General features: G+C 60.7%; 49 protein-coding genes, 3 tRNA genes and 3 rRNA genes (1 of these 55 cut by a window edge). 18 read left to right on the forward strand and 37 right to left on the reverse strand.

Annotation, left to right across the window (positions count from 1 at the left end; genetic code table 11):
- Nucleotides 1–117: 117 nt before the first annotated feature.
- From ACO08C_RS02025 to ACO08C_RS02035, 3 genes are all read right to left on the reverse strand, one after another.
- A complete protein-coding gene (locus ACO08C_RS02025) occupies nt 118–2,643 on the reverse strand; it encodes a TonB-dependent receptor (RefSeq protein ID WP_421787084.1) in 2,526 nt (841 codons plus the stop codon).
- Between the two features lie 194 nt (nt 2,644–2,837).
- The gene (locus ACO08C_RS02030; protein WP_421787086.1) at nt 2,838–3,479 is read right to left on the reverse strand and encodes a glutathione S-transferase family protein; all 642 of its coding nucleotides are present in this window, start codon (nt 3,477–3,479) and stop codon (nt 2,838–2,840) included.
- Nucleotides 3,476–5,182 (reverse strand): amidase, encoded by a 1,707-nt coding sequence (locus tag ACO08C_RS02035; RefSeq protein ID WP_421787088.1) that lies wholly within the window; start codon nt 5,180–5,182, stop codon nt 3,476–3,478. Before ACO08C_RS02035 ends, ACO08C_RS02030 begins: the two co-directional genes overlap by 4 nt.
- 167 nt (nt 5,183–5,349) lie before the next feature.
- On the opposite strand from ACO08C_RS02035, the gene ACO08C_RS02040 reads away from it, so the two are divergent.
- Complete coding sequence (locus ACO08C_RS02040; RefSeq protein ID WP_421787090.1) at nt 5,350–6,276, forward strand: hypothetical protein; 927 nt, start codon at nt 5,350–5,352, stop codon at nt 6,274–6,276.
- A 17-nt stretch (nt 6,277–6,293) separates the two neighbouring features.
- Nucleotides 6,294–7,100, forward strand: coding sequence for a hypothetical protein (locus ACO08C_RS02045; protein ID WP_421787091.1), 807 nt, complete (start codon nt 6,294–6,296; stop codon nt 7,098–7,100).
- Between the two features lie 12 nt (nt 7,101–7,112).
- On the opposite strand, the gene ACO08C_RS02050 is transcribed toward ACO08C_RS02045, so the two are convergent.
- Nucleotides 7,113–8,603, reverse strand: coding sequence for a M28 family peptidase (locus ACO08C_RS02050; protein ID WP_421787093.1), 1,491 nt, complete (start codon nt 8,601–8,603; stop codon nt 7,113–7,115).
- A gap of 131 nt (nt 8,604–8,734) precedes the next feature.
- Here ACO08C_RS02050 and ACO08C_RS02055 point away from each other — a divergent pair, with 131 nt between their 5' ends.
- The 3 genes from ACO08C_RS02055 (at nt 8,735) to ACO08C_RS02065 (ending at nt 12,271) form a co-directional block, all read left to right on the forward strand.
- Nucleotides 8,735–9,619, forward strand: coding sequence for a pirin family protein (locus ACO08C_RS02055; RefSeq protein ID WP_421787095.1), 885 nt, complete (start codon nt 8,735–8,737; stop codon nt 9,617–9,619).
- 150 nt (nt 9,620–9,769) lie between these two features.
- On the forward strand, nt 9,770–11,392 hold the full coding sequence (locus ACO08C_RS02060; RefSeq protein ID WP_421787097.1) for a phosphoenolpyruvate carboxykinase: 1,623 nt from the start codon (nt 9,770–9,772) through the stop codon (nt 11,390–11,392).
- Between the two features lie 105 nt (nt 11,393–11,497).
- Nucleotides 11,498–12,271: a S1/P1 nuclease gene (locus ACO08C_RS02065; protein WP_421787099.1), complete on the forward strand. Its 774-nt coding sequence runs from the start codon at nt 11,498–11,500 to the stop codon at nt 12,269–12,271.
- A 19-nt stretch (nt 12,272–12,290) separates the two neighbouring features.
- On the opposite strand, the gene ACO08C_RS02070 is transcribed toward ACO08C_RS02065, so the two are convergent.
- Entirely contained in the window at nt 12,291–12,572 is a 282-nt protein-coding gene (locus ACO08C_RS02070; RefSeq protein ID WP_421787101.1) for a hypothetical protein, read from the reverse strand.
- 86 nt (nt 12,573–12,658) lie between these two features.
- Nucleotides 12,659–12,735, reverse strand: a tRNA-Met gene (locus tag ACO08C_RS02075).
- Between the two features lie 151 nt (nt 12,736–12,886).
- On the opposite strand from ACO08C_RS02075, the gene ACO08C_RS02080 reads away from it, so the two are divergent.
- Both ACO08C_RS02080 and ACO08C_RS02085 read left to right on the forward strand, forming a co-directional pair.
- Entirely contained in the window at nt 12,887–13,690 is an 804-nt protein-coding gene (locus ACO08C_RS02080) for an FkbM family methyltransferase (RefSeq protein WP_421787102.1), read from the forward strand.
- Nucleotides 13,690–14,898, forward strand: coding sequence for a prolyl hydroxylase family protein (locus ACO08C_RS02085; protein ID WP_421787104.1), 1,209 nt, complete (start codon nt 13,690–13,692; stop codon nt 14,896–14,898). Before ACO08C_RS02080 ends, ACO08C_RS02085 begins: the two co-directional genes overlap by 1 nt.
- Here ACO08C_RS02085 and ACO08C_RS02090 read toward each other — a convergent pair.
- The 6 genes from ACO08C_RS02090 to ACO08C_RS02115 all read right to left on the reverse strand — a co-directional run bounded on the left by ACO08C_RS02090 (nt 14,895) and on the right by ACO08C_RS02115 (nt 21,196).
- Entirely contained in the window at nt 14,895–16,034 is a 1,140-nt protein-coding gene (locus tag ACO08C_RS02090) for a hypothetical protein (RefSeq protein WP_421787106.1), read from the reverse strand. The two genes, ACO08C_RS02085 and ACO08C_RS02090, sit on opposite strands and share 4 nt — an antisense overlap.
- Nucleotides 16,035–16,221: 187 nt before the next feature.
- A 5S ribosomal RNA gene (rrf, locus tag ACO08C_RS02095) occupies nt 16,222–16,336 on the reverse strand.
- Between the two features lie 89 nt (nt 16,337–16,425).
- A 23S ribosomal RNA gene (locus ACO08C_RS02100) occupies nt 16,426–19,153 on the reverse strand.
- A 209-nt stretch (nt 19,154–19,362) separates the two neighbouring features.
- Nucleotides 19,363–19,438: transfer RNA gene (locus tag ACO08C_RS02105), tRNA-Ala, on the reverse strand.
- Between the two features lie 39 nt (nt 19,439–19,477).
- Nucleotides 19,478–19,554, reverse strand: a tRNA-Ile gene (locus tag ACO08C_RS02110).
- A 181-nt stretch (nt 19,555–19,735) separates the two neighbouring features.
- Nucleotides 19,736–21,196: ribosomal RNA gene (locus tag ACO08C_RS02115) — 16S ribosomal RNA — on the reverse strand.
- The 16S, 23S and 5S rRNA genes sit together here with 2 tRNA genes alongside, the layout of an rRNA operon.
- Nucleotides 21,197–21,967: 771 nt before the next feature.
- Between ACO08C_RS02115 and ACO08C_RS02120 the strand changes: the two genes are divergently transcribed.
- On the forward strand, nt 21,968–23,320 hold the full coding sequence (locus ACO08C_RS02120; RefSeq protein ID WP_421787108.1) for a DUF2157 domain-containing protein: 1,353 nt from the start codon (nt 21,968–21,970) through the stop codon (nt 23,318–23,320).
- Nucleotides 23,317–23,853, forward strand: coding sequence for a GDYXXLXY domain-containing protein (locus ACO08C_RS02125; RefSeq protein ID WP_421787110.1), 537 nt, complete (start codon nt 23,317–23,319; stop codon nt 23,851–23,853). Before ACO08C_RS02120 ends, ACO08C_RS02125 begins: the two co-directional genes overlap by 4 nt.
- Here the strand turns inward: ACO08C_RS02125 and ACO08C_RS02130 are convergent.
- On the reverse strand, nt 23,850–24,473 hold the full coding sequence (locus ACO08C_RS02130; protein ID WP_421787111.1) for a rhomboid family intramembrane serine protease: 624 nt from the start codon (nt 24,471–24,473) through the stop codon (nt 23,850–23,852). The two genes, ACO08C_RS02125 and ACO08C_RS02130, sit on opposite strands and share 4 nt — an antisense overlap.
- Before the next feature lie 150 nt (nt 24,474–24,623).
- On the opposite strand from ACO08C_RS02130, the gene hfaA reads away from it, so the two are divergent.
- From hfaA to hfaD, 3 genes are read left to right on the forward strand one after another with little or no spacing between them, the layout of a single operon-like run.
- On the forward strand, nt 24,624–25,070 hold the full coding sequence (hfaA, locus tag ACO08C_RS02135; RefSeq protein WP_421787113.1) for a holdfast anchoring protein HfaA: 447 nt from the start codon (nt 24,624–24,626) through the stop codon (nt 25,068–25,070).
- The gene (gene hfaB, locus ACO08C_RS02140) at nt 25,060–26,058 is read left to right on the forward strand and encodes a holdfast anchoring protein HfaB (RefSeq protein ID WP_421787114.1); all 999 of its coding nucleotides are present in this window, start codon (nt 25,060–25,062) and stop codon (nt 26,056–26,058) included. The genes hfaA and hfaB overlap by 11 nt, the downstream gene beginning before the upstream one ends.
- Nucleotides 25,973–27,199, forward strand: coding sequence for a holdfast anchor protein HfaD (hfaD, locus tag ACO08C_RS02145; protein ID WP_421787115.1), 1,227 nt, complete (start codon nt 25,973–25,975; stop codon nt 27,197–27,199). The genes hfaB and hfaD overlap by 86 nt, the downstream gene beginning before the upstream one ends.
- A gap of 46 nt (nt 27,200–27,245) precedes the next feature.
- On the opposite strand, the gene ACO08C_RS02150 is transcribed toward hfaD, so the two are convergent.
- A complete protein-coding gene (locus ACO08C_RS02150; RefSeq protein WP_421787117.1) occupies nt 27,246–28,154 on the reverse strand; it encodes a hypothetical protein in 909 nt (302 codons plus the stop codon).
- A gap of 158 nt (nt 28,155–28,312) precedes the next feature.
- Between ACO08C_RS02150 and ACO08C_RS02155 the strand changes: the two genes are divergently transcribed.
- The 3 genes from ACO08C_RS02155 to ACO08C_RS02165 all read left to right on the forward strand — a co-directional run bounded on the left by ACO08C_RS02155 (nt 28,313) and on the right by ACO08C_RS02165 (nt 30,137).
- Complete coding sequence (locus tag ACO08C_RS02155; RefSeq protein ID WP_421787119.1) at nt 28,313–28,864, forward strand: PAS domain-containing protein; 552 nt, start codon at nt 28,313–28,315, stop codon at nt 28,862–28,864.
- A gap of 60 nt (nt 28,865–28,924) precedes the next feature.
- The gene (locus ACO08C_RS02160) at nt 28,925–29,542 is read left to right on the forward strand and encodes a PilZ domain-containing protein (protein WP_421787121.1); all 618 of its coding nucleotides are present in this window, start codon (nt 28,925–28,927) and stop codon (nt 29,540–29,542) included.
- A gap of 73 nt (nt 29,543–29,615) precedes the next feature.
- Nucleotides 29,616–30,137: a DUF4339 domain-containing protein gene (locus ACO08C_RS02165; RefSeq protein WP_421787123.1), complete on the forward strand. Its 522-nt coding sequence runs from the start codon at nt 29,616–29,618 to the stop codon at nt 30,135–30,137.
- A gap of 82 nt (nt 30,138–30,219) precedes the next feature.
- Here the strand turns inward: ACO08C_RS02165 and ACO08C_RS02170 are convergent, their stop codons facing one another.
- Nucleotides 30,220–30,747, reverse strand: coding sequence for a gamma carbonic anhydrase family protein (locus ACO08C_RS02170; RefSeq protein ID WP_421787125.1), 528 nt, complete (start codon nt 30,745–30,747; stop codon nt 30,220–30,222).
- Nucleotides 30,748–31,042: 295 nt separating this feature from the next.
- On the opposite strand from ACO08C_RS02170, the gene ACO08C_RS02175 reads away from it, so the two are divergent.
- On the forward strand, nt 31,043–31,807 hold the full coding sequence (locus tag ACO08C_RS02175; RefSeq protein ID WP_421787127.1) for a PhoH family protein: 765 nt from the start codon (nt 31,043–31,045) through the stop codon (nt 31,805–31,807).
- Between the two features lie 62 nt (nt 31,808–31,869).
- On the opposite strand, the gene ACO08C_RS02180 is transcribed toward ACO08C_RS02175, so the two are convergent.
- From ACO08C_RS02180 to ACO08C_RS02225, 10 genes are all read right to left on the reverse strand, one after another.
- On the reverse strand, nt 31,870–32,364 hold the full coding sequence (locus ACO08C_RS02180) for a helix-turn-helix transcriptional regulator (RefSeq protein ID WP_421787128.1): 495 nt from the start codon (nt 32,362–32,364) through the stop codon (nt 31,870–31,872).
- Nucleotides 32,351–32,611, reverse strand: coding sequence for a hypothetical protein (locus ACO08C_RS02185; RefSeq protein ID WP_421787129.1), 261 nt, complete (start codon nt 32,609–32,611; stop codon nt 32,351–32,353). Before ACO08C_RS02185 ends, ACO08C_RS02180 begins: the two co-directional genes overlap by 14 nt.
- A 108-nt stretch (nt 32,612–32,719) precedes the next feature.
- Complete coding sequence (locus ACO08C_RS02190) at nt 32,720–34,264, reverse strand: ABC transporter permease/substrate-binding protein (RefSeq protein WP_421787131.1); 1,545 nt, start codon at nt 34,262–34,264, stop codon at nt 32,720–32,722.
- Complete coding sequence (locus tag ACO08C_RS02195) at nt 34,261–35,052, reverse strand: ATP-binding cassette domain-containing protein (protein WP_421787133.1); 792 nt, start codon at nt 35,050–35,052, stop codon at nt 34,261–34,263. Before ACO08C_RS02195 ends, ACO08C_RS02190 begins: the two co-directional genes overlap by 4 nt.
- Nucleotides 35,049–35,273, reverse strand: a complete 225-nt coding sequence (locus tag ACO08C_RS02200) for a DUF3126 family protein (RefSeq protein ID WP_421787134.1) — start codon at nt 35,271–35,273, stop codon at nt 35,049–35,051. The genes ACO08C_RS02195 and ACO08C_RS02200 overlap by 4 nt, the downstream gene beginning before the upstream one ends.
- Before the next feature lie 71 nt (nt 35,274–35,344).
- Nucleotides 35,345–36,154: a serine O-acetyltransferase gene (gene cysE / locus ACO08C_RS02205; RefSeq protein ID WP_421787136.1), complete on the reverse strand. Its 810-nt coding sequence runs from the start codon at nt 36,152–36,154 to the stop codon at nt 35,345–35,347.
- 2 nt (nt 36,155–36,156) lie between these two features.
- On the reverse strand, nt 36,157–36,747 hold the full coding sequence (locus ACO08C_RS02210) for an NUDIX domain-containing protein (protein ID WP_421787138.1): 591 nt from the start codon (nt 36,745–36,747) through the stop codon (nt 36,157–36,159).
- A gap of 31 nt (nt 36,748–36,778) precedes the next feature.
- Entirely contained in the window at nt 36,779–39,916 is a 3,138-nt protein-coding gene (locus ACO08C_RS02215; RefSeq protein WP_421787140.1) for an efflux RND transporter permease subunit, read from the reverse strand.
- Nucleotides 39,916–41,049: an efflux RND transporter periplasmic adaptor subunit gene (locus ACO08C_RS02220; protein ID WP_421787141.1), complete on the reverse strand. Its 1,134-nt coding sequence runs from the start codon at nt 41,047–41,049 to the stop codon at nt 39,916–39,918. Before ACO08C_RS02220 ends, ACO08C_RS02215 begins: the two co-directional genes overlap by 1 nt.
- Nucleotides 41,050–41,149: 100 nt before the next feature.
- Complete coding sequence (locus tag ACO08C_RS02225; protein WP_421787143.1) at nt 41,150–41,785, reverse strand: TetR/AcrR family transcriptional regulator; 636 nt, start codon at nt 41,783–41,785, stop codon at nt 41,150–41,152.
- A 105-nt stretch (nt 41,786–41,890) separates the two neighbouring features.
- Here ACO08C_RS02225 and ACO08C_RS02230 point away from each other — a divergent pair, with 105 nt between their 5' ends.
- Entirely contained in the window at nt 41,891–42,526 is a 636-nt protein-coding gene (locus ACO08C_RS02230) for a nitroreductase family protein (protein ID WP_421787145.1), read from the forward strand.
- On the opposite strand, the gene queF is transcribed toward ACO08C_RS02230, so the two are convergent.
- On the reverse strand, nt 42,523–42,984 hold the full coding sequence (gene queF, locus ACO08C_RS02235) for a preQ(1) synthase (RefSeq protein ID WP_421787147.1): 462 nt from the start codon (nt 42,982–42,984) through the stop codon (nt 42,523–42,525). The two genes, ACO08C_RS02230 and queF, sit on opposite strands and share 4 nt — an antisense overlap.
- Nucleotides 42,985–43,125: 141 nt before the next feature.
- Here queF and ald point away from each other — a divergent pair, with 141 nt between their 5' ends.
- Nucleotides 43,126–44,244, forward strand: coding sequence for an alanine dehydrogenase (gene ald, locus ACO08C_RS02240; RefSeq protein WP_421787149.1), 1,119 nt, complete (start codon nt 43,126–43,128; stop codon nt 44,242–44,244).
- Here ald and ACO08C_RS02245 read toward each other — a convergent pair.
- The 11 genes from ACO08C_RS02245 to ACO08C_RS02295 all read right to left on the reverse strand — a co-directional run.
- Complete coding sequence (locus ACO08C_RS02245) at nt 44,216–45,616, reverse strand: MFS transporter (RefSeq protein ID WP_421787150.1); 1,401 nt, start codon at nt 45,614–45,616, stop codon at nt 44,216–44,218. The two genes, ald and ACO08C_RS02245, sit on opposite strands and share 29 nt — an antisense overlap.
- A gap of 9 nt (nt 45,617–45,625) precedes the next feature.
- On the reverse strand, nt 45,626–46,969 hold the full coding sequence (gene gdhA, locus ACO08C_RS02250; RefSeq protein ID WP_421787152.1) for an NADP-specific glutamate dehydrogenase: 1,344 nt from the start codon (nt 46,967–46,969) through the stop codon (nt 45,626–45,628).
- Between the two features lie 20 nt (nt 46,970–46,989).
- Nucleotides 46,990–47,247 carry a DUF7218 family protein gene (locus ACO08C_RS02255; RefSeq protein ID WP_421787154.1) on the reverse strand — a complete coding sequence of 86 codons (258 nt, stop codon included), beginning with the start codon at nt 47,245–47,247 and terminating at the stop codon, nt 46,990–46,992.
- Entirely contained in the window at nt 47,240–47,569 is a 330-nt protein-coding gene (locus ACO08C_RS02260; protein ID WP_421787156.1) for a hypothetical protein, read from the reverse strand. The genes ACO08C_RS02255 and ACO08C_RS02260 overlap by 8 nt, the downstream gene beginning before the upstream one ends.
- The gene (locus ACO08C_RS02265) at nt 47,569–47,790 is read right to left on the reverse strand and encodes a DUF2945 domain-containing protein (protein WP_421787158.1); all 222 of its coding nucleotides are present in this window, start codon (nt 47,788–47,790) and stop codon (nt 47,569–47,571) included. The genes ACO08C_RS02260 and ACO08C_RS02265 overlap by 1 nt, the downstream gene beginning before the upstream one ends.
- A gap of 64 nt (nt 47,791–47,854) precedes the next feature.
- The gene (locus ACO08C_RS02270) at nt 47,855–48,808 is read right to left on the reverse strand and encodes an NAD(P)H-dependent flavin oxidoreductase (RefSeq protein WP_421787160.1); all 954 of its coding nucleotides are present in this window, start codon (nt 48,806–48,808) and stop codon (nt 47,855–47,857) included.
- A 113-nt stretch (nt 48,809–48,921) separates the two neighbouring features.
- Complete coding sequence (locus tag ACO08C_RS02275; RefSeq protein WP_421787162.1) at nt 48,922–49,524, reverse strand: DNA-3-methyladenine glycosylase family protein; 603 nt, start codon at nt 49,522–49,524, stop codon at nt 48,922–48,924.
- A 572-nt stretch (nt 49,525–50,096) separates the two neighbouring features.
- Nucleotides 50,097–51,329 (reverse strand): DUF5677 domain-containing protein, encoded by a 1,233-nt coding sequence (locus tag ACO08C_RS02280; RefSeq protein ID WP_421787164.1) that lies wholly within the window; start codon nt 51,327–51,329, stop codon nt 50,097–50,099.
- Between the two features lie 5 nt (nt 51,330–51,334).
- Nucleotides 51,335–53,938, reverse strand: a complete 2,604-nt coding sequence (locus tag ACO08C_RS02285; RefSeq protein ID WP_421787165.1) for an AAA family ATPase — start codon at nt 53,936–53,938, stop codon at nt 51,335–51,337.
- 269 nt (nt 53,939–54,207) lie between these two features.
- On the reverse strand, nt 54,208–55,731 hold the full coding sequence (locus ACO08C_RS02290; RefSeq protein ID WP_421787166.1) for a MobA/MobL family protein: 1,524 nt from the start codon (nt 55,729–55,731) through the stop codon (nt 54,208–54,210).
- 471 nt (nt 55,732–56,202) lie between these two features.
- Nucleotides 56,203–56,484 carry the 3' end of a Fic/DOC family protein gene (locus tag ACO08C_RS02295; RefSeq protein ID WP_421787168.1) on the reverse strand. The gene runs 402 nt beyond the window's last position, so the window shows 282 of its 684 coding nt (coding positions 403–684); the start codon falls outside the window, past its right edge — the gene reads right to left on this strand; its stop codon occupies nt 56,203–56,205.

Genomic DNA, 56,484 nt, shown 5'->3' on the forward strand with positions numbered 1-56,484 from the left:
CACTCGTTGGTCCGCAACAGGCTAATGCGAATCGCATCCTATCCAAGATGACGATTCGGCGGCAAAGAAAAAGGGCCGGAGCAAAAACTCCGGCCCCTCTTCTAGATTTGAATCCGACTAGCGGCGTGCCCGCAGCGTCAGACCGACCGTGCGCGGCTGGCCGAGGAAGGCATTGAACGAGCCCGGCTGGAACGGACCGTCAAACGCCACCTGGACATATTCCTCGTCGAACAGATTGTTGGCGAAGAGTTCAAGCGACCAGCTTTCGTCTTCCGCGCCGATTCCGAGGCGCGCATTGATGATCGCATAGCCTTCCTGAACCTTCTCCGGATCCAGGTCCGAACCAGTGTTCTGTTCAGACAGGTAACGGCCGTTCAGATGTGCGAGCCATTGCATGCCGTCGCCGAAGGGCTGGACGTAGCTGATCGAGCCGGACGTGTACCATTCCGGAGCGAGCGAGAAGTTCTGACCCGACAGACGGTCGACATCCGCCGTTCCGGTCGGAGCAAAGCTGTTATACGTCGCGTCGGCATAGGTCACGCCGCCTTGCAACGTCAGCCCCGGCACATTCTCCGGGAACCACAGCAGTTCGAATTCGGCACCTTGTGTCACCGCGCCATTGTTCAGCGATGTGACGAAGAATGCGATGCCGTTGAACGTGTTGAGCTGGAAGCTCTCGAAATCCGAGTAGAACAGGTAGAGGTTGGCCAGCAGCGTGTCGTTGGCCGCTTCGGTTTTGAAGCCGATCTCATAGGAGTTGACGATTTCCGGATCGAACTGCGCCGGATAGGGCGACGTTCCATTCAGGACACTGGTGAAGTTGACCGGCGTCGAGCCAGCCTGTGTGAACCGGTCGAGGTTGAAACCGCCAGCCTTGTAGCCGCGCGAATACGTACCATACATCAGGAAGTCGTCGTTGAAGCGATGCGACAGCGAGATCAAACCCGTCACTTCGTCTTCAGACAATGACTCGTTGAAATTGATGTTCGAATACACATCACGTGCGCTCGGCAGGCAGGTGAACGTTCCAAACTGGATCAGGCTGGGAACCGGAACACCGCTGCCGGCCGAAAAGCCTGCCAGGATCGCCTGGTTCTGGGCCGTCGAGAAATCCAGCGCCTCGCCAAAGACCGCTTCCCAGACATCACATGCCGGTGCGTTGGACGGCGAGAAATTCGCGGTGGCGTCCTTCTCTGTGTTGTTCCAGCGCAGACCGAAAGTCAGGTCGGTGTTTTCGCCGATCGCAAACGTGTTGTGGGTGAAGATGCCGAAAGTCTGGCCATCCTGCTCATAGCGGTCGCCGCCAGAGTTTGCGCTGCCGGCCGGGAAGCCTTGCCCCGGTGCCAGCGGCGTATAACCGGGAATAAAGGCACCGCCGAGACCGTTTGCGAGCGAAGTCACCAGCAGCGGGTTGCCGCCGCCAATCAGACCCAGATACGCTTCGAAGTCAGAACCGTACTGAATGGCATCGCGGCGCACGAGCTCTTCGTTCGAGAAGAAGACGCCGACCAACCAGTCAAGCCGGTCCGTTTCACCTTGAGCGCGCAATTCGAATGTCGAGTTGCCAAATTCGAACGAATTGAGATCTGGGTCGCGGTAGACGATGTCCGCCCCGGTGAAATCGGTGTCCTGACCGGAAACGATTTCATAATCGCGCGTCGAACCGATGGCCGTGAGTTCGAAATTCTCGAACTCGTAGACATATTCGAACTGGAAGCCGCCATCCTCGATGTCTTGAGTGGTCGCGCGATTGGACTGGATGACCCGGCTGAAGGGATCTTCAGCACCCGGTAGCGGACGCCCGCCCGGAACGAGGAAATTGATAGCTCCGGCGGTTGGGCCAGAGACAATGCTTGGCGCGCCGCAACAATTTTCGTCGCGGCTCGTGAAATCGCCCCGTAGAATCAGCTCGCCGCGTTCATTCAGATCAAACAGGACGGAACCGCGGACAGTCCAGAAATCCTGGTCGTTGTCTTCGCCCTCAGTGCGCGGGCCGCCAAAGGTTTGAACGGTCTGGAAACCGTCGCGATCACCGGTTGCAGCATACAGGCGGAAGGCCGCCTGATCCTCGGCCAAGGGGCCCGTCACACTGCCCGCAAGCCGATAGCCATCGGCCCCATCGGTGAGATAGGTTGCTTCGAGGCTCGCGCCGAACTCGAATTCAGGATCGGCAGTGACGATGTTGATGATACCGGCCGAGGTGTTTGCGCCAAACAGCGTTCCCTGCGGACCGCGCAGCACTTCGATGCGCTCGATTTCACCAAGATCACCGAAGCTAACGCCGTTACGCGCGCGCGGCACGCCGTCGATGACGATACCAACCGACGATTCTAGGCCCGGGTTATCTCCGACAGTACCGACGCCGCGAATGCGCGCCGTCGTCGAGTATTCGCTGGAGGTCGAGGTGACGTTCAGGCCCGGCGCTACGACGGCGAGGTCACGAATATCACGTACGCCCGAGTTCTGCAGCAGCTCGGCAGTGTAAGCGGTCACGGCCACCGGAACGTCCTGGATGCCTTGTTCCCGCTTCTGCGCGGTGACGGTAATGACGTCGACCGTCTGACGTTCCTGCGCAAATGCCGGGGCGGACAAGGCTCCGGCGGCGACAGCAGCCATCAGGACTGCACGGCTTGAAAATTTCATTAGAATTCCTCCCGGTCCTGGCGATGCCAGTTCTGTATGCGGACGTTTGCCGCTGTTTGATGTTGTAATTCTGTCCTATTTCATTCCGCCGCAAAAGACGGTCAGTGATGCAGACATGTTCCAAATCGTGCGCGTGGCGATATTTCCGGCCATTTTCGCCCCTATCGTTGCAGCAATGTCACATCAAGTGCCGATCAGGCATGCGCACTCGGCCGTTCCGCCAAAGCCTTCCGCCAAGCCAATAGGGACTGTTGATTCTCCGAGGGCGCCAGCTTCACCCATCCGGCGAATTCGACGGCGACGAACGCTGTGATATCCGCGACGGAAAATGCATCACCGCCAAGATAGACATGTTCGGCCAGACGACGATCCAGCGTCTCGAAGAACTGTTCGATACGCGCGCGGCCGCGTTCGGCGAGTTCCGGGATTTGCTGATAGTTCTTCGGACCGGTCAGCGCGCGACCTTTCAGCCCCGGCAAAGAATTTCGCACGATTTCGGCCATCGCCAACAAGCCTTCGAATTCGGCGATGGCATTCCATTCGGCGATGATCGCCTTTTCCACCGGCGATCGGCCCATCAGCGGCGGATCAGGCCGGATTTCCTCAATATACCGGGCAATCGATGCATTATCGCCGAGCACCGTCCCGTCGGGCAGTTTCAACGCCGGCACCGTGCATCGCGGATTGATCGCCCGGAAGGCATCGCCCAGTTGCTCGCCTTTGCGCAGGTCAATCTGTTCGGTCGGGACCTTCAGGCTTTTCTCGACCAACAGCATGCGGGCGCGGCGGGGGCTCGGCGCCGTCGCACAATCGTAAAAAACGTGATCCTGCATCATGAAAATGCTCCCGGCCGCTCGCGCGCCACATCAAGGCGGGATTCGATCGCCCGGCCCAGCACGGCAAGCCGATCTTCGCGGAATAGCGGCGCCCAGAGGCTGGAGGCATAAGGCAGGCGATGGATCTCCTCGCCCGCCTGTTGCCCGCTGGCGGTCAGGGGATTGAGCGTCCGTTCGGTGAAGCCCGATCGCATCACCAGGCTCGGATGGCCCGTGAAATTCGATATCAGCAACATGCCCGCCGCAAAGTTCGGACCGGCGATGACATCGCATTGCTGAAACAGATCGTGCATCAGGCCGCAGACTTCGCGCCGGAAGCGATCGACATTGAGATAATCCACCGCCGAGCGGAATCGCGCCCGCCGCCAGGTGTTGGGCCAGGCCTGCGGCTCCTGCCAGCGCAACTCATCGTCGCGGTTCGAGAGGGTGAGATCCTCGAAGGCTGCGGCCGCTTCGACCTCGATGACCGCACTCAACGCGCCGAAGGGCCAGTCAGGCAATTCCAGCTCGACGGTCTCGCAGCCAATGGCCCGGATGGCGTCCAACATCGCCCGGTCGGGCACAGACGCATTCTCAAAGGCTGCCGGCAGAAATCCGACGCGCAAATTTGCCGGTTCCGCCGTCCAGTCGACTCCGAACGGCGCATCGAGGCTCGAAGCATCGTTCGGATCATGGCCAATGATGGCGTCCAGGATCAGCGCGGCGTCGGCCACGCTGCGGGTAATCGGCCCGATCTTGTCGAGCGACCAGCACAGCGCCATCGCGCCGGCGCGCGATACCCGTCCGAAAGTTGGGCGCAGTCCGGTCGTCCCGCAGCGATGCGAGGGCGATACGATCGAGCCGAGCGTCTCCGTGCCGATCGCAAAGCTTGCCAGACCGGCGGCAACGGCCGAGGCCGAACCGGCGCTCGAGCCCGAAGATCCTTCCGCCGGATTCCACGGATTGCGCGTCAGACCCCCAAACCAGAGATCGTTGTAAGCGATCGCACCCGTGGTCGATTTGCCGAGCAGCACCGCGCCGGCCTCCGCCAGCGCGCTCGCCACGCGGGCGTCATCGACAGCGACCCGGTCCCGGTAAGGCGTCGCCCCCCAAGTGCTCGGAATGCCGGCGACATCGATGATGTCCTTCATCGCATAGGGGATGCCTTGCAGCGGGCTGGCGATTTCACTCCGCGCGAAAGCCGCATCGGCGCGGTCCGCGTCCGTCAACGCCCTTTGCGGCGTGACCGTAACAAAGCATTCCAGCCGGCCGCCGTGAGTGTCGATTCGTGTCAGATAGATCTCGGTCAATCGCCGCGAACTGATCGCCCCCGCTCGCAGCCAGGCCGCTTGTTGCCAAGACGGAGCGAAAGCGATGCCGACTTCCGACAAAGGGAGCGCCGGTACTTCATCAGGCGGTAGTGCCGCCCCGCCCTCAGGGAATGTGTAAGCCGTGCCGGGCTGGCGCGGATCGAAGACGGTCGCCGGCTGCAATGTGTTTGGCTGTTCGATCGCCCGCAGCCGCGCCATGTTGCCGGCCCAGTCGTCCAGACCGGTGACCATCTGCTCGATTTCCCCGGACGAGTAATCCACGCCGAGGAGATCATCGGCGCAGGCCAGCTGTTCGGCGGTCAGTCGCTCCTGCGATTCAGCCGATCCGGCCGACGCGGCCACGCCACTGGACACCAACAACCCCGCCAGTACATCGCGACGTGTCGCCCGCATTCCGTCCTCCTTCATGAACACGACATGATCAATTCATGCCAAGTTCACATCAAATGACCCAAATTCAGCCCGTATTGCCGCCGCAATCTGCCACATTTCATGGTTAACGAAAGTCTCGCGTCATCGCTTGGCGCGGGCTGTCCAATTCGAATTCCTTGGGGGAAATCATGGCTGCGAACGACATCAATCCCGTGGCAGGTCGCCAGTTTTACAACCCGGAAAGCGGGAATAATTCCCGTGTCCATGCGCTCGATGGCACGTTTGCGAACGGTCAGCACATCCAAGATTTCGACTTGCAGTTCTCCTTGTCTCGCGCCCGCCGCGATTTCGAGAATCTCAAAGCGTTTCGAAGGACTTCCGGTTGGGCGTTCGATGATCCCATCGACAATGAAAAGGCCAAAACATCGGGGAAGGGCATTGAACGTTCCGCGATCTATCCGGACTCGCACATCCTGACGTTCTCGGTCCTCGCCGCGCTGGTTTTGTTCGAAGGCCTTGCGAATGCGTACTTTTTTGCCGGCAGTTCCGATCTCGGCCTGCTCGGCGGCTGGCTGCAGGCCATCACCGTATCCTTCGTCAATGTCATCACGGCGTTCTTCGTGATCGGCTATCTGTGCCTGCGGCACCTGACAAACCCCCAGAAACGCTGGTCATTCGCAGCAGCGGTGCTCGGCCTGCCGGTCGCGATCGCCTTCATTGTCGTGTTGAACCTTGCGGCCGCGCATTATCGCGACCTGTTGGAGATTCACGCCGCCACGCTGGCGCTCGGTGGCGCTGACATCACCGGCGAACTGATCGCGCCCATCCAGCATCTCATTGCCGCGCCCTTCTCCTTCCAGACGCTTGAGGCCTATTTGCTGCTGACTCTCGGGCTGACCTTTGCCATCATCGCCGCCTACAAGGGGCGGACCTTCGACGATGCCATTCCCGGTTTCGGCGTCGTGCAACGCCGGGCCGAACGCTCGGCTCGCGAGTTGAACCGCGTGGTCAAGAAGGCAGCCGGCGGCCGGAACGCGCCCGAGGAACAAATTGCGGAAGCCCAGCTTCTGTTGATGGAAATGGCAGAGGATTTCGGATCGGCCCGTCCGCGGTGATCTGAGTGGGGGTGGGCATGAGCGGTCGCGACCTTCTCGGCGTATTCAATCTCATTGTTGTGGCAGGCGTAATTGGCGTTGTCAGCTATTTCGCGCTGACCCTGCGCCCGGCCGAATACGATGCCGACACGCTCTGTATTGCCGGGATCGTACCGCCGCACCGGGTGGTGATCATCGACAAAACGGATCTGTATTCCCGGCAACAGGCCGCTTTGATTGAGCAGACCATTCTTGATGAACGCGATGGACTCGCCGTCGGCGAGCGTTTGTCACTATTTGAGCTCAACGAGACGGGCCGGCTTGCGGATACCAATGAGTTTTCATTGTGCAATCCCGGCAGCGGCGACCAGGTCAATCCCCTTTACCGCAATCCGGAGCGTATACAGGCGCGTTATGAAGCTCTGTTTGACGCGCCACTTCAGCAAGCGCTGTCTGATCTCGTAGAGCCGAAAGATGCGCCGCAAAGCCCGATCCTTGAGGCATTGGCGGAGCTGACCCTGGAGCCATCAATGGCGCAGAGCGTGCCCGGTCGGCGAATCGTGCTGGTCAGCGACATGCTTCAGAACTCCGATATTTTCACCGTGTACGGCCGGTCCCGCGGTACGCTGGACGAGCGCCTGCCACCCGTCGCCATGGTCGTCGACACAATCCGCGAGCGATACGGTCTCGGCCTGGCCGGCGTGACAATGGACATTCATCTTATCGAGCGTAGCGGTTGGGAAACCGAACAGAACGGTCTGCTGCGCGCCTATTGGACCAACATTTTCAATCAGCTCGGCGTCGCTGTGAGCTGGCGATCATTGCCAGCCAGCGCACTGGCCTAAGCGGACCGGGACCTATTCCGAATCATCCGTGACCGTCCGGAACTCGACGTCAGTTTCCGCGATCAACCAGGTGATCGCCGCCCAGGCCGCAACGTTTTGTGCTAGCGCCTCGGGATCGATTTTGTCGAACGTGTCATCCGGCGTGTGATGAAGATCGAAATAGTCCGTGCCGTCCTGCGTCAACCGGAAGACGGGCACACCACGTGCGGCGAGCGGAATGATATCCGGTCCGCCGCCACGGGACGCGCGGCTGCCCCGAATAATGCCCAGGGGCGAGATGATCCGCTGGGCTTCGTCCATGAAACGCGTGCCCTCTTCGCCGGTACCGGATGTCAGCGACCAGACGCGGCCGGCACCAAAATCGGATTCCGACGCCATCACGATGTTCGGTACATCGGCTTCATTGTCGCTGGCGTAGGCGAAAGCGCCCAGTAGGCCAACCTCTTCGGCCCCGAACAGTACAACGCGAATCGTCCGCCGCGGCGCGCGCGGCAGCTGATCGATCAGGTGGGCCGCGGCGGTGACGATACCGACGCCGGCACCGTCATCAACCGCGCCGGTCGCTTCGTCCCAGCTGTCGAGATGGGCACCGATCAGAACGACTTCTTCCGGTCGTTCGCGCCCCGGGATCTCGGCCACAACATTGCCGGACTGGCGATTACCGCGCCACCCGGCGACCACTGAAAGGCTGACCCGGACGGTTTCCCCCGCTTCATGGATTCGCTCAATTTGGTCGGCATCGGGGGCTGACAGCGCGACGGCTGGGATGGACGACCAAACCCGCCTTTCGGTGAAATCCGGGTGCTCGCTTTCGAGATAGTCGATGACGGCTTGCGAATGCGTACCGCTGGCGACGGTATCCGCGCGTGGCGTACTCATCATGCCGGTGTGCGGGAAACGATGAGAATCGGTGCCGACCGAGCGGATCATGACGCCGGCCGCGCCGCGGGCTTCGGCTTCAAGCCAGGCAAAGCGGCGCTTGTCATTGGCCGGCCCGTATCCGGCTCCGGTCATGGCCCGCACCATCCGGTCATTGACGTAAGCCATGCGACCCTCAAGCGATCCGTCGAAATCGCGCAGGGCGTCGAAACTGTCGAAGAACACGATTTCTGCGTTCAGACCACCCTGAGGTGTGGCCGCCGAACCGCCCAGTGCGGAGGCAAGCATCGGTTGCGGGAAAGGTGTAATGATTGCTGCGCTTATCGGACCCCTATTCCAGAACGGCATTTCGAATGGCTCGACACGAACGTTGGAAAAGCCGAGCTCCGTGAACATCTGAACCGCCCAATCGCGGGCACGGGCTTCCTGTTGCGAGCCGCCAAGCCGCGGGCCGACTTCCGTCGTCAGAGACCGCACGATTTCGTATCCGGTATCGGATGCGAGGCCCATCTCCATGAGCTGGCGTGCCGTGTCGGCTTCGCGCTCGCTGATCAGATCGTCCTGGACGGCAATTGCCGGGAAGGAAGCCAAGAGCGCAATGGCGGATGCGAGACGAACGAACATGCCGGAAACTCCCCGAAAGCGGTTGCGGGGCGAAAGCTAACCTGCACTTCGGAGCGTCTCAAGTTGTGGCGGCATGTTCATTTCCCGCGAAAGCGGCTTATATCGGGGCTGGGCGAGAGGAGCGTGACAGCATGATCGAATTGACGATTTCCGGGCGAGCCAAGGATCTGGGAGGGTTTTCCGTCCGCCGCCTTATTCCGGTCGCCAAGAAGCGCCTCGTCGGCCCGTTTATTTTCTTCGATCACATGGGACCGGCCACTTTCGAGCCCGGCAAAGGTATTGATGTCCGGCCCCACCCGCATATCGGATTGGCGACGGTCACCTATCTGTTCGACGGTGAGATGGATCACCGCGATACCATAGGCATTCATCAGACGATCCGCCCGGGAGATGTGAACTGGATGACGGCCGGCCGGGGCATTGTCCATTCCGAGCGCACCGGAGAAGCGGCGCGGGCCGCAGGCCATCACTTGCACGGCATTCAGACATGGGTCGCCCTGCCCGTCGAACACGAAGAGGCCGAGCCCTCCTTCCATCATCACACGGCAACAGAACTGCCCGAGATCGAGCGCGACGGTGTGCGGATGCGGCTGATCCTTGGCGAGGCCTATGGCGAGACCTCGCCAGTGAAAGTGTTTTCCCCGATTTTTTATCTGCATGTCGAAAGCGATGCCGGGTCTATCTTCAAGCTCACCGATGAGCATGAGGAGCGCGCAGTCTATGTAGTCAGCGGCGAGGTCGAGATTGACGGTCTGCTGTTCGGCGAAGGCGAGATGATCGTTTTGGACAATGAAGCCTCCATCGGGATCCGAACCGTGAAAGATGCCGTCCTGATGCTGTGTGGGGGCGCTTCGCTGCCCGGCGAACGGCACATTTTTTGGAATTTCGTGTCGAGCCGGAAAGACCGGATCGAGCAGGCTAAGCACGACTGGCAGTCGTCGGCCGATGCCGGTTTCGAGAATAGCGTCTTCGCACTACCATCGGATGAGTCCGAGCATATTCCGCTCCCGGATTGATCGGGCGACGGTTGGCCCTGCAGTTGCACCAGGAGAATAGACTTGATGCCGGCGTCCGGGTCTTTTAGTGAGGTCCCCTAAACCGGCGCACACGTGCAACAGATGGGAACGAATCACGCAAGGATGCGGATTCCTTCAACCGGGGGGCTCATGTTCGAACAGGCGAATGACCGTGATACGGGTGTTTTGAGCTATCTGGGCGTGCCCCAGACCGGGACGCTGAACCATAATTGGACAGAGGCCGCGCTGTATGAAGCTGCGGTCCGCCGCGGTGAGGGCGAGATCGCGAAAGGCGGAGCGCTGGTCGTCAAAACCGGCCAGCACACCGGCCGTTCGGCCAAGGACAAGTTCACGGTCCGCGACGCGATCACCGAAGACACGGTCTGGTGGGACACGAATGCGTCGATCACCTCCGCCCAGTTTACCGCAATCTGGAACGATTTCCGCTCGCACATGGCGGACAAGGAGTTGTTCGTTCAGGACCTGTTCGGCGGCGCCGATCTCGACCATCGCCTTCCGGTGCGCGTGGTTACCGAATTCGCCTGGCATTCCCTGTTCATCCGGCATTTGCTGCGTCGCCCTGAGACAAACGATCCGGCAGAGTTCAATCCGCAGTTCACGATCGTCAACCTGCCAAGCTTCAAAGCCGACCCGGCACGCCATGGCTGCCGCAGCGAGACCGTTATTGCGGTCGATTTCGCGCGCAAGCTGGTGCTGATCGGCGGCACCTCCTATGCCGGTGAGACCAAGAAATCGGTTTTCACCATCCTCAATTACCTGTTGCCGGCGAAGGGCATCATGCCGATGCACTGCTCGGTCAACACGGATGGCGAGAACGCCGCGATCTTTTTCGGCCTGTCGGGCACAGGCAAGACGACCTTGTCGGCCGATGCCAGCCGTACCCTTGTGGGCGACGACGAGCACGGCTGGTCGGAAAACGGCCTGTTTAATTTCGAAGGTGGCTGTTACGCCAAAATGATCCGGCTGTGCCCGCAAGCCGAACCGGAAATCTATTCGACCACGCAGCGTTGGGGCACGGTACTGGAAAACGTCGTGATGGACCCGGTTACACGCGAGCTCGACCTTGACGATGCCTCGCTGGCGGAAAACAGCCGCGGCGCCTATCCGATCAGTGCCATTCCCAACGCGTCAGCGACCGGCCGCTGCGGACCGCCGAAAAACCTGATCATGCTGACCTGCGATGCGTTCGGCATCATGCCGCCGATCGCCAAGTTGACGCCGGCGCAGGCGATGTATCATTTCCTGTCGGGCTATACCGCCAAGGTGGCCGGCACAGAAAAAGGTGTGACCGAGCCGACGGTGACTTTCTCGGCCTGTTTTGGCGCGCCCTTCATGCCCCGTCATCCGGCGGAATACGGCGCCCTACTGCGCGAACTGATTGCTGAACACGGCGTCGATTGCTGGCTGGTGAATACAGGCTGGACCGGTGGCGGCTATGGCGAAGGCCAGCGAATGCCGATACAAGCCACCCGCGCGCTCTTGAACGCTGCCTTGGACGGTTCGCTGAACACTGCGACTTTCCGCCAAGATCAGAATTTCGGCTTTATGGTGCCGACCGCCGTCAGCGGTGTGGATTCAAAAATTCTCGACCCGCGTTCGACCTGGAAAAAACCCGCATCCTATGACGCACAGGCAGCCAAACTCGCCGACATGTTTGTCGCCAATTTCGCGAAATTTGAGGATCATGTCGCGCCTTATGTGCGCGCCGCCGCTCCGCGCCGTAACGATATCAGCGTGGCCGTCGCTGAATAGCGCGACGCCGGTTTGACTTTGAAGAGGCGCTGCATCGTCCTACTGACGGCGCGGCGCTCTTTGTGTGCCACAAATCCCTTACAGTGACGCGTTAGGACCTTGCCCATGAAAAAACTGATCGCCGCCTCCGCCGCTCTTCTCATCGCTTCCGGCTCCGCCTTTGGGTGGGGCAAGACCGGTCACCGCGTCACGGGCGCGATTGCCGAGCAATATCTGACCGATGACGCCCGCAGTGCGATTGAAGAACTTCTCGGTGTCGAGGATCTGGCCGAGGCTTCGACCTGGCCGGACTTCATGCGCTCGAGCAGTGAGGAGTTTTGGCGGGCGGCTGGACCCTATCATTATGTGACCGTGCCCGAGGGGACGGTCTATGATCCGGCCAATGCGCCAGAAGAAGGCGATGCGTATACCGCCTTGTTGCGCTTCTCGGACATCGTCACCGATGAAAGCCGTCCGCTGGAGGAGCGCCAGCGCGCGCTACGTTTTATCGTCCACATCATCGGCGATCTGCACCAGCCGCTTCATGTCGGCAACGGAACCGACCGCGGCGGCAATGACGTGACGGTCGTCTTCTTTGACGATGTGACCACGCTGCACCTCGCCTGGGACGAGAACATGGTCGATTACGAGCAGCTCTCCTACACGGAAATGACGGATTGGCTGACGCGCCGCATCACCCCGGCACAGGCACAGGAATGGATGGACCCCGATCCGCGCGTCTGGATCGCAGAAAGCGCCGAGATCCGCCCGTCGCTCTATCCGGACGATGCGGAGCTGCAATGGACTTATGTCTTCGAACACCGCGCGACGATGCGCCAGCGTTTGTCGCAAGGCGGCGTGCGCATGGCCGCTTATCTCAACACGTTGTTCGAGGAATAACGCGTCAGCTCCGACCCAATCAGAAGATGCCGACCGCGAGCTCGGCCCAGATCGTCAGGAAAGCCAAAATTGCAGCGCCCGCGCCGAGCATGATCGTGGCCGGGCGCCGCGCGATATGGCTGACAAGTTCCAGCACGCCAAGCAGAACCGCCAGCAAAAGCGCCATGACGAAAAAATCCGCGACCTCCCAGTTCACTTCGCTCGTGAACCGCATAGCGATGAGCGGAGCGACAAGAATGCCTGCAGCGCCAGTCCAGGCAATGGGCCGCCAGAGTCGGTTGAATCCGAATGGGTGAGTCATATTCGCCTCGCGGTTCCGCTTGAGAACCAATTTAGCAGACCCGGGACGAATAAGGAAAAGCCCCGGTCGTGTGACCGGGGCTTTTTTGGGTGCGGGGGTAGGATTTGAACCTACGACCTTCAGGTTATGAGCCTGACGAGCTACCGGGCTGCTCCACCCCGCGTCAGCATGTTGCCGTTCCGCCTGGAGGCGTTGCGACAGCCCCGCCATCGCTGGCGGGACGGCGTATCTAGGCCATGCCCGGCGGCGATGCAAGCCCTGCAACACTATCATGACAGCTTGGCGCGGGCTTTTCTCTCGCCTATGCACAGCACATGACAGGGCAAGCAGATCCGGCCTGGGGTGCGAATGCACCACGAGGCATTTTTGCCGCGCTGCTGGCACGTGCCCGTGCAGGCGACGGCAAGATGCTGGCGCGGGTGGCGAGCTGGTTCGCGCCAAAGGCGGTCGATGTTGAGACGCTCGGCTTCAAGGCGCGGCTGCATCCGGGCGACAATCTGTCGGAGAAGCGGATCCTCTACACGCCTGGGCGGTTCGATCCAGTGGAACTGGCGCATTTGTCGGCCGCCCTGCATCCGGATTTCGTCTTCGTCGATATCGGCGCCAATTGCGGTGCCTACACGCTTCACCTTGCTGTGCAAGCTGCTTCCGGCGCGCGCTTCTACGCAATCGAGGCACAGCCGGAGATGGCGCACCGATTTCGTTTCAATCTTGCCGCCAGCGATATCGCAGCATCGGTGCAGCTCGACGAATTGGCACTCTCGGACACGCGCGGCGAGATCGCCTTCACCGTCAATCGCCACAATCGCGGTGAGAGCGGGCTTGAGGGAGGCGGCGAGACGATTCGTGTGCCGGCGTTACCGCTTGCCGATTATGTTGCCGAACGAAATGTTACTTCCATCGACGCCCTGAAAATCGACGTCGAGGGCCAGGAACACCGTATCCTCGCACCCTTCTTTGCGTCCACGCCAGAAACTGCCTGGCCGCGCATCCTGGTGGTCGAGCAATTGCTGGCGACGCCGGAAAAGGACCCCGTGCAGCTGGCATTGTCACACGGCTACACTGTCGTTCGCGATCTCGGCCGCAATGTGATCCTCGAACGCGCGGGCGGGACGTAATGCGCTCGCCCGCCCTGCAGCAAGCTGAAGCGGCCTTTCAATCGGGTCGCGCCGGCGAGGCGCGGAATATCCTTCGTGAAGCGGCATCGACCGGCGATGCGGCGGCGGCCTATTCGCTGGCCGTCGCGCTTGCCTATGGCCAGGGCGGCGAGATCGACTTGCCCGCCTCAGCCTCTTTGCTGGCTGAAATCCGGGATCGCCTGCCGGCAGCGCGGATGTTTCACCGGTTCGCGCTGGCGCAGGGCTGGGACGGCATCAGCGGCTGGGAGGCGGCGCTGGCCGATCTGATGAACGCCGCTCGAGCCGGCGATCCCACAGCGCAACGCGAAGCCGGGCTGCTTGCCCTGCTTTGCCGGCGCGAAGACGCGGCGCTGGCGCTGTTGGGCCCGATCGCTGCCAAGGGCGACATGCCGGCCGCCATGGCGCTGATGCGGCTTGGCAGAGCGGGCGGCGGCCAGCCCTGGCTGACGTCCGCCACGGCAAAGCTGAAACGCGCCAGGCATCCGCTTGCCGAAGAACTGGCCGCCTGCGCCGAAGCCGAAAAACCCTTGCCCGGCCCGGCAATGATCGACTGGGATGCGCTGGCAATCGATCTGACCGAGGAGCCGCCTCTACCCGGCGCGAGGACATTGGTCGAAGAGATTTCCGCCATGGCCTTCCCGGGCGCGCTGCCACCGGCCGTCGGCGATCATGTTCTAACATCGGGTCTAAAGGCGCTGCAGCCGTCCACAATCGTCGATGAAACGACTGGCCAGCGAACACGCGACCCACATCGGCAATCGCTGTCGATGACCTTCGCGCCGCATTTGCAGGACCTCGTCCATGTTGCCGTCGAGCGGTTGATGGCGCGGATGGCAGATTGCCCGGCGTCGCATACCGAACGGCTCAACCTTCTGTTCTACCGGCCGGGCGAACAATACCGGCCGCATGTCGACTATTTCGCGCCGGACGATGGCGGCGGGGCGAGAGAAATCGAACGCGCCGGCCAGCGCGTGGCCACAAGCCTGATTTGCCTTCACGCCGCAACCGGCGGGGGCGCGACGCGTTTTGTGCGTTTCGCCACGGATTGGAATGGGGCTTCCGGCGACGGGCTGTCCTTCCGCAATGTGCGGCCGAACGGTGACATAGAGCCGCTTTCCCTCCACCAGGGCGAAAAGGTCACCAATGGTTGGAAGGCGCTGGCCAGCTTGTGGATCCGTGATCGCTAGTCGACAGGAATCAAACGGTATTCGCGCGCGAGTGCCCAGTCGGTTTCAGCATCAGGCCGGACCTCGATACGGAAAACCAGACGTTCGGCATTTAGTTCGACCCAGGTGACCCGCTGCGGGCTGCCGACCGTGTCCGCGCGCCAGCCGGCGATGAAGGGCGTCGTCCCGTCGGGAATGGCGGCCGCCGGGTTGAGGCGGAACTGCGCGCCTTCGCCGGCGCTTTCGCTGACATAATAGCGATGCCCTTCTCCAGGGCGGTTGTTCAGGTAAAGACCGTACCAGCGCTCAACGACCGGACTCCACGACCAAAAAGTGGCGGAGCGATAGCCCGCCTCGGGCCTTTCAAAGACGGCGGCGATCGCACACCCATCCAGCATGCGGCCGGCGGTCAAACGCGCCGGCTGTTCTGTGCCATCGGCGGAAACGGCGATGCCCGCCCAACCGCCGATCAAATCATCCATCGCGCGATGCGCGCCATCGGTGCATAACAGGCCTTCATGATAGCCCGGCAAAGGCCGGTCCGCGGCAGGCAGATCGACGACCGGATCGATTTCGCGGAACTCCACGACATTCCAGGTCGTCCAGGTCTGGCCGCCATCGCTCGTATTGGCGCCGTCCCAACGGAAGGCGTCGTCGCGAATGTCAGAGAAGGTGTAGCGGCGATGCTGTTGCGGTTGATCCGGCTGTCGCGGCCGGATCTCCGCGCTGTAGACCATGATCCGCCCGAAATCATCCGCACCCGTGAGCTGGTCCAGGAATGCGACCCCGTCGAATTGCGGATTCGGCCAGTGCTGGGCCATGATCCAACGCTCATTCGCCTCGTCATAATAGCGCAGTGAGAAACCGCGCCCCTGTGCTGTGCCGGGCGTCAGCTCGCGTGGCATGGCGAGCTCCATGATCGCCTTGCCGTCAAGGATCGGCATGACGAATTGATGCGTGCGGTTGCCTTCCGCCAGGTGACCCAGCCCGTCGGGATCCCGAGGGCGCCAATTGGCCTCCCATTCACCGATCCAGAAATCGTATTGCCGGTGAACCGGCACGTCCCATTGCGGCAAGATTTCCGTTGCCAGGACATCGTCCCAGTCACGCGGTACGCCCTGCGCCACCACCCAGCCAGCCGCCAACAACTCGATCATTGCAACGCCCTCCCCTCCTTGCCCAACAAACCTGCCCGATCGGGCGGGGCGGACAAGCAACGATTTCGTGAGGCTGCCGATTGGCGTCAAATCGAAAGCCGGAATCCGGGCACGAAAAAAGCCCCGCGGCGAACCGTCGGGGCTTTTTGTGTCATCGATAAAGATCAGGGTCAGATCAAACGGGCAGACCGGGCAGCGACCTACTCTCCCATGCCTTAAGACATAGTACCATCGGCGCAGAGGGTCTTAACGGCCGTGTTCGAAATGGGAACGGGTGGGGTCCCCTCGCAATGACCACCCGGTCGGCGCGTTTGATCCGTAACATTGAGACATTCTGTAACCGTCGCTCTTGTTTAGCACGCGAACGAGGCGTTCGCCGTGCATGAACTTAGAGATCAAGCCAATCGAGCTATTAGTACCAGTCAGCTTCATGTGTCGCCACACTTCCACACCTGGCCTATCAACGTGGTAGTCTTCCACGACTCTCAAGGAATACCTGGTTTCGAGGGGGGCTTCCCGCTTAGATGCATTCAGCGGTTATCCCTTCCGTATATAGCTACCCTGCTATGCCGCTGGCGCGACAACAGGTCCACCAGAGATACGTCCATCCCGGTCCTCTCGTACTAGGGACAGCTCCTCTCAAGTATTCAACACCCACGGCAGATAGGGACCGAACTGTCTCACGACGTTCTAAACCCAGCTCACGTACCGCTTTAATTGGCGAACAGCCAAACCCTTGGGACCTGCTCCAGCCCCAGGATGCGATGAGCCGACATCGAGGTGCCAAACAATGCCGTCGATATGGACTCTTGGGCATCATCAGCCTGTTATCCCCGGCGTACCTTTTATCCGTTGAGCGATGGCCCTTCCATGCGGGACCACCGGATCACTATGGCCGTCTTTCGACTCTGTTCGACCTGTCAGTCTCACAGTCAGGCGGGCTTATGCCATTGCACTCAACGAGCGATTTCCGACCGCTCTGAGCCCACCATCGCGCGCCTCCGTTACTCTTTGGGAGGCGACCGCCCCAGTCAAACTACCCACCACGCAGGGTCCCGGATCCGGGTTCACGGATCGCGGTTAGACGTCAACAAGGATTAGGGCGGTATTTCAAGGATGACTCCACCATGACTGGCGCCATGACTTCAAAGTCTCCCGCCTATCCTACACAAATCGTCGCTAACGCCACTGCGAAGCTGTAGTAAAGGTGCACGGGGTCTTTCCGTCTGACCGCGGGAACTCCGCATCTTCACGGAGAATTCAATTTCGCTGAGCCTATGCTGGAGACAGCGGGGAAGTCGTTACGCCATTCGTGCAGGTCGGAACTTACCCGACAAGGAATTTCGCTACCTTAGGACCGTTATAGTTACGGCCGCCGTTTACCGGGGCTTCAATTCGGAGCTTGCACTCCTCCTTTTAACCTTCCGGCACCGGGCAGGCGTCAGACCCTATACGTCGTCTTGCGACTTCGCAGAGCCCTGTGTTTTTAGTAAACAGTCGCCACCCCCTGGTCTGTGCCCCTGGACACCGCTTGCGCGGAGCCAGGCTCCCTTCTCGCGAACTTACGGGAGCAATTTGCCGAGTTCCTTCAGCATAGTTCTCTCAAGCGCCTTGGTATACTCTACCTGTCCACCTGTGTCGGTTTCGGGTACGGTCTAATGCGGGAGCTATTTCCAGGGACGGCTTGGCTGCCCACCCAATCCAATAAGGGTGAACAACTTCCGCAATCCGTCACTACCCGCTGGCCCAGGAATATTGACCTGGTTCCCATCGACTACGCCTTTCGGCCTCGCCTTAGGGGCCGGCTAACCCTGCGCTGATTAGCATTGCGCAGGAACCCTTGGACTTTCGGCGAGCGTGTCTCTCACACGCTTTGTCGCTACTCATGTCAGCATTCTCACTTCTGATACCTCCAGGAGCCCTCGCGGGTCTCCCTTCAACGGCCTACAGAACGCTCCGCTACCGCTCTTTCGAGCCCGCAGCTTCGGTGTATCACTTAAGCCCCGTTACATTTTCCGCGCAGGAGCGCTTGACCAGTGAGCTGTTACGCTTTCTTTAAAGGATGGCTGCTTCTAAGCCAACCTCCTGGTTGTCTAAGCACTCCCACATCGTTTCCCACTTAGTGATAACTTAGGGACCTTAGCTGGCGGTCAGGGCTGTTTCCCTCTCCACTACGGACCTTAGCACCCGCAGTGTGTCTGCCTCATAGTACTCATCGGTATTCGGAGTTTGGTTAGGTTTGGTAAGTCGGTGGGACCCCCTAGCCCATCCAGTGCTCTACCCCCGATGGTATTCATGAGACGCTCTACCTAAATAGATTTCGCGGAGAACCAGCTATCTGCAGGTTTGATTGGCCTTTCACCCCTAGCCACACCTCATCCCGTTCTTTTTCAACAGAAGTGGGTTCGGCCCTCCAGTGAGTGTTACCTCACCTTCAGCCTGGACATGGCTAGATCACCTGCTTTCGGGTCTTATCCCTCGAACTCATTCGCCCTATTCAGACTCGCTTTCGCTGCGCCTACACCTATCGGCTTAAGCTTGCTCGAGAGACAAAGTCGCTGACCCATTATACAAAAGGTACGCCGTCAGGCTTGCGCCCTCCGACTGCTTGTAGGCATCCGGTTTCAGGGTCTGTTTCACTCCCCTCGTCGGGGTGCTTTTCACCTTTCCCTCACGGTACTTGTTCACTATCGGTCGATAAGGAGTACTTAGGCTTGGAAGATGGTCCTCCCATGTTCAGACAGGATTTCACGTGTCCCGCCCTACTCGAGTCTCTCTCGTTGACGCTTCATACGGGGCTATCACCCGCTACGGCCCAACTTTCCAGATGGTTCTGATAATCTAAGAGAGAGCACTGGCCTGATCCGCGTTCGCTCGCCACTACTAGCGGAGTCTCAATTGATGTCCTTTCCTCCAGGTACTGAGATGTTTCAGTTCCCCGGGTTTGCCTCCTGCAGCTATGAATTCACTACAGGATACCCCGAAGGGTGGGTTTCCCCATTCAGAAATCTGCGGGTCAAAGGTTGCTCGCACCTCACCACAGCTTATCGCAGCGTGCCACGTCTTTCATCGCCTCTTATCGCCAAGGCATTCACCAAATGCCCTTTTGACGCTTGATCTCATCGAAGCTCATGCACGGTGAATGCCTCGTCCATTTGCAGCTCGTGCAGGGCCACAAACGTCAACAAGACAACGCACATGAGCGTCGGTCAGGATGTCTCAATGATCTGCCCTAAGATGGCCGGGCAAACCCTAATCTTTACAATGTCAAATATCCGCTTATCGGCGCCGCAGCGCTGACCAGCGAAATCTGTTTCTAACCGCGTTCTGGTGGAGCTGGACGGGATCGAACCGACGACCTGAAGCTTGCAAAGCTACCGCTCTCCCAACTGAGCTACAGCCCCTTGAGAACGCGTGTCGCCGTCTCCTCACCTTAAAAGCAATGGTGGGCCTGGGTAGACTCGAACTACCGACCTTACGCTTATCAGGCGTACGCTCTAACCACCTGAGCTACAGGCCCGGATGAGGACATACGCCAGCCAGCGGAGAGGAACGCGGCGTCCCCGATCCGATGATCGGGGCGCTTGGAAAGAGAAACGAAGACGGCGGCATCCGCCAGTTTTTGCATCTCATCCGAAGATGGATGCTTGTCTATCGGATCCGAAGGAAGGTCAAAGACCTGATCGATCGGAAATCCTTAGAAAGGAGGTGATCCAGCCGCAGGTTCCCCTACGGCTACCTTGTTACGACTTCACCCCAGTCGCTGACCCTACCGTGGCTGGCTGCCAGATTGGCGCACCATCTTCGGGTAGAACCAACTCCCATGGTGTGACGGGCGGTGTGTACAAGGCCCGGGAACGTATTCACCGTGGCATGCTGATCCACGATTACTAGCGATTCCAACTTCATGCTCTCGAGTTGCAGAGAACAATCCGAACTGAGACGGTTTTTAGAGATTAACTCACTGTCACCGCCATTGTAGCACGTGTGTAGCCCTACCCGTAAGGGCCATGAGGACTTGACGTCATCCCCACCTTCCTCCGGCTTGACACCGGCGGTCCCGTTAGAGTGCCCAGCCAAACCTGCTGGCAACTAACGGCGAGGGTTGCGCTCGTTGCGGGACTTAACCCAACATCTCACGACACGAGCTGACGACAGCCATGCAGCACCTGTATCCAATCCAGCCTAACTGAAGGAAAACATCTCTGTAATCCGCGATTGGTATGTCAAGGGTAGGTAAGGTTCTGCGCGTTGCTTCGAATTAAACCACATGCTCCACCGCTTGTGCGGGCCCCCGTCAATTTCTTTGAGTTTTAACCTTGCGGCCGTACTCCCCAGGCGGGATGCTTAATGCGTTAGCTGCGTCACCAAACAGCATGCTGCCTGACAACTAGCATCCATCGTTTACGGCGTGGACTACCAGGGTATCTAATCCTGTTTGCTCCCCACGCTTTCGCGCCTCAGCGTCAGTACCGGTCCAGTGAGCCGCCTTCGCCTCTGGTGTTCCTCCGAATATCTACGAATTTCACCTCTACACTCGGAATTCCGCTCACCTCTCCCGGACTCTAGGCCGCCAGTATCAAAGGCAGTTCCGGAGTTGAGCTCCGGGCTTTCACCTCTAACTTAACGACCCGCCTACGCGCGCTTTACGCCCAGTAATTCCGAACAACGCTAGCCCCCTCCGTATTACCGCGGCTGCTGGCACGGAGTTAGCCGGGGCTTCTTCTGCAGGTACCGTCATTATCTTCCCTGCTGAAAGAATTTTACAACCCTAGGGCCTTCATCATTCACGCGGCATGGCTGGATCAGGCTTGCGCCCATTGTCCAAGATTCCCCACTGCTGCCTCCCGTAGGAGTCTGGGCCGTGTCTCAGTCCCAGTGTGGCTGATCATCCTCTCAGACCAGCTATAGATCGTAGGCTTGGTAGGCCATTACCCTACCAACTACCTAATCTAACGCGGGCCGATCCATCGGCGATAAATCTTTCTCCCGAAGGACGTATACGGTATTAATTCCAGTTTCCCGGAGCTATTCCGTACCGATGGGCACGTTCCCACGCGTTACTCACCCGTCTGCCACTCACTCCGAAGAGTGCGTTCGACTTGCATGTGTTAAGCCTGCCGCCAGCGTTCGTTCTGAGCCAGAATCAAACTCTCAGGTTGAGTTGGATCCCGACTGCGCTTGGCATTAAAATCTCAAGAAAGACAGGAGCCAATTCGATGACCGGCAAGCCGGCCATAAATTGGCAATTGTCTGTACTTCTAGAGAAACGCTTTCGCGTGTCGGTATCAGTTTGATGGCCGAAGCCATCCGCTAGACACCGCCGCCTGCGTCTCTCTTTCCAATATTCACGATGTCAAACAAACGAGTTGGTCGGCTTCCGCCCTCCATCCCGGTCCGCCGCTGGAGCTCATTTTGAGAACCCGTCCCGGCGAGGAGCGCGGTGTTTATGGGCCGCACCCCGAAGTGTCAACCGCGTTTTTCAGAAACTTGCAGTCGCCTCATTTCCCAGCTCAATCAACACCTTAGTGTGTTTGGGCCCGGCTCCGAGGCAGCCGTTTATCAAGTCCCGTCCGACGCGAGGAGGCGCTATCTATGCGCCCCGCTATCTGACGTCAACCGCCTTTCTCAAGAAACTTGCAGCGACCGCAGAATGATGTGCCGACGGACAAGAATGTCTGTCGGCGCAGGATTGCTACAGCGCCGTTTGGGCAAGTCTCCGGATCAGCGGAGGAGGCGCGATTATATGTATTTTGCGATCCCGCGCAACCACGTTTCCGAAAAAATGTGCGACGCGCGTATTTGCCAACTCCGCAAGGCAAACACGCGCCCCGCATCCTGCCGCATCCAGCCGGATTCTTAACGTGAATCCGATTTTCGTAGCCGCAGCTGATTCCCACACTTAGTGTTTCGCGTCACTGGAGGCTTTGCCCATGGCAAATTCGCGTTACAGGCGTCGGCTGGAAAACGATCTTGATCGCTGGATCGGCCGCGGACTGGTGCCGGCGGATAATCGTGCCGCGATTCTTGGCGATATTGCCGAAGCAAGGCCCGGCTGGTCTGCAGCTGGAGCGCTTGCCATTCTCGGATCAACGCTACTGGCGTTGGCAGCCATCAGCTTTGTTGCCGCAAACTGGACGCAACTCGGCAATGGCCTCCGCCTGATTCTGATCTTGTCGACGCTTTGGGCCTGCTTCCTTGGCGCCGGACGGGCATTGGCACGGCAACATCCGGCCATCGGACATGCGCTCGCCATGCTCGGAGCCGTGCTGTTTGGTGTCGCCATCGTTCTGGTCGCTCAAATCTTCAATATGAGTTCCTGGCGATACACCGTGTTCGCCGTATGGGCCGTCGGTGCGCTGATCGTGGCGGTCGTGATTCCGTCGCGACCGGTCCTGATACTCTCAGCCTTGCTCGGCGCGGCCTGGGTCGGCGCGGAAAGCGCCAACCCGTATGCGCCGCCTGTTATCTGGAGTTATCTGCCGCTGTGGGCGATCATGATGGCCGCTGCATCGCGGCTGCGTTCCCTGGTCAGCGCAAACCTGCTCGCCATCGGGCTATACATCTGGGTCTGTTTCCTGCTTTGGGATTTTGCGCGCGACGACCGGCTGAGCGAGCTGCAGTTGTCTACCGCGCTGATCCTCGCGAGCGCTGCCGCCGGCATGCTGTTCGCGGTACTGCGCGATCACAGCCTATTCGGCTTCGGCGCGTTGGCCAACTGGGGCGCCACGCTGGCGCTCGCGGCCGGATTTACGGTGCAGTTCCCACTGGACCGGTTCGAGCGCTGGCAGGCCGGCAATGACGGCGCTGCCGAGCGCTGGATCGAGATTGCCGGTGTATCGTCCGCTGACTACTGGATGCTGGCCGGGGCTTTTCTGGTGATATTTCTGGCCGCCCTTGCCTGGCGGGTCGTGAACAATAAGGGCGCACGCACCCTCGCCCTGCCGGCACTGGCGGCGGCACTGGCGGCCCTGTTGTTGCCGAGCCTCGCCGGAATGCTTGGCGGCCATGGCGTGCTTGCGCTGCGAATCGTGTCGGGCCTCATTCTGTTCGCGCTGGCGACCGCTTTGATTCTCTACGGCTCACGCGAGGGCCGGCGCTATATCGGCGGATTGGGCATAACGCTGTTTATTGCCGAAACGCTGTATGTCTACGGGGAAACCTTCGGCGACCTGCTGGACACCTCGTTCTTCTTCCTTATCGGCGGCCTGTTGCTGTTCGGGCTCTCATTCGCGGTTATTCGCCTTCAAAAGCGACTGGCTGCGCGGCCGGAGGCACAGTCATGACGATACCAATCCGGCTCATGATTGTCGCCGCCCTGATGTCGGCTTTTCTTGTGGCGATGATCGCAGACCATCACATTCGCCGCAGTACGGGCACGGATGTGATTCTCGACCTCGAGCCGGTCGACCCCCGCGATCTCCTTGCCGGCTATTACGTCATCATTTCCACACCCGTGCATCGCATCCAGTATGACAGCGTCGAAGGGGACCGTGATTTCTCGGCGCATGACGATGTTTTCGTATCAATCGAGCCGGAATCCGACGGCAGTTGGTCGCCCGTTTCGATCCATCGGACTCGGCCAGCAAACGGCGTTTATCTTCATGGGAAAGTCCAGACCGCGAGCACGGACGGCATTACCGCACACTTCAATATCGAACGGTTTTATGCCGACGAAACAACTGCGCAGGCGCTGGACCAACGCCGCTTTTCAGACCGCGACAGCATGCGGCTCATCGTGTCAGTCGGCAATGACGGGCGGGCCATCATTCGCGGGCTGGAAATCGAGGGCGAGCGCCAGATCGCTCCGCTGCTCTAGCGGCGCCGGCTGAAGGCAGCGAGAAACAGGGGATAGGTCAAGGCTCCCGCCACAAGGCCTCCTATGTGTCCCGCCCAGGAAATCGGGATCGGCGACAAGGATCCGAGCAATGCCAGCAGAATATTGAATCCGGCCCAGGGCAAAGCGAAGCGCAGCATGCCGCGATAACCGCCATCGGCCCAGCCAGCCGCAGCGAGGCAACCGGAAAGGCCGGTCGAAGCGCCGATCACCGGAGCCAACAGATCCGGTGCCACAATAATCTGAAACAGCGCGCCGGCCGCCGAACAGGCAAAGAAGAACACGAGGAAACCCAGCGCACCCGCGCCGGTGCGGCCGAACGGGCGGTAGGCCGCCGCTCCGAAAGCGAGCATGGCCATCGCATTGAAGGCCAAATGCATCAGTCCGCCATGCAGGAAAACATGGAGCAAATAGGGCGACCAAAAACCGAGCGGGCTGGCCTGCGCCAATCCATAAGCCGGAACGATCGCACCGACGGTGAGGAACAGATAGTTCAGCTGGGGGAAAAGCGCACCGATGACGAAGACCGCCAAGAAGCTGATGGCGAAGCCGAGCGGCAGGCGCGGAATGTTATTAAAAACCGGCTGTCGGGCCCCGTACATTTCTCGTTATCCTTAATCTCTTGTTTGCCCGTTCTGCCTAGTTTTTTTGCCGAACGTTCTGGGTGAGCCGCCTACAGGCCTTGAAAAGTTGGCGCCTTGTCCGGGTTAAAACAAGTGTGCGGTTCGCAAGCCGTGCAGGAGATACACGCCATGTGCCGCCAGATCTGTCTTGCTGCCAGCGCAGTCGCTCTCTTTTCAGGTGCGCCCGCCTTTTCACAGACCGTCAGTGATTTCCAGCGCCCTTGGGGTACCAGCACCACTCAGAACAGTGAGCCCTATCGCGCCGGTACACGCGATGCGAATGGCAATCGGGTTGTCCTGAACGGCGTCCTGCAGACTGGCGTCGGGGTTCAGGCGCAGATGGCGGGGACCGGTGGCGTCGGCAACACGCCCACCCAGACGGGGCAAGGCAATGGTCAGACCGGCATGAGCGCGACAGGCCGCAATTCAAGTGCGCTCGCGGTCGGCAATCAGCTCAATGTCGTGGTCCAAGGCAATTACAATACGGTCATCGTCAACTCGACGCAGACCAATAACGGCAATGTAACCGCGACTTCCAGCACCGGCAGTGGTGAGGACGACGAGAATGGCAATTAAGCGAGTCGCGATCGCCTCGCTCGGCGCCCTGCTGTTGGCAGGTTGTGCCGTCACGCCCAATTCGGGATTCGATGGGCGTTACGCGAATCCGATCGGAAATGCGCCGGTGACGCCGAATCCAACGCCCTATACCGACGCGCTCGTTTGCCTGGCCAGTACTGCCCGCGCACAAGGGCGGCCGTCGCCACGCATCGCGGTTGGCCGAATCTCTGACTACACCGGTGCCGGCAATCCGGAGGGCGGCGGACCCGCCATTACTCAGGGCGCTTCGCTTATGGCTATGTCGGCCTTTGCGAAGGCTGGCATCAATCTCGTTGAGCGTTTTGACACGTCAATTGCCGAATACGATTTGCGCTTCGCCAACAATCGCCTGATCGGAGATAATGCCGAAGAGGACGGCTTTCGCCAAATCTACGCCGGGAGCGTTCCAGGCGTCGACTACGCAGTGGTCGGTGGCGTCACTGAATTGAATTTCAATATCCGATCGCAAGGGCTCGATTTCCTCGGCGGCGACCGGATCGATTCCGATCCGACCGGCGTGTTCAACGGGCGTCTCTATGTCATGAATGTCGCGATTGATTTGCGTATGTATGATGCGGAGACGCTCGAAATTGTCGACGTTATTTCCTACCAGAAGCAGATCATCGGCCGCGAAGTCAGCGCGGGTGTGTTCTCTTTCTGGGGCGATGCGGTGATCGACATCTCGACCGGAGGCCGCTCGCTGGAACCGATCCAGCTCGCCGTCCGTTCACTGATCGAACGAGCGGTTCTTGAGTTTTCGTCGACCCTCTATGGCGTCGAGGCGCGGCAGGTTTGCGCCTTCGATGATCCGCTGGGGCTAACCAATGATGCCGGCGGCATCAACCCACACACCTCCTACGCTGCTCGAACGGGAGCTTCAAATGTCCAGATTCGCCAGAGCGTTGACCGCGGGCACCAGCGCCGCGACCCTGCTGTGCGCAACGGGCTACGCGGACGATACGACTGAGATCCTCAACGGGCAGATCAATCTGCAGGCGCAGGTGAATGCCCAAGGACAGGTCGTGGCCGGTCAAACCGGCAATATCAATCTGACCGCGGGCGGCGTCGGCAACGCGCTCGATGTCGAGACCCAGTCCAGCCATGATGTGACCAGCGACCAGCAGTTCGGTGGCTTTGCGACCGCTACTGCCAGCACGTCCGTCAGCGCGGCTGATGGTACGGCGACGACGATTTCCAGCGCGTATGGCAATTCGGCGGTTCTCGAATTGCGCGGCGACAGCGACATCGATATGACCCAGTCCGCCAGCGACGGGTCAAACGTGTTTGCCGGATCGACACTCAATGTCGGCAGTTATGCCTATAGCAACATCACGGCGGCAACTGCGGCAGCGAATGCGGTCGAAACGATTGGCAGTTATGGCAGTGTCGCCGGCACGATCCGCCAGGACTCCGGCGCCGCTGTCGAAGCCCGGTCGATTGTCGAGGCCCGAACCGCGGGGCTGGGCGAGTTCTCGGTCACAGCCGCAACAGCGTCAGGCAATGCCATTCGTTCGCAGGGCGATGAGTCCGCCGTGATCCTGGCGACCGACCAAGCCAATCGGGGTGCGGTCCGCGCATCTGCGCGGGTCAATGCCGGCGGTGGCGGTGTCTTCACGACAGTCGCCGCACAGGCCCAGGGCAACGGGCTCGATATCGCGACGGAATGGGCCTATGGCGAAGCGCGCGGCAGCCAAGTCAACAGCGGCAATACCGATGCCGAGGCCAATATCAATATCGGCAATTTTGACAATGAAAGCATTCTGGCTTCGTCGGAAAGTCTTGGAAATTCAGCCATTTTGACCAATCTCGGGACGGATACATTCCTGGGCCTCGATCAGATCAATACCGGCGGTGTGCGATCGGTGACGCGCTTCGACGGCGATTTTGGCGGCGAGGTGCTGGGATCGGCGGCGGCCTTCGGCAATGCCGCCACGAGCTGGGGCTGTCAGGCGTGCCCGGATACCCAAACCGAAGGCGTGATCAATCAGACCAATTCCGGCACTGTAGATGCCACCTTCCAGACGCAGTATCTAACGGGTTGGGGCACGACCGGCACAGCGACCGCTATCGGCAATTCCGCGACCTTCGTGATCCAGGACGGGCCATAAAAACCCCTGATTACTACCAGGCAATTATATCTAACTTATTGTAATATCAGCGATATCCGCCGACTCCACCATCGAGCATAAGGGTGAGATTTGATGTGTTGATGATCTCGCGGCGGTGTTCGACCATCTCGGTATAGTGTTCTTCACGGCGCACATAGACCAGTTTCACGCCCGGTCCGTAGAGGCGCAGAAGCGATCGCTCGTTGCAATTGCGCCGAGGTTCCTGAGTGGCACAGAAGACGCGGCCGCCAGACCCGTGACGCAAGGCTTCGCCCTGGGCGCAGACAAGCGTGAACGCATCTTCGAAAATGTCGGCGCCATCGACCCGCCAGCCGATTGTCACCTGCATGTAAGTTCCTGACATACAACGGAAAAGTTCCCCGTCAAAAACCTGGTCGACCTGTTCATCGGGATCCGGCCGAGAGGCCGGATGGGGTGTTCCGCGATCATCGAGGCAAACAGCGCGGATAACGCGCCATTCTTCGAGGATACGCGTGCGCTCTTCCTCGACCAACTCCGTGACAATCAGGCCGGAGACGTTGAGCCCGTTGATCGCGGTGGCCGGCGGCGGGGCGCCGAAACTGCCGCCTCCACCGCCCAGCGAGATGACCGTGGCGCCAGCGCCGGCGCCGGCGCGGCCACCCGCCCCGGCCCCGGCATTTGCGTTGGCCCCGGCATTGGCATTGGCGTCGGCATTGACGTTGGTCGTGACGTTGACATTGGTGTTCACATTGACGCCGATATTGATCCGCGGACCATTGATGCGGATATCGGGCGTGCGCACGCGATGCCCGCCGCCGCAGCCACCGCCATAACCGCCATTACAGCCGCCGCCATAGTGACCCCCGCCGCCGCCATGGCCGCCGCCCCCATGGTGATCGCCCAGGGCGAGTGCCGGCGCGCCCAGCGCAGCAGCGGCAAGAACGGCGAGAAGACAGGCTGGCGACACGCGCATGGCGGTCCTCCGTTTTTATTGCGGGCTCGGCCGCGCCGGCAGGTTCTCCATGCAGGCGAGCGCTCACTCTCGCCGTAAGCGTATGGCCCAAGGATTGAAAATGCGTTGCCAAAATGACCAATCCCGGCACAGCGGCTGGTTAACGAAAGCGACGCGACATGATGCATGCCCATTCAAGAACCCTGGTCTCCTACTGGGATGCCAGACGGCGCGATGCGGCGGTACCGGCGCGGGCGGATATTTCCGCCAGCGAGCTCAAGGCCATTCTTGGAAATCTGTTTATGTTACAAAGACATGATGCGTCTCATCATGTTTTCCGCCTGGCCGGCACGCGGCTTTGCGCTCTGCAGAACCGGGAATTGCGGGAGCAGAATTTCCTGTCGCTGTGGCGGGGGTATGACCGCGCACAGATGAAGCTGCTTCTCGAATCTGTCCTCGCCAACCGGGCCCCGGCGAATGCCCATGCTATCGCGGAAACACTGTCCGGGGACAAGATTGAGGTGGAATTGGTGTTCACGCCGCTGGCCTCGAAGGTTGGACAGGTCGACCGTGTGCTGGGCCTTTATCAGCCATTGCAATCGCCCGACCGCTTCGGCCGCCGGCCGGTCATCCGTCACGACCTGACCAAAATGACCCTGCCGGTCACCAAGAACTGGGCGCTGCCCGCCTCGCCGCCGCCTGCCGTTCCCAATGCCGCAAATGATGTCTGACGCGGCAAAGTCTTTTTAACGCCCTTGCTGCATACTGATCCGCCAGAAGAGGTCGGAATCATGAGCGGAACCTTTACCCGACTGGATCGCCGCAAGATCCGCGTCGCAGCCCGGGGTGCCGAAGAACGGCGCCGCCACCGGCGTTTGCCGCTGCAATTGCACGGACGCTATCTCGACTCGCGCGGCGAAGAACAAAAGTGCCGACTGATCGATATTTCGCCTGGCGGGGCCAAGGTCGCCACGCGCAATCCGCCCATGCCGGGCGATTTCGTCGTGCTGCTGGTCGACGGACTCGGACGACTGGACGGGCGGGTCCTGCGCAAGGGCGATAACTGGTTCTCGCTGCAATTCGCGGCCCATGCGCGCAAGCGCGACCGGCTGGCCGATGCCATCACTTGGCGCTTTAACATGGAAAGGCTCGGCCTGTCGGAAGACCGCGCCGCGCCACGGAAATCGGGCAAGGGCCGCGCCGTGATTCACTTCAATGACGGCGTGAAAATCGACGCCGATGTCGTGGATGTTTCCATCTCCGGCGCCGCCTTTGCCGCCATCGAGCGGCCGCGGGTGGGCGAGGAAGTCCGCGTTGGAGAAATGCGCGGCCATGTCGCACGTGTATGGGACGGTGGATTCGCCGTCGCCTTCATGCCACCCAGTGCCGCGTCCAGCACTGCTGCATAAGCATTAAACATTGGCCTCATTCTTGCCGCGTGACGGGGCTAGAAGAGGAAACCGTCTCAATGTGGCGCACGTTATGAGTATGGAAAACGGCCAGCCCCGCACATGGTTTGTGAAGGTGGATGGACGGGTCTACGGCCCGTACACCTCACCGCAAATGCGTGGCTATATCACCGAGGGCCGCGTGGCAGACTACACGCTGGTCAGCGTGGAGCGCGACACCGAATGGAAGCCGGCGGGCGATGTTGAAATCCTGCGCAGCTGGATCGACGAAAACCGCGAGGTCGCGATGGCCGCGGCGGTTACTGAGGATGCGGCCAATCTTCTGGTGGTTACCGAGGTGAAGTCCGGTGTCAGTGAAGCCGTTGAATCCGTCCTTGGCCGCTATGGTGAAACCGCCGAGATCGTGCCGGGTGTGTGGATGGTGCGCGCACGGACGACGGCCTCGGCACTGCGCAATGATCTGTCCCACCTCCTCGATCGCGAGGACAAGCTGATGGTGGTCGACGCCAGCCGGGACCGCTCCGCCTGGTTCAATTTCGCCACGGATATCGACGCACAAGTGCGTGAATTGTGGCGTGGAGAGCGGTCGGACTGACCCTGATCTCACCCTGAACCCAACCTGATGCCGGCGGCCGGTCCGGTGCCAGCCCGCCCTGCCCCTGCGGGTGCTTTCCGGTCTAGAGCGGTTTCAGGCGGCTTTTATGCCGCTTCCAGTTCTCGACATAATGATCGGCGGAGGCTTTCAGGATCTCGTGCATGTCGGCTTCGAGCGTGCGGATGATTTTCCCCGGCGAACCGACGACCAGTGAATTGTCCGGGATCTCCTTGCCTTCGGGCAGGAGGGTGTGCGCGCCGATGATGCAATTGGTGCCGATCTTCACGCCGTTGAGCAGCGTTGCGCCAATGCCGATCAGCGAATAGTCGCCGATCGTGCAGCCATGCAGCATGACCCGGTGACCGACTGTCACCCCCTTGCCGATGACCATCGGATAGCCGTGATCGGTGTGCAGCACCGAATTGTCCTGGATGTTGGTGTCCTCGCCGATCGTGATGTCGTCGACATCGCCCCGGACCACGGAATTGTACCAGACGCTGGCGTTTTCCTTCAGGGTCACGCGGCCGATCACATGGGCGCCCGGGGCGACCCAGAAATTCCCGCTCTCCGGCGTTTTCGGCGTGTGATCGTCAAGGGCGTACAGCGTCATGTGGCTCTCCGGACACGGTGGGTCAAAACTCAATGTGAAACTGCTGCGACGGGGGCGCTTAGGGTTTGTTCACCATACTAGACTGATACTGCGTTTGCGATTCGACACACTGTCGAATGGCAGGCGCTTCGAAGAGGAGGCGAGCGGCCAGTGCGAATTCGACGCACCCACAGGCCTGACAACCGGGGTCCCGACCGTCCTGACTCCGCCCCCACTCCCGCGCAACTCTCATGCCTTGTTTGTTCACGACCCTCGCCTGCCGGCGGGGGTTTTTCAGTTTCAGGAGAGCCCTTCCATGGCGAAACGTTCCGCTAAGCGCCGTCAATCCTCTGGTGAGTTCAATTCCGGTCACTACCAGGACGAACAAACCAAGGTGCGCGCGCTCTTTCCGGGGACCAGCTGGTCGCCGGACGACAAGGAACCGATGCGCGACCAGCGTTACATGAAAAACGTCAAACCGCGCTCCGAGGGCCAGGCCAAACTCATGGCCGCCATCGACAAGCACTCCATGGTGATGGCGCTCGGCCCGGCCGGCACGGGCAAAACCTATCTCGCGGTCGCGAAGGCCGTCGAACAACTCGAAAAGGGCGATGTCTCGCGCATCGTCCTCTCTCGTCCCGCGGTCGAGGCCGGCGAATCGATCGGCTTCCTGCCCGGTGCGATGGAAGAAAAGCTCGCCCCCTATCTGCGGCCGCTCTATGACGCGCTCTCCGACCGGCTGTCACCCAAGCGGCTGAAGGCTTTGATGGCGGAAGGTCTCATCGAAATCGCGCCGATCGGCTATATGCGCGGGCGGACTCTGAACAATGCGTTTGTCGTCGTCGACGAAGCCCAGAACTGCACCTATGGCCAGCTGAAAATGCTGCTCACGCGGCTGGGCTGGCACTCGACCATGGTGGTGACCGGCGATCCGGCCCAGACCGACCTCTTGCCGGAAATGAGCGGGCTCGCCGGTATTGCCGAAAAACTGGAGGACGTACCGGATATCGGCGTCATCCGCCTGCAGGCGGAAGACATTGTCCGTCATCCGCTGGTCGCGTCCATGTTGGATGTGCTGTAGCGGGACTACGGATTTTCTGAAGGGTTTAAGCCGGCGGGGCAGCGACGCTCCGCCGGTTTTTTTTATTCGGCGGCCATCTCGGTCCGGCCAAATCCGCGATTCGCCGTTTCGATCACCCGCGCTGCCTCCAAGACCTCCTGAGACACCACCCCCTTCGCGGCGAGCCAGGCCGCCATCTCGGCCCAGTCCCAGAGCGGCGATTCACTCGTGATGCGCGCGACCGGGCGCGGGAAGCCCGCGGCGCGCGGTCCCTTGCCGCTGGCATAGTTGGAAATCGCCTGCCGGGTGAGGCCGGCCCGTTGGGCGATATCCGACAGGCTGACGAGGTTGTCCGGCTCGACACGTTCGGGCACCGCGCCGGCCGCCCGCACATCGGCAATGGCACTTTCGAGCGCCTCCGAAAGCGTCCCGGCTTCACGGGCGAAATGCAGGACGATGGCGCCACGAGTCACGATAAGGGTTGCGTCATTGCAGCCCGCATCGAAGAACCGGTCCTCGAAATCGTCGGCGGCCGGGTCTAGACCCGTGGCGACTATCGCGAACTCAAACACTGCCATGCGCTTCCTCATCCTGACTGTGGCCGCACCGCTTGCCGGCGCGCCGGATCTGCCGGGCATGGCGGGCCGGATCGCGCGGCGTCGACCAGACCGAGATCCGGCAGCCAGTCCGGTCGTGCCAAGGGCAGAGCATTCGCCCCCAAGCATGGGCGGAGCGTCCCGGTGCTTTCCAGCGCCAGCCCAGCGCTTCGAGCACCGCAACGGCCGCCTCGATGTCCGGATCAGGATGCCGCGGCCGCTGCGCCAAACCTGGTGCGCAATCTGATGGAATTGTTTACATGTGTCAATATTTATCCCGCCCTGGTTGTATTGCAACCCTAGCGGGATTGGATGTCGGCGGCAAACCGGAATAGGGTTAACCCCCTATCTCCCCCCACAACCACGCCGCCGCCTGGTCCGGCGTTTCGCCATCAAGATCGACGCGGCGATTGGCCTCGCGCATCATCTCCGGCGTGATCGCATTGACCAGAGGGGCGAGCGCCGCCGCCACCGCATCGTCCGCAGCGGCGTCAGGCGACAAGAGGATCATGGCGTCATAGGGCGGCAGGACGGCGCGCGGATCGTCGAGGATGACGAGGTCAAAGGCGGCGATCCGCCCGTCCGTCGTATAGGCGGTGATGACATCAACCTGGCCGTCGCGGACCGCGCCATACATGAAGGTCGAATCCATCGGCCGCGGCGTGGCATCCTGCAAACCGTACGCCTGGCGCGTGCCCGTCCATTCCGGCCGCACGAAGAACTCGCTGTCGGCGCCGATCGTCACCGCCTGCCCGGCCAGGTCGGCGATGCTGTCGACACCGAGCCGTGCCGCGCCGTCGCGGCTCATGGCAAAGCCATAAGCGTTTTCAAAACCCAGCGAACCCGGCGAGTAGATGCCGTACTGGTCCAAGAGGAAGGCGTTGATCTCCGCCATCATGCGGAAGCGGCCGACCCTGTCCTCGCGGCGCAGCGTGTTGGTCCACAGCGTGCCGGAATAATCGACCGAGACATCGATCTCGCTATGGGTCAGCGCATCGAAAATGACCGCCGTGCCGAGCCCGTCGCGGCGGGTGACGATGGCGCCCTCCTCTTCCAGCACGCGTTCGATTAGCGCGGCGAGGATATATTGCTCTGTAAAGGGTTTGGAGGCGACGGTCACGGCGCGGCCTTCGAGCCCGATTGCTTCGACGAGGATGTTGTCTCCGGCCTGGCGCGAGCCGGTCGTCAACAGGCTGGGCGCAAGCGCGGCGCCAATGAGGACGATGCCCGCCAGGGTCGCCACACCGGCAATCCTCCGGTCGCGGCGGCGCGCGGCGATCTCATAACTGCGCACGATCTGGTCCAAGAGGATGGCAAGCACCGCCGAGACGACGCAGCCGAACAGCACGGCCGTCCAGTTGCGCGTCTGCAGACCGGCGAAAATGTAATTGCCGAGGCTGGCCGCCCCAACCGGGGTGGCGAGCACGGCGGCGCCAACCACCCAGACGACGGCGGTACGGATGCCCGCGACAATGGTCGGCAGAGCGAGCGGCAATTCAACGTCGATGAGCGCCTGGCGGCGCGTCATGCCGACGCCGCGCGCCGCTTCGCGGACGACGGGATCCACCGCCTGCAGGCCGACAATCGTGTTGCGCAAGATCGGCAGCACGCCATAGAGGGTCAGCGCGATGAAGGCTGGCGCAAATCCGATCGTGCCGCCCAGCACGGGCACCATTAGGGCGAGCAGGGCAAGGCCGGGAATGGTCTGCAGGGTGGAGGCGAAGGCGAGCGCCGGGCCGGCGAGCCAATCGCGGCGCGCCGCAAGGATCCCGAGCGGCAGGCTGACAACAATGGCCGTCGCGATCGCCGCCATCGACAGGCGCATGTGTCCGCCGAGATATTCGGACAGAACGGCAAACGCCTCGGCCAGCTGCGGGCTCATGATGCGCCCTCCAGCGCGGCCACAGCCTTGGCCTGTTTGGCCGGGGCGGCAAGAAGCTCCGTGACGTAAGGGTCGGCCGGCCGGTTGACGAGATCGGACGGGGTGCCGGTCTGAACCACGCGCCCGTCCTTCATGACGAGGATCCTGTTGGCCAGCAGCAGCGCCTCGGCCATGTCATGGGTGACCATGACGGCGGCGAATTTCAGGCGGTGTTGCAGCGCGGTGAAATCCTCCTGCAGGCCAGCACGGGTGACCGGGTCGAGCGCCGAAAAGGCCTCGTCCAAGAGGATGAGCGGAGGTTCGGCGGCGAGCGCGCGCGCAATGGCGATACGCTGGCGCTGGCCGCCCGACATTTTGAGCGGGAAACGGTCACGGAAGTCCGCCGGGTCGAGGCGGACGAGTTCAAGCAGTTGGTCGGTGCGCGCCGCGATGCGCGGCTTGTCCCAGCCCAGAAGACGCGGCGTCACCGCGATATTCTGCGCGGCGGTGAAATGCGGAAACAGGCCGTCGCCCTGCATCACCCAGCCGATTTCGCGGCGCAGATCATGGGCGTCGATGCCCATCACGTCGCGGCCCTGGAATTGTATCCGGCCCTCCGAGGGTTCGATCAGCCGGTTGATCGCCTTCAGCGTCGTGGTCTTGCCGGAGCCGGATTCGCCGACAATGGCGACAAGTTCGCCCGCGGCAACGGACAGGGAGACATTGTCGGCCGCGAGAACGCTGCCGGGATAGCGCTTGGTCAGTCCTTCGACGCGAAGGACGTCAGTGCCGGTGCCGGCTGCGCTCAAGCCTCTTCCAGGTCGATATCGAGAATGGTGATCTCGAAGGAATAGCTGGTCTCGCCCTCGTCCACGATCTTCTGGACGACGCCGAGGCATTCATCGCCGATATGGATCTCGGCGCATTCGTCCGCGCGCTGGCGGCGCTGGACGACCATTTGCGGGTTGAGTTTCTTTTGGAGAAATGCCTCCAGCTTGGTGGCTTCCTCGGCGGTCACGAAGTTGGACACGTGTCTGGCTTCCTCAATGTCTGATTCCTTGCCGGACCATAGTCCCGGCGCCCTGCAAGGCAAGGGCGGGGTCAGTCACCGGTGTCGATGCGCTGGTCCATGGTGCGCGCCGGCTCCTTGCACAGCCCGCCGACCGGTTCAGCGGGAACGCCCGCCACCGTGCAGTGCGCGGGCACGTCCTTGAGCACGACCGAGCCGGCAGCGATGCGCGCTTCCTCACCGACCTTGATATCGCCGAGCACTTTCGCGCCCGCGCCGATGAGGACGCCATCGCCGATCTTGGGATGGCGGTCGGTGTCGGCCTTGCCCGTGCCGCCCAGCGTGACGCCGTGCAGGAGCGAGACATTGTCGCCGACGACAGCGGTCTCGCCGATCACCACCGCGGTGGCATGGTCGATCATGATGCCCTGCCCGATTTGTGCAGCCGGATGGATATCAACACTGAAGCGTTCGGATATCCGGCTTTGCAGATGGAAGGCGAAGGTCTCGCGCTCCTGCTTCCACAGCCAGTGCGCAACGCGATAGCCCTGCAAGGCAAGGAATCCCTTGAAATAAAGAAAGGGCTGCAGAAAGGAGCGGCAGGCCGGGTCGCGCTCCTCGATGGCGACCATGTCGGCGGCGGCGCGGCTGGCAATCTCCGGTTCGGCGGCGATCGCCTGCTCAACCACGTCCCGGGCCAGCATAGCGTCGAGCTGGGCATCGGCGAGCTTCGAGGCCAGCCGGTAGGCGAGCGCGTCGGCGAAGCGGTCATGGCGCAGAATGGCCGCGTTGAGAAAACTGGCGAGGATCGGCTCTTCGGCGGACGCTGTGGCCGCATCAATGCGCAGGCGCGACCAGACCGAAGACGGGCCATCGACCAGGTTGAGGGTTTCTGCGGGCATGGCTACTCCCCTTCGAGCATGGCCTTCGCCAGCGCCTTTTCGAGGCGGCCGGTCCGGGCCATGTAATGCGCCTTCAGGATCATTGCCACCGAGCAGAGATCGCGGATCTCACCGCGCATCACTTCATCGAGCGCGTCGCGGAAGGGCAAACGGCGGGGCGTTAGCTCCTCCGTACCGTCCGGATCGGGCGCGCCCTGCGTAAGGCCGGTGGCGATAAAACCGAAGGCGAGCTCATCGGTTAGCGAGTTGGAGACCTCCGCCTGCAGGATTTCCAGCCAGTGTTCGGCAATGAGGCCGGTTTCTTCTTTCAGCTCACGTTTGGCGCTGTCCAGCGGATCAGATTCCTTGCGGCCGCCGCCTTCGGGGATTTCCCAGCTGTAGTTGTCGAGCGCAAAGCGTGGCTGGCCGACGAACATGGTCGTCCCGTCGGCAAACAGCGGCAGGATCAGGATCGCGTGATGCTTGGGCGAGATGACGGTGTAGGCACCCGCCTTCCCGTCCGGCCGCGTGCCGTCATAGCGCGTCAGCTCCATCCACGGATTGTCATAGACCCGCTCGCCGGGTTTCACCGTCCAACCGCCACGCTTGATCATGCCAACTCCCGCCTTGCGTGCAGGACTTGGCCTATTCCGCGCCCTGCATCAAGGCGCCGCGCTTCACGCGCTTCTTCAGCCGGTCCTGGAAGTCGCGGCGCTTCTGGCGCGCCCTGGTGAGGAGAACGAAGGCGGCCGGGGCAAAGATCAGCGCCAGCAGAGCCGATCCGGCAACCCCGCCGGCGACGGCGGCGGCGAACGGGATCCAGAAGGAATCCCCGGACAAAATCAGCGGGGTGAAGCCGCCGATCGTTGTCAGCGTGGTCGAGATGATGTGGCGCGTGGCATCGACCACCGTGTCCTCGACGACCGCCAAATCGAGCGCATTGGCACCGGGACTCGCCCGCAAGGCCGAGAGCACGACAATCGTGCCATTGATCGACAGGCCGACCAGACCCATCGCGCCGACAATGGCATTGAAGCCCAGCGGCGTGCCGAACATCCAGACGCCGAACATGGCGAGCCCGACCGACAGGAAACCGACGACAAAGACCACACCGGCAAAGCGGAAGGAATTGAAAGCCAGCACCACGGAACCGATCATCAGGATCAGGAGCGGGCCGGCAGTACCGAACAAATTTCCGATCGCATCGCCACGCGCTTCGGCCTCACCGCCGATCTGAAGCGTATAGCCCGGTGGAAGCTCCACCCCGGCGGCGTCGAGCCGCGACAGGAAATCCTCGAGTACGGGTGCGGGCAGGCTGAACGGTTCGAGATAGGCATAGATCGGATTCATCCGGTTGCCGTCCTGGCGGCGGATGCTGGCGACTTCCGGCGACAGGCCGACATCGCCCAGCGCCGAGACCGGCGCCGACAGGATGCCGCTGTCAGGCGCGGTCAGCAGCGGCGCGGCGGCCAGGTCGCTGACGCTGGCACGGCGGTTCTCCGCAGCAATCACGCGCACCGGCATTTCCTCGACGCCCTCGAGGATCGAGCCGCCAGGTACGCCGTCGAAGTCGGCACGCAGCCGGCTGGCAAGATTGTCGAGCCTTATGCCGGCCAGTTCGGCGGCGGCCTCGTCGACATTGACCCGTGCGACCGGCTCGCCCATGCGCATGCCGGCCACCGTCGTCGTCACGCCGGGTGTCGCGGCCAGGATGGTGCGGACCTCGTCTCCGAGCGCATCCAGCGTGGCGAGATCGGGTCCGAAAATCTTGAGCTCGATGGGCGCCGCCGTGGGCGGGCCTTGCTCGAAGGGCAATGTCAGGAAGCGCGCCTGCGGGAAGGCAGCGATCATGTCATGCTGCAATTGCGGCAACAGGGTCTCGGTCGCTTCAGCGGATTGGGTACGGACCCAGCCAGCGGCCAGGTAAGGCGCCGCGCTTTCATTGCCGATCACGTTGTAATAGGTGCGCGGCGGGCTTTCGCCGAGGGTCCAGCCGACATCGATGACGCCGTCATAGGCCTCGATCAGCTCGGTCGCGCGCAGCACCTGGCGGCGCGTCTCCTCGATCGAGGTATTGGTCGGCAGCACCATTTCGACCTGGAACATGTCGCGGTCGGTCGGCGGGAAGAATTGCATGGGCAGGGTGGTGGCGGCGGCGAAGCCCGCCACGGGGAGGATCGCCCCGCCCACCAGGCCAACCCAGGGGCGGGTCGTCACGGCCTGAAGGATTCCGCGATAGAGGTATTCGAGCGGCTTAAACCGCAAGCCATCGCGCAAAACGGAATGCCGGCCCTCGGCATAATTATTGTGGTCGAACCAGCCCGCAAAGGCCGGCACGATCGTCATGGCCAGAAGGAAGCTGGCCGCCACGGCGAAGATCACCGAAACGCCGATCATCCCGATGAACTCACCGGCGGCGCCAGGCATCAGCGCGATCGGGGCAAAGGCAAAAATCGTGGTCATCGTCGAGGCCAGCAGCGGGCCGAACAGATGTTTCAGCGACTGGTCGATCGCATCGAGCGGCGGCAAACCCTTGGCGCGCTTGAGCTGGTATTCGTCGACGACGACGATGGCATTGTCGATCAGAAGGCCGAGCGCGACGACGAGGCCGGTGACCGACATCTGGTGCAATGGTTCGTCGAAGACGCGGATCAGGAAGAGCACGAACAATACGGTTAGCGGCAGAGCCGAGCCGACGATCAGCGCGGCGCGCCAGCCCATCAGCAGGAAGAGCACGCCGAACACGATCAGTGCCGAGTAACCGAGATTGACGGACAGGCCGTTGAGACGGGATTCGACATAGTCCGACTGGGAAAAAACGATGTCGACGGCAATGCCGGGATTCTCCGCAGCAAAGCCGGCCACGACCTCGCGGGCGCGGTCGGACCAGACATCGACGCGTAATTCCGGTTGCAGGAAACCGGCGACATAGATGACGCGATCGCCATTGAAATAGGCCATGGCGGAGGCCGGGTTGCGAATGCCGCGCTCGATCTCGGCGATATCGCCGAGACGGACGAAGTCGCCATCCTGAGATTCGATTACCGGCACGGTGCGGATGCGGTCCAGGGTCTCGAACTCACCGCCGATCTCAACATTGAGATTGACGTCGCCGGAGCGCAGTTCGCCGGCCGGCGTCTTCGCATCAGCCTGCGAGATCAGGCCGGCAAGGTCGCCGACGGTGAGCCCGAGCGCCGCCAGCGCATCGGGATCGGCCACGACACGGATTTCCTCGTCCGCCTGACCATAAAGCGCGGTTTCTTCGGTGCCGGGAATGTTCAGGAGCCTGTCTTCAAGATCGCTGGCAAGCCGCGACAGAATGGCAAGGTTGGGCTCGCTGGCAGCGGTCCAGCCGAGCGCGACGATCATGGTGGCCGCGCCAATATATTGCCGCTGCACGTCCGGATCGCCCGCTTCCGGGGGGAGAAGCGGGCGCACCGCATCGACCTGTTCGCGGATCTGCGTCCAGGTCTGGTCAACCTCGGTCGGATTGAGATCTTCGCGGATGTTGATGTTGATCAGCGAGATGCCGGAGCGCGACGTCGAAATAACGTCGTCGATCTCGGCAAGCTCGCGGATCGAATCCTCGATCGGGTCGGTGATCAGAGCTTCGACCCGTTCGGCGGAGGCGCCGGGAAAGGGTGTAACGACGACACCGAAGCGCTCGGTCAGACTAGGGTCTTCCTGACGGCCGAGCGTGAACAACGCGCCCGCGCCGGCAATCGTCAACAAGAAAACCGCGAGAATGGAGAGCCGCGAGAAGCGATAGAAGATCGTGGCCATCAGTCCGCATCCTCAACCGGGATCACCGATTGGCCGGGCGTGACGCGCTGCAAACCCGACGCGACGATCATCTCGCCATCATCAACGGCGCCGCGGACGAAGGCGCGGTCGACTTCGACCCGCAGGGTTTCGACGATCCTCGGCTCGAGTGCCCATTCTCCGCTGTCGCGGCGGACAAGCGTTTGCACAGACCAAAGGCCTCGGCGGCCCTCCGTCAAAGCGCTGGTCGGCACCCAGAAACCGCTTTCGGCGATCCCCGTTTCAAGCTGCAGGCGGGCGACCTCTCCGGCGCGGGCCAAGCCGCCTTCAATGTCGAAGATGGCGGTCACGGTGCGGGTGCGCACATCGACGACGCCGGTTGCGGTACGGAATTCCGCGGCGATCGGTCCGGCGCCGGTCTCAAAGGTATAAGCCTCGCCTTCGACCAGCGTCGCGGCAGCCGCCGCCGGCAGCCCGATCCGGATTTCCAGCGCTGCGTCCTCAACGAGGCGCAAAACGGACGCCCCGGGTGCTGCGATCGCGCCCTCATCGGCCATGCGGGCCGTAACGACGCCGCTGAACGGCGCGGTGATGCGCGACAGGACAAGCTGTGCCCGCAAGGCGTTGGCCTGGGCTGCGGCAGCGGCGCGGCGGGCTTCCGCCGCCGTTGTATTGGTGGCGACCTCGTCGAGGCGCTGCTGCGAGATGTGGCCGCGTTCCAGAAGCGTCCGCTGGCGCTGTTCGGTCGCGCCGGCGATCTCGACCTGCGCCTGGGCTTCATTGGTTTGGGCGTCGGCAGCGGCGATTTGTGCCGCCAATGTGCTTGTATCGAGGCGCGCGAGCGTATCGCCCTCTTCCACCCGGTCACCGACATCGACCGCAATCTCGGCAATGCGGCCGCCGCTCTGGAAGCCGAGATCGCTTTCGCGGCGCGCGGTAATCAGACCGGGATAGGCTTCGTTAATCGCGGCATCGTCCTGATAGCTGACGGTCAGCACCCGCACCGGCAGAGCGCCGGCATCGCCTTGCTGGATGTCGGCATCGGCAGCGCGCGATGCGGAAACGATCAAGACGATGGCCGCCACACCCAATGCCGCGGTGATCACCGCCATTCCTGCGCCGATCGATTGCAGCCGGGTTTTCAATGCAGACATGGAAACGCCCCTCGTACGAACTCCGTTCAAAGGGCATATAGGGCAATCTCATGCGTTTGAAAAGTGAACGCTGTTCACTTTTTTGCATATCGCCGATGCGTCAGGCTTTGAGACCGCGGATAATCATGTCCGTGTGGAAATCAATGACGGCCTGCCGCGACACGTGCTCCGAGCCGGGCATGGAGGCAGGGAACCCTTCGATGGACGCCATCAATGTCGCCAGACCATGGACGCTGGCCCAGACACTCTTGGACGCAACCAGCGGGTCCATGTCCCGGAAAATGCCCTTCTGGATGCCGGATCGGATCATGTCGCAGAGCATCTTTTCGGCATGGAAGGCGAACGAGCCCTCATCGACCTCTTCATCCTTGTTCCAGAAGGAAAAGGCCATGATGTAGTGGTTCGGCTCTTCGAGCGCGGTTTCGATATAGACCTTGCCGCACCGCGCGCACAGCACGTGCTCGTCGCCGCCCTCTTCCGTCGCCTCACCCATGCGCTTGATCAGCCGTTCGAAGAACAGCTCGCGCATTTCGGAGAACAGGGCCTCCTTGGAGTCGAAATATTTGTAGATCGCGGCCGGCGAGTAATCGATCGCTTCCGCCAGCCGCCGCATCGAGATGCCCTGCTCGCCTTCCTTGGTGAACAGCGATTCTGCCGCCTCTATAATGGCGTCGCGGACCTTCAGACGGCGGCGCTCGGCCGGCGTCAGACTATCAAGGGTGACATCAGCGTTCATACGATTCCCAAGAGCTTCCTGCTTCGCGGTTCTGGTGCCGCTTCACGCCTCCATATAAGGTCGCGATTTCGAAAACGTCAAAATTCCGCAACAGGACACCTGCCCATGCCGCCGAGCGAAACGCCCGATTTTACGCCTGAATTCCCGCAGCAAGGCGAGCGGCTCTCGCCGCATCACAAGAATGCGGACACGCTGGCGCTGCTGGCCCGGCGGCGATCGACGGCCGCCATCAATCTGAACGATCCAGGCCCGTCTCCAGAACAGCTGGATTGCTTGCTGAATATTGCCGCTCGCGTTCCCGATCACGGCAAGATGGCGCCGTGGCGCTTCCTGCTGTTCCAGGGCGAGGACCGGGCCCATTTCGGTGAAGTGCTGGCAAAAATCTGGGCGAGCGAAAACGAGGCTGACGAAACGCGTCTGGCCCTGGAGACACAGCGATTCATGCGTGCGCCGCTCGTCATCGCCGTCATTTCCCGCGTGCTGGAAAACCACAAGATTCCGGAGTGGGAGCAGATCCTGTCGGCCGGTGCGGCCTGTCAGAACCTACTGATAGCGGCCCAGGCCATGGGCTTTGGGGCGCAATGGCTGACGGAATGGTATGCCTATCATCCGCAGGTGAAGGACACGCTGGGTCTGCGCTCGGGCGAGCGCATCGCCGGTTTCATCTATATCGGATCGACGCAAGACGAGCCGGTGGAACGCGTGCGTCCGGCCCCGGAGATCGGGATCTGGCGGGGCTAGCCGCGGCCGCGATAGGGCGCGACGCCCTGGTCCGGCAGCCAAAGGCCCTCGGGCACTTCGCCGGTCTGGAAGAAGATGTCGATCGGGATGCCTCCGCGCGGATACCAATAGCCCCCAATGCGCAGCCATTTCGGCGATAATTCGTCGATCAGGCGCTGTGCGATCATCATGGTGCAGGCTTCGTGGAAGGCGCCGTGATTGCGGAAGCTGGTGAGATAGAGCTTCAGCGATTTGGATTCGACGATCCATTTTTCCGGCGCGTAATCGATCACAAGATGCGCAAAGTCCGGTTGACCGGTGACCGGACAGATCGATGTGAATTCCGGGCAGGTGAAACGGATGACATAATCCGCTGTGGCCGGGTTTTCGACCCGTTCCAGCGGCGCGTCTTCGGGTGACGCCGCGGCCTTACCCTCGCCGCCCAGCATCTCCAGATTGTCATATCGGTTGTCGCTCATGGCCGTCTTGCTAGGCGCGGCTTCACATTATTGCAAGCAGCACATGTCGGGCATGGTCAGAGCGATATTTGCCATGTAAGAGGGCGAAAATTTCATCGCCACCGCCGGCCCAGAGCGGGCAACATTTTCGGGAGCTGTCTGATGCGCATTGGTGCACCCAAGGAAATCAAGGTTCGTGAAAACCGGGTCGGTCTGACCCCTGACGGTGCCGCCGAGCTGGTGCGCGCGGGTCACGAGGTCGTCGTCGAGACGAAAGCCGGGGCGAATATCGGCTTCACCGATGCGATGTATGAAAAGGCCGGTGCGAAAATCCTGCCGGACGCGGCGGCCGTGTTCGGCGACGCCGAAATGATCGTGAAGGTGAAGGAACCGCAGCCGTCGGAGACGGCGATGCTGACAAAGGACCATGTCCTCTTCACCTATCTGCACCTGGCCCCCGATCCGGTACAGGCGGAAGGCCTGCGCAAATCGGGCTGTATCGCGATCGCCTATGAGACGGTCACCGATGCCGACAATCGCCTGCCCTTGTTGAAGCCGATGTCGGAAGTGGCCGGCCGGATGTCGATCCAGGTGGGCGCGCACTGCCTGGAAATGCGCCAGGGCGGCCGCGGCATGCTGCTGGGCGGCATTCCGGGTGTGACGCCCGCGAAGGTCGTGATCCTGGGCGGCGGTGTTGCCGGTACGCATGCGGCCGAAATGGCCGTCGGGGCGCGCGCCGATGTGACGATTTTCGACCGGTCCATAAAGCGCCTGGCCGAGCTCGACACGCAGTTCGGCGGCACAGCGAAGACGGCCTTCTCGACGCCGGCGGCGGTGGAAGCGGCCTGTCAGCAGGCCGACCTCATCATCGGTGCGGTGCTGATCCCGGGCGCGGCGGCACCGAAACTTGTCACCCGCGACATGCTGAAGGGCATGAAGGATGGAGCGGTGCTCGTGGATATCGCGATCGACCAGGGCGGGTGCTTCGAGACATCAAAAGCCACCACGCATGACGATCCGATCTTCATCGTCGATGGCGTCGTGCATTATTGCGTGGCCAACATGCCGGGCGCGGTCGCAAGGACCTCAACGCTGGGCCTCACCAACGCGACCCTGCCCTTCATGATGGCGCTGGCGAACAAGGGCGTGAAGAAGGCGCTCAATGACGATCCGCACCTCGCGCGCGGCCTCAATGTCGCGCATGGCGAAATCACTTACGAGCCGGTCGCCCAGGATCTCGGCGTGCCCTACGTCAAGCCGGACTGGCTGACCTCGATCTAAGCGACATCACCACGATCGCCGCCGCAAGCGCACAGAAGGCCGCGGCGGTCGCGAAGACGATAGTCCAGGCCGTGCCGGCAGCGAGGAAGGCAGCCCCAAGCGCGACGCCGATCATTGAGGCCGTGCGCGCCGCGGCATTGTTCACGCCGCTGGCGAGGCCTGAAAGATCGTCAGGTGCCGCCGAAAGCGCCGTCGTGGTCAAGGGCGGTATGATCAGGGCAAAGCCCAGCCCGGCGATTGCCATCGGCAGATATACGCCCAGCGCGCCCTCGATACCCGCCGAGAACAACGCAAAGGCGATGGCCGCGAAAATGATTCCTCCCGCCATGGTGCGGCGCAGCCCCCAGGCTTCGGCATAATTACCAAACAGGCGCGACAGCATCCCGACGCCGAGCGTAAACGGCAGGAAAGCCAGGCCGATCTGGGTCGCGCCCCAGCCGCGATCATCCGCCAGATAAATGGGCAGGGCGAAGAAGGCGATCGACAGCGCGGCATAGAGTGCCAGCGTGGCCAGATTGACGCCGGCAAAGACCGGCGAGCGGAAAATCTGCAAGGGCAGCATGGGCGCTTTCGCGGTATGTTCGCGCCAGAGGAAGGCGGCCAGCAGGGCAAGGCCTGCGGCCAGCGCGATCACGGCTTCGAGCGGATCGGCCGCGCCTTCGCCGAACGCCACCAGAGCAAAGGTTAGCGTACCCAGCGCCAAGGCTGCGAGCGCGGCACCGGCATAATCCAGCGCGCTGTCGGTATCGGGCGCGGTCTTGAGGTCGGCGCGCAGGCCGGCCAAAAGCGCGAGCGCGCCGAGCGGCAGGTTGATGTAGAAAATCGCCTGCCAGCTGAAGGCTTCGACCAGCCAGCCGCCGAGCACCGGTCCCCCCGCCGTGGTGAGCGCCGAGGCGCCGGCCCAGGTGCCGATGGCCGCACCGCGTTCCTCCTTCGGGTAGGCGGCGGCGATCATGGCCAGCGAGGCGGGAGTCATCAGCGCTCCGAAAAAGCCCTGCGTCGCCCGGGCGGCGATCAGGGTGCCGGTCGAATCGGCGAGTGCACAGGCCAGCGAGGCGAGCGCGAATCCGGCAACGCCGGCGAGGAAGACGCGCTTGGCCCCATAGCGGTCTGCCGCCGCGCCGCCGATCAGCGTCAGTGCGGCCAAAAGCAGCGTGTAGGCGTTGAAAATCCAGTTGAGATCGGCGGCCGAGGCGTCGAGATCGGCGCGCAGCGCCGGGATGGCGACGGACAGGGCGGAGCCGTCAATGAACACCATGGAGGAGCCGAGAATCGCGGCCACGAGGACGAAAATGCGATGCTTTTCCGGGCATTGCCCGGTGCTGGACGGACCGGATTCGGCTTCGCAGGGCGGGCGCAGCGGCTGCGCCATCAGGCAGACCTATCGCAATCCGGCGCGCAGCATGGCGTCGGCGACGCGGTTGAACCCCGCGACGGTCGCGCCTTTCGCATAATCGATCCTGTCACCATCGCCGCCCTCCTTCTGGCAGCGATCATGGATGGCCTGCATGGTTTTCTCAAGGAATTGCATGGATTCCTCGCGATCGCGCGGCAGGCCGATGCGATTGGCGGCCATTTCAAAGCCCGACATCGCGACGCCGCCGGCATTTGCCGCACGGCCCGGCGCGAAGATGACACCGCCCTCGTCCAACGCGTCGCGCGCGTCCCTCGTGCAAGGCATGTTGGCGCCCTCGGCAAGCCATCCGGCCCCATTGCCGACCAGCGCTTGCGCATCCTCTGCATCGAGCTCGTTCTGGGTGGCACAGGGCAGCGCGATATCGGCCTTGATACGCCAGGGCTTGGCGCCCTTGTCGTAATCGCCCGGAAGGTCTGACGCACAGTCCGCCAGCGAGGCGCCCTCGGCCTTTGCGGCGGCAATAGTGTCGATCGCATCCGCCGAGAAGCCGTCCTCGCAGACCATGAGACCGCCGCTGTCGGAGAGGGTGAGGACTTTCGCGCCCGATTGCACCGCCATGCGTGCAGCATGGGTGGCGACATTGCCCGCGCCGGAGATCAGCACGCGCTTGCCGTCAAGATCGTCGTTGCTGGCGGCGAGCATGCATTTGACGAAGAGGACCAGGCCGAACCCGGTGGCCTCGTTGCGCAACACATTGCCGCCCGAGGCTTCGGGCTTGCCGGTCAGGGTTTGCGGTTCAAATCCGCGCAGGCGGCGATACGCACCGAAGAGATAGCCCAGCTCGCGTGCGCCGACATTGATGTCGCCCGCCGGCACATCTTCCTCGCCGCCGATATGGCGGACGAGTTCGGCCATGAAGGCATTGCAGAAACGGTTGATATCGGCGTCAGTGCGGCCCTTCGGATCGAAATCCGCGCCGCCTTTTCCGCTGCCCAGCGGCAGACCGGTCAGGGCATTCTTGAAGGTCTGCTCATAGGCCAGGAAGTGAAGGATGGAGGCGTTGAGCGCGGGGTGGAAACGCAGCCCGCCCTTATACGGTCCCAGCGCGCCATTGTGCTGGATGCGATAGCCCTGATGAATTTCGGTCTCGTCCTCGCCATTGCGCCAGGCAATGGTGAAACGGACGTCGCGCTCCGGCATCAGCAGTCGGCGGATGATCGGCGCAAGGGTTGCGCGGTCCGCCTTGGAGATGCTGCCGAGAATGTCGGGCAGCGTTTCGCTGACCGCCTGGTGAAATTCGTTCTCGCCGGGATAGCGCTGCACAAGTTCGTCGAGCAGCGTCGATTCATTCAGATCACTGTGGGCCACGCGGGCGTCTCCGTTGGATGTCAGTGGTTACGCAGCGCGTCGATCAGCCCGGACTTGTCCATGTCCGAGCGGCCCTCGATGCCGAGTTCCTGCGCACGTTCATAGAGCGCGTCTTTCGACCACTCTTCATAAGGCGGCTGTTTCCCGCCCTTTTTCGATGGCGACTGGTCATCGCTGGCCTGGGCATTGGCGATGCGGGCGGCCTTTTCCTTGCTGGCGCCATCCTCGCGCAGCACGTTATAGGTCTCTTCGTCCTTGATGCTGGGACGTTTACCCATCGTCCTCGCCCTCCAATGTCCTGAGCTGTTGCTCGGCCCAGTCGCGACCGGCATCCCCGCCCCAGAGAAGCCAGGCGATATAACCGGCCGACGGATTGTCCTCATTGCCGAAATCCTCGGCCTGCTTGTCGACCTCGTGGCGCGCGAAATAGGACCGCATGCGCTCCAGCGTCTCCTTCGAGAGCGCGCGGCGATTCTTCAGATCGCGGGCGCGGGCCCAGCCAACCGGCGTGCCGCCGCGATTGAATTCGCGGTGCAGGTCGAGTCCCTTCCTTGCGGCTTCGGCAACGGCTTGTGGCGGTGTCAAATCGGGCTTTGCCATTACGAGGCTTTGCGCACTTCGCTGTGCGATTTCAAAACGTGCGTGCCGTCCTCCTGAACGATGGTGTAGGCTGGACTGTCACCGCTTGCCTCGCGCTTGACAGAGGCACCCTGCAGCGTCTTCTGAACGTCGTCGGTATGGATCTCGGAGACCTCGCCCTTGGCGGTGCCATTGCCCCAGTCCCATTCGACTTCCGTGCCTTGCGAATACTGTTTGGACATGCGCGCTCCTTTCGCCAGCTGACCTAGGGCGAATTTGCGGCTCACCAAGTTTTGCGGGGCCGACCTAACCGCAGATGCGGGCTTTTGCGGCCTCGTATTCGGCGGCAAGCTTGTCGACATATTCGGCCGCGCCCATCACCGATTTCATGGCTCCAATGCCCTGTCCGGAACCCCAGATGTCCTTCCAGGCTTTTGATGAGGACGAGCCGAAATTCATCGCTGACGGATCGCTCTCCGGCAGATTGTCCGGGTCGAGCCCGGCATTGCGGATCGAGCCCTTGAGGTAGTTGCCGTGTACGCCGGTGAACAGGCTGGAATAGACGATGTCGTCGGACGTGCCCTCGACAATGCCCTGCTTGTATTCTTCGGTGGCGCGTGCCTCATGCGTGGCAATGAAGGTCGAACCGATATAGGCAAAATCGGCGCCCATGGCTTCGGCCGCCAGCACGGCGCCGCCATTAGCGATCGAGCCGGACAGGGCCAGCGGGCCGTCGAAGAAATCGCGAATCTCCTGGATCAGGGCGAAGGGCGATTTGACGCCGGCATGGCCGCCTGCGCCGGCGCACACGGCAATTAGCCCGTCTGCGCCCTTTTCCAGCGCCTTGCGGGCGAAGGTGACATTGATGATGTCGTGCAGCGTCTGGCCGCCCCAGGCATGGACGGCGTCGTTCAATTCGACGCGAGCGCCCAGCGAGGTGATGACCAGCGGCACCTTGTATTTCTCGCAGCTGGCGAGATCGGCCTCAAGCCGGTCATTCGAGCGGTGGACGATCTGGTTCACCGCAAACGGGGCCGCCGGATTGTCTGGATTCGCCTTGTTATGGCTGTCGAGCTCGGAGGTGATCTCGTCGAGCCATTCGTCCAGCTGGCTTTGCGGCCGCGCATTAAGCGCCGGGAAGGACCCGACAATGCCGGCCTTGCACTGGGCGATCACCAGTTTCGGATTGGAGATGATGAAAAGCGGCGCGCCGATGACGGGAATCCGCAGGTTCGGCGCGATCTTTTGCTGGTTCGACATGTGTGCTCCCGGCCCCTCCCCGGCGCCGGCGGCCGGGATGTCAGTTTGTCGGTCGGGAAACTAGGCAGGTTGCGGAGGTCGGTCCAGTTCGCGCTAGCGTCAACTTGTTGCGGTTACACCGGCTTCGCATCGACATGGCGCCACATGTAGAGCGCCAGATAGGAGCGGTGCGGGGCGAAACGTTGCGCAGTGCGCACGGTCTTGCGGCGCTTGGAGGTCAGGCGCTCCAGCGTCTTGCGGGCGGCAACATCGCCGTCCGGCCAGATATCGGGCTCGCCGAAATAAAACATGTTCATCATGTCCGCCGTCCACTGGCCGACGCCCCAGATGGCGGTGATGCGCGCCGCGCGCTCGGCGGCGGTCAGGTCGCGCAGCTCCTTGTCGTCGAGCCGACCGGCGCGGGCCATGGCACCGATCTCGCAGATCGCCTTGGTCTTGGCGCCGGAAAGGCCGCAAGCGCGCAGCGTGTCGGTGCGGGAATGACAGAAATGCTCGACCAGGGGCGTGCTGCCCGCACTCTCCTCCACCCGGCCCCAGATCGTCTTGGCGGCGGCGACCGATAATTGCTGGCCGGTGATCGAGCGGCTCAAGGCCACCGCGAAGGGCAAATCGGCGCGCGAATGCATCTCGACCGGTCCGACGGCGTCAATGGCCTCGGCCAGGGCGGGGCTCAAATCCCGGGCGGTGCCGAGGAAGCGGGCGTGGAGATCGGACATGCCAGATTGTTATCCGGCGGCGCCGAGCGCGTCATCCCCTGAAATATTGCCGCCTGTTTCGGCCGATGACGCCGCTTTGGCCGTCATCCTGGCGAAAGCGGCGGGACCTCTCCGGAAGGCGCTCCACGATCGATATCCTCCGGTCAAGCCGGAGGAAGACGTGTCTGCATGGCAGATATGAAATTCCGAACCCGTCAGGGTTCGGCAAGGGCGCCCGCCCGCCCGCAGCGTAAGCGAGGACCGACCGAGCGGGGGCGAGGGAGGACAGAAAAATTCCAGCCGCAGCTCGCATAGCGAGCGAAGGCCCCTGCCGGGGCATTCCGCGTCTAAATCTGATCCACCGGTCCGCCTTCGCCAAGGCTACGGCGAGACAGCCAGCGCTCGAATAAAATGATTTTGCTTGCCCAGCCGAAGCTCGCGTAGCGAGCGAAGGCTGGTGCGGACGGAGGGATTTGAACCCTCAATCCCTTTCGGGCGACAGATTTTAAGTATTTATTAACCTATAGCAAACTGTTGATATGGCTTGCTTATTTCTGCTGCCGCCTGTGTATGTGTAAGAAAGTGTGTCGGAATCAGCTGTATTCTGATGCCACTTTTTTCGATGCTTTCTCAAATTGTTTCTGGCAGTTCTGACTCAAAGTGGCGAGTGTGTTCATCAAAATAAGCGAGTCTAGGTTAGTTCGCTTCGGTAAAAGGCCAAGCAGCACTTGCGATAGCGAAATTGCGGTATCCGCCCCGACGGTTTCAAACCCTATCACGCTCGGGCCTAACACGATCCGTCCGTCCTTTTCCAAGAGACCTAAAGTGCTCATGATCCCACCCGCGCCAGCATGGACACTAATGCTAGCCTGCTTATAAAAGGGTCTTCGAAAGCCCTGATCCACTGCATTCTCAAGATCGGTAAATCGAGGCCGTTTTATCCCCAACGCTTTGGACGCCCAACCGTACTCGGCCCCAAAATCAGATCCGAATTCGTCCAATACCGCCATATAAGCGTTTTCGACATTCTTTTGATCTCGCTTGGTCGGCGCTCTATAGCCCATCTTCTCGTGAGATTGGCAGTATACGTCCAGTGCTCTTTTTGCCTCGACGACATCATGGGCTAGGTATCGCCGCGACAGCTCGTTGTCAGAATCGTCGATCAGGTTGGCGACAACCGTAATTTCGTGAAGCGTCCTCCACCTTGCACTTGCTCCATCTGGAAACCCTGCCCAAAGCAAACTTACGATTTCCTGAGAAACATTGAGCGCGCGAACAACAAGCTTTTGCTGCACTTCCCTCTTATGTAGATTGCGTTTGGCCCGTGATTTCCGCGCTTTCTCGAACGCCTCCAGAACCAGCTCCTCTCCAAGACAGATCATCATGTCCAGATGATTGAGAGCGTCCCCCCAATACTCATTAACGTAACTAGCGTGGGCTTCATGAAAGAGGTTCAGGTGTTCTACGTGATCTAACCAGTCCTTCTTCAGTATCTTATAGATTTCTTTTGCTGCCCATTTGCTCTGCTCGTCCAAAAGCTTTGGCATTTCTTTGCCGAGCGCAGCAACGATCTCACCCATTTGATCAATATCATCTTGGTCGATTTTGATCGTTTTGGTGGCGGGCGGTGCGTTTGCATCCGTGTCATCGGACCAAGACGAGTTATACTTCCCGGCGAGAATCTCCTTGCAAAAAAAATCGATTACTTCTGGCTTCGGTTCTTCACCGATTTCTTTGATCTTCTTTTCAAGCAAGACCCGCAAAAACTGTTCCGGAATGGTGTCGATTAATCCATCAAGATGTTTTTGGAAGGTGTTACCGAGCATATCACTTACTTCGGCTTTGATGCGCTTCTAACCGCCTTTACCCGAGAAATCAGATCTTCAAGCGTTGATATATCGGGCATGGCGCCAGCATATTCATCAGAGTTCGAGTGCCCCTCAATCAAACGGGAGATGTCCTCAAACAGCTTGACGATCTCGTCTACATTTTGTTGCTGCCAGTTGACCTGTTTGAGCCGCATCAGCGAAATTGGCTCCTTCCAGCGGACTACCACACCATTCAGAAGCTTGTTCGTAACGATCTCTTCCAGTGTACGTCTCAAGGCACCAGCTGCTGACTTGATTTTGTCGACTTGATCTTGGCCAGTGAGTTGTTTGGCTTCTTGCAGCCTCTGTTCGGCGATTTTTTCGTCGCGGTACTGGCGGCTATTGCTCGGTGAATCGTTTAGAGAAACAGCGCCAGGGCTGTCATTCTGCCGTTGGACCCAATGGACAACAGTAGAAAGGGACAACTGCTCGGATTGATCGAGTAGCGCAGACAGAAAGACAAGATCATGGGTAAAAACGATAACTTGTCGAACTTTTGCTTCCTGCGCTAAGCGCTCAGCTATTAGCTCTTTTCGTTCGTGATCTAAAGACGTGACCGGATCGTCGAGCACGACTCCAGCCGCATCGGGATTCAAATTCACCTCGGTCAAAAAATCGGCTAGCGCCAGGGCTCGCTGTTCGCCTTCACTGAAGACTTCGACCGTCTTGTGGCCACTATCCACTTGAAGCGATTTGAGCGTTTTTCCGGCTCGCCCGCTCAACTTCGGAGAAAACGGCAGAGAACATTTCAGCTTCCCGCACTCTTGATCCAATCGGGATTTATAACGTCCCTCGATCAGCGTTCTGAACAACTGAGTTCCCTTGGTCGTCGCATACCGCGAATTCAATTGTCTGTGGGCTATTCGTGCCTTTGCAGCCCACTTTTGATCTTCTACATATCCGACAATCGAGCCGAGGTTCTCTTTAAGTATCTCTTTATGGCGTAGCGTAACTCGTTCGCTTTCCAGCGATGCAATTGTCTTCTCCACATCGCCTGCTTGAAGAGTAGAAACCTGCCCCTCAAGCGCCGAGTCGAGTTTCGTCAGAGCGTCAAAGTCCAAAGAGATTGGCGTAGTTGCGAGTTGAGCAACATCACCGTTTTCCAACGCTGTGACAGCATTGTCCATTCGCTTGTTTATCTCTTCCTGAGCAGCGTCACACCATTTAAGAAAATCGGGCGAAACGGCGCCGATAAGCTCGCGGCGCGCGCTGCCCTTAGAAGCAACCTGAATGTTGAGCTTCGCCAATGTTGCGCTAGCCTCAGACACCTCGTTATTGGCTTCTTCGACCGCTTTTCTCTTCTCGTGGCCAAGGAGCCCCCAGAAACGCCTGATCAGGCTAGCGGATGGTTCGTCAAGTGGGCGATGACAAAGAGGGCAAGGATCGTCGGTCTCTGGAAAAGTTTCTTTTTCGAGATCCGCATAAGCTTTCGCTTGGTCCATGAATTCAAACCATTGCGACGATCCCGTATGTGCCAGTGCCGGATTTCCGATTTTGTCGAATCCTGCCTGCTCCTGATCGCTCAATGCATCGAGAAGTTTCTCGAGCAGTTCTCGATGGCGCTTAGCGCCTTCAACACCAATGAATTCATCTAACTCCGCCAGCTCATCCTTTATCTGAGGAATGGCTGCTTGCACTTGCCGTATTTTGGCGATGGTTTGGGCTGGTGAGTTGGCTCTTAACTCAGCGAGCGATTGCGCAAGTTGCTCAATCCGGGCCTGATCGTCTTCATTGAATTCAGCTAGTTTCCTTAGCGCTTCAAGGTCAGTTTTATCATCCAGCGTTGAAACAATTTTTTGGACCGGACTTTCGTCCGTGAAAGCGTTTTCAAAGTCATTCTCTCGCTCGCGTTTGCCAATATCTGCCGCCAGACGCGATGCTAGCTCTTCTGTCCAATCTCTCATTTTTTCGAACACATCAAAGCCAGCTGGTTCAAAACCAAGCGGATTGCTATCGGTGAGGTGAGCTCGCGCGACCGAAGCGTCGAATACAGTCACGCGCTTCAGCTCCGGCTCAGAGTTATTGGAATCGATTTTCAGCGCTTTAGGAGCGCCATTGCCGACATCTATATTGAGTATGCCTTGGGGCTCTTCACTCGTGCCATCGTATACGTTTGGCAAAAGAGTATGGGTTCCACGACTAAAACATGCATTTGCGAGAAATCGGAAGAAACCACTCTTTCCTGCTCCATTCCCCCCGTAAATAACCGTCAAATCTGGTCCGAAAGGCAAAGCTGAGCCGCTTGGGAGGGCATTCACATTTTGAAGACCCTCAATACCAATCAATGTGATTGCCTGGGCGGAGCTTCCGTGGACGCGTCCCGTGACGGACGATAGAGATTCAGCTTCTGTATTTTGTTTTGGATCGATCTCGGCGAGGTCATTTTCAGCGCAAAACAAGTCATATGCGCGATCAATTGCATCAGACGCGTCCTCATCATTACGGACGGCGGCGCGCAACAATAACTTTTGCCATCCTGAAAGCTGTTGGCCCCAATCATCGAGGGCTTTCCAGATCGACAAACCATTGTTCTCAGGGTTATTTTCGACTCTTGAATCTGCGACCATTTTGTCAGCTTCTCGCAAAATCTCGTCTAAAAGTTTCCACCAGCTCCCCCTTCAAATATTAGGCAGATCACAAACGATATCACTATTGGTTGTATTGTTTCCAGCATTCCCTTGGAGAGACAAGCCAACATTCCCCCGGAGCCGACACCGCCCACATTCGACATCGCAGCGTAGCGCATGGCCTCCCCTTGATCGCGTGCGATGCCGCTTTAGCGGCGGGCTGGCCAAAGCAAGGGCGATGTTATTTTCAAGCTCGGTTCCCGCTGAATCTATCGCTCCCGATCGTTATCGAAGTCGTGCGACCGCTGTGTGCCGCCCGAAAAGTCTATTGGCTCAATACTGTCGTATGCACTTAAGCGCCTATCAAACTCCTGAGACCCAGCAGCGTTCGTTGATTGCGGGCTTAGCCTTTCATTGAGGTAGCTGGTCAACTTCTGACGTGCTCGTTCCCGCTCAATCTCTCGTGCTTGAAGAGACGCCTGATAAGGCGCGTTCTCGATTTTGTGGCGCGCTGACAACTCGGACAATGCCGCGCGGCGCTCTCGCCGCACATCCAAGAGTTCCGGGGCATATCGCTTGTTGACCAATGCAGTCTGTATCTTCTCATCGGATCGGATTTCACGCTCGGCTTTTCGTCGCTCGCGCGTCTGCTGGTTTCCAAGCCGCATAACGGCGGCTTCCTGGGACTTCTTGGTTCGGCCCGAGATGTCGATGTAACGCATCAGCCGCGCCGACCATCGTTTCTGCTCTGACCGCAAGGCGCTAGACTCAAGCTGGTGCCGCTGCGCCAGATCAGTCAATTTCCGGCGCTCTGCGACCCGTAGACTTTCTCGCACAAAATCCATCTCTGCTTCGCGGCGGATTTGGGTGTCTTGGCGGCGGGATTTGAATTTCGCGGCAATCTCGTCGCGCTCATATCGCTGCCTACGAAAGCGGTCCTTATGCTGCGCGGACAAGGCGAGATCCTTCGCGCGTTGCTCCTTTTCGAAGAGCGCCCATTGTCGGGTTTTCTCGTGCTTGGAGCGCGCGGCTCGTTCTAGGTTGAGGTCAATGATCTCATCATTGCGCTCGCGGCGTGTTCGGCCCTGATCAATCTGCTCGTAGGGCGTTCGATCGCGGTACTGGGTGCGCCGCCATGATTTTTCTTTCACGTCTTTTGAGTGCGGACGGTGCTTGTGGGTTTCCACATACTGCCCGGCCGGGCCCAGATGGATTTGCGGTTCGCGGTCGATGCCTTGTGCTTCCAAAGTGCGCCGATCTATGCGTTCGGAGTGGCCGGCGCGTTCCAGCGCTTCGTTGGCGGCATTTTCCCATAGCTCACGGACATAGGAACAGGGCGCTTCTCCGGGCCTGCCTGCGGCTTTCCAATCACGGGCGGAATCCGACAACCGAATGACCCGCTTGCCGGTTTCTTTGTCGCGGTCGCGAATGAGCAAGTGGACATGCGGATTGTGCTCATCCTCGCCGGTCTGATGGATTGCGGCAAACCAAGGTACACGTCCTTCGCTGAGTTGCGCAGCAAAATCGCGCACCAGTTCGGCCCGTTGCGCATGATCAAGCTCGATGGGCAAGGCGGCGCGAATTTTATCGGCGACCCGTGCGTTAATCCTGTCGGCCCGCTCGCCCCGATCAAGGAAGTTGCGCGCCTCAAGCGGATCGATCGGCAAACCGCCGCCGGAAAATATCTCCGGCTCCGCATCTTCGCGGCAGATATATCTGATGTGTGCGCCCGCAGTCCCGGCAGCGTGGGTGGTGCGACCAATGCTGGAGACATTGAGCGAGTAAAGCGCCATTCAAGTCTCCAACCATTTCAGGGCTGAAGAGCGTATGACAAAAGGTACAATCCGTGAATGAAAACCAGTATGTGCACACTGGCGTGTGTGGATGATGAGGTTTTGGGACCAACGCCTTTCCACGCGTTTGCCTCCCGTTCCGACAGCCACCACTTGCAAGCTGGTATCGGGCGACGACTCGCCTCATTCATTGCCCAGCTTGCACGCCGCGAAAGCGGCGTTCCCGCACGATCCACGAGCCACAAAGTGGCGAGACAGGATCGTTGCGGGCACCGGCCTTGGGCCGGTTCACGGCGGCCCGCCTAAGGGCCGCCCGGCGCGCGGGTTTACTAGCAAACCCAAAAGTGCGCCCTCCATTTTTGCGATGTGCCAGCAGGCTACACAACTTTGCCGTTTGGTTCAATTGGTTCGGTTCAATTTCGAAATGATACGATGCGTATTTAATTCACGCAGGATCCAGCTATTAGGCGCCTACCGTTCTTTGCCTTCATCGCGCGATTTTTCAGACCCATCTTGCGTTCGGTAGCTGTCCCGTGTTTCCGATTTTCGCGCGGCTTTGACCCATTGCTGCTCACGCGTTCGGTCCATTGCTGCGGTGATACAGCGTTCCATCGGGCCGTAGTCAGGCTTCTTTTCTCGTGAGGACTTGATTGACGCCTCAATCCAGCTCTTCCCTTCAAAATGGCGAAGATCAAGCGGGTGATCTGCCTGCGCGCCGAGTTGTTTGAGATATTGAAGCTGGGTACGCCCATT

Origin of the sequence: Hyphobacterium sp. (genome assembly GCF_965229905.1) — a bacterium.
GTDB lineage: Bacteria > Pseudomonadota > Alphaproteobacteria > Caulobacterales > Maricaulaceae > Hyphobacterium.

What these genes read in the sequence shown, in the direction of transcription:
- ACO08C_RS02025 (WP_421787084.1), bottom strand. Translation starts at nt 2,643, where the DNA reads ATGAAATTTTCAAGCCGTGCAGTCCTGATGGCTGCTGTCGCCGCCGGA.
- ACO08C_RS02030 (WP_421787086.1), bottom strand. Translation starts at nt 3,479, where the DNA reads ATGATGCAGGATCACGTTTTTTACGATTGTGCGACGGCGCCGAGCCCC.
- ACO08C_RS02035 (WP_421787088.1), bottom strand. Translation starts at nt 5,182, where the DNA reads ATGCGGGCGACACGTCGCGATGTACTGGCGGGGTTGTTGGTGTCCAGT.
- ACO08C_RS02040 (WP_421787090.1), top strand. Translation starts at nt 5,350, where the DNA reads ATGGCTGCGAACGACATCAATCCCGTGGCAGGTCGCCAGTTTTACAAC.
- ACO08C_RS02045 (WP_421787091.1), top strand. Translation starts at nt 6,294, where the DNA reads ATGAGCGGTCGCGACCTTCTCGGCGTATTCAATCTCATTGTTGTGGCA.
- ACO08C_RS02050 (WP_421787093.1), bottom strand. Translation starts at nt 8,603, where the DNA reads ATGTTCGTTCGTCTCGCATCCGCCATTGCGCTCTTGGCTTCCTTCCCG.
- ACO08C_RS02055 (WP_421787095.1), top strand. Translation starts at nt 8,735, where the DNA reads ATGATCGAATTGACGATTTCCGGGCGAGCCAAGGATCTGGGAGGGTTT.
- ACO08C_RS02060 (WP_421787097.1), top strand. Translation starts at nt 9,770, where the DNA reads ATGTTCGAACAGGCGAATGACCGTGATACGGGTGTTTTGAGCTATCTG.
- ACO08C_RS02065 (WP_421787099.1), top strand. Translation starts at nt 11,498, where the DNA reads ATGAAAAAACTGATCGCCGCCTCCGCCGCTCTTCTCATCGCTTCCGGC.
- ACO08C_RS02070 (WP_421787101.1), bottom strand. Translation starts at nt 12,572, where the DNA reads ATGACTCACCCATTCGGATTCAACCGACTCTGGCGGCCCATTGCCTGG.
- ACO08C_RS02080 (WP_421787102.1), top strand. Translation starts at nt 12,887, where the DNA reads ATGACAGGGCAAGCAGATCCGGCCTGGGGTGCGAATGCACCACGAGGC.
- ACO08C_RS02085 (WP_421787104.1), top strand. Translation starts at nt 13,690, where the DNA reads ATGCGCTCGCCCGCCCTGCAGCAAGCTGAAGCGGCCTTTCAATCGGGT.
- ACO08C_RS02090 (WP_421787106.1), bottom strand. Translation starts at nt 16,034, where the DNA reads ATGATCGAGTTGTTGGCGGCTGGCTGGGTGGTGGCGCAGGGCGTACCG.
- ACO08C_RS02120 (WP_421787108.1), top strand. Translation starts at nt 21,968, where the DNA reads ATGGCAAATTCGCGTTACAGGCGTCGGCTGGAAAACGATCTTGATCGC.
- ACO08C_RS02125 (WP_421787110.1), top strand. Translation starts at nt 23,317, where the DNA reads ATGACGATACCAATCCGGCTCATGATTGTCGCCGCCCTGATGTCGGCT.
- ACO08C_RS02130 (WP_421787111.1), bottom strand. Translation starts at nt 24,473, where the DNA reads ATGTACGGGGCCCGACAGCCGGTTTTTAATAACATTCCGCGCCTGCCG.
- hfaA (WP_421787113.1), top strand. Translation starts at nt 24,624, where the DNA reads ATGTGCCGCCAGATCTGTCTTGCTGCCAGCGCAGTCGCTCTCTTTTCA.
- hfaB (WP_421787114.1), top strand. Translation starts at nt 25,060, where the DNA reads ATGGCAATTAAGCGAGTCGCGATCGCCTCGCTCGGCGCCCTGCTGTTG.
- hfaD (WP_421787115.1), top strand. Translation starts at nt 25,973, where the DNA reads ATGTCCAGATTCGCCAGAGCGTTGACCGCGGGCACCAGCGCCGCGACC.
- ACO08C_RS02150 (WP_421787117.1), bottom strand. Translation starts at nt 28,154, where the DNA reads ATGCGCGTGTCGCCAGCCTGTCTTCTCGCCGTTCTTGCCGCTGCTGCG.
- ACO08C_RS02155 (WP_421787119.1), top strand. Translation starts at nt 28,313, where the DNA reads ATGATGCATGCCCATTCAAGAACCCTGGTCTCCTACTGGGATGCCAGA.
- ACO08C_RS02160 (WP_421787121.1), top strand. Translation starts at nt 28,925, where the DNA reads ATGAGCGGAACCTTTACCCGACTGGATCGCCGCAAGATCCGCGTCGCA.
- ACO08C_RS02165 (WP_421787123.1), top strand. Translation starts at nt 29,616, where the DNA reads ATGAGTATGGAAAACGGCCAGCCCCGCACATGGTTTGTGAAGGTGGAT.
- ACO08C_RS02170 (WP_421787125.1), bottom strand. Translation starts at nt 30,747, where the DNA reads ATGACGCTGTACGCCCTTGACGATCACACGCCGAAAACGCCGGAGAGC.
- ACO08C_RS02175 (WP_421787127.1), top strand. Translation starts at nt 31,043, where the DNA reads ATGGCGAAACGTTCCGCTAAGCGCCGTCAATCCTCTGGTGAGTTCAAT.
- ACO08C_RS02180 (WP_421787128.1), bottom strand. Translation starts at nt 32,364, where the DNA reads ATGGCAGTGTTTGAGTTCGCGATAGTCGCCACGGGTCTAGACCCGGCC.
- ACO08C_RS02190 (WP_421787131.1), bottom strand. Translation starts at nt 34,264, where the DNA reads ATGAGCCCGCAGCTGGCCGAGGCGTTTGCCGTTCTGTCCGAATATCTC.
- cysE (WP_421787136.1), bottom strand. Translation starts at nt 36,154, where the DNA reads ATGCCCGCAGAAACCCTCAACCTGGTCGATGGCCCGTCTTCGGTCTGG.
- ACO08C_RS02210 (WP_421787138.1), bottom strand. Translation starts at nt 36,747, where the DNA reads ATGATCAAGCGTGGCGGTTGGACGGTGAAACCCGGCGAGCGGGTCTAT.
- ACO08C_RS02215 (WP_421787140.1), bottom strand. Translation starts at nt 39,916, where the DNA reads ATGGCCACGATCTTCTATCGCTTCTCGCGGCTCTCCATTCTCGCGGTT.
- ACO08C_RS02220 (WP_421787141.1), bottom strand. Translation starts at nt 41,049, where the DNA reads ATGTCTGCATTGAAAACCCGGCTGCAATCGATCGGCGCAGGAATGGCG.
- ACO08C_RS02225 (WP_421787143.1), bottom strand. Translation starts at nt 41,785, where the DNA reads ATGAACGCTGATGTCACCCTTGATAGTCTGACGCCGGCCGAGCGCCGC.
- ACO08C_RS02230 (WP_421787145.1), top strand. Translation starts at nt 41,891, where the DNA reads ATGCCGCCGAGCGAAACGCCCGATTTTACGCCTGAATTCCCGCAGCAA.
- queF (WP_421787147.1), bottom strand. Translation starts at nt 42,984, where the DNA reads ATGAGCGACAACCGATATGACAATCTGGAGATGCTGGGCGGCGAGGGT.
- ald (WP_421787149.1), top strand. Translation starts at nt 43,126, where the DNA reads ATGCGCATTGGTGCACCCAAGGAAATCAAGGTTCGTGAAAACCGGGTC.
- ACO08C_RS02245 (WP_421787150.1), bottom strand. Translation starts at nt 45,616, where the DNA reads ATGGCGCAGCCGCTGCGCCCGCCCTGCGAAGCCGAATCCGGTCCGTCC.
- ACO08C_RS02255 (WP_421787154.1), bottom strand. Translation starts at nt 47,247, where the DNA reads ATGGGTAAACGTCCCAGCATCAAGGACGAAGAGACCTATAACGTGCTG.
- ACO08C_RS02260 (WP_421787156.1), bottom strand. Translation starts at nt 47,569, where the DNA reads ATGGCAAAGCCCGATTTGACACCGCCACAAGCCGTTGCCGAAGCCGCA.
- ACO08C_RS02265 (WP_421787158.1), bottom strand. Translation starts at nt 47,790, where the DNA reads ATGTCCAAACAGTATTCGCAAGGCACGGAAGTCGAATGGGACTGGGGC.
- ACO08C_RS02270 (WP_421787160.1), bottom strand. Translation starts at nt 48,808, where the DNA reads ATGTCGAACCAGCAAAAGATCGCGCCGAACCTGCGGATTCCCGTCATC.
- ACO08C_RS02275 (WP_421787162.1), bottom strand. Translation starts at nt 49,524, where the DNA reads ATGTCCGATCTCCACGCCCGCTTCCTCGGCACCGCCCGGGATTTGAGC.
- ACO08C_RS02280 (WP_421787164.1), bottom strand. Translation starts at nt 51,329, where the DNA reads ATGCTCGGTAACACCTTCCAAAAACATCTTGATGGATTAATCGACACC.
- ACO08C_RS02285 (WP_421787165.1), bottom strand. Translation starts at nt 53,938, where the DNA reads ATGGTCGCAGATTCAAGAGTCGAAAATAACCCTGAGAACAATGGTTTG.
- ACO08C_RS02290 (WP_421787166.1), bottom strand. Translation starts at nt 55,731, where the DNA reads ATGGCGCTTTACTCGCTCAATGTCTCCAGCATTGGTCGCACCACCCAC.